The organism is Sphingobacterium alkalisoli (genome assembly GCF_005049105.1).
Lineage (GTDB): Bacteria > Bacteroidota > Bacteroidia > Sphingobacteriales > Sphingobacteriaceae > Sphingobacterium > Sphingobacterium alkalisoli.
The window spans coordinates 173,014-230,684 of the sequence record NZ_SUKA01000004.1 but is presented as its reverse complement, the minus strand read 5'-3'; the positions used below and the strand labels follow the sequence as shown (position 1 = coordinate 230,684).

The following is a 57,671-nucleotide window of genomic DNA, read 5'->3' as shown; positions in this document are numbered from 1 at the left end:
ACACGATATTCGGGTGACGCTAGTGGAGGGGTCTGTAGAATTGAGTTCTAAAAATGGTAAAACATTCCGGATGCAGCCCTCTCAAACGGTGATTTACGATGCAAAAGAGAAATCCTACACCCTTATTAAAGGTATCCCCGATTATGAATTGGCCTGGAGGGAATCTAAATTCATCTTTAAGAATAAAAAATTCAGTGAACTAACCGTCGAGTTAGAAAGAATATTCGACGTGCAGATTCAAGTCAATGATAAAGCGCTGTTGAATCGAAAACTCACCGGCGATTTTATAAATAATGAAGGAATAGCCGAAATTCTAGAGGTAATGTCTTCGCTCGGTAAATTCTCTTATAAAATTAATGGTCGTCAAATCGAAATTTTCTAACCACTAAAAAAAGAACCAGATTGTAAAACTTAAAAAAAAATAATTATGAAATAGAAGAACTAAAAAAAGAGAATCGGAAGATATTGCAGCACCCTCCGATTCTAATTGGAGTATAAACTTAATAGTACTAACCTCAATTAATAACAAATGTATAAAAAAATACACTGGGGTAGACGGTTATGCCTAATAAATCGTCACCGTAGCCTAATCAAAATTATGAAAATCGCCTTATTGTTAATGTTCGTTGGCATCTTTGGGGTGTCAGGCGCTGTTTTTTCACAAGACGCAAGCGTATCATTAGATATTAAAAACCAACCGCTATCTACACTAATCGCGGCCATCAAGAAGCAAACAAGTTATTCCTTTCTTTTTGATGCAGACGAAGTGAATGTCGATCAGAAGGTAAGCTTATCATCTAAGGGTATCAAAGTAAAGGATGCTTTGCAACAGGTATTGAAGCCACATGGTTTGGAATCGCGTATGAGCGGCAACCATATCCTAATTGTGAAAGCAACGGTTCCAGCTAATCGGAACCAACAGAAGGAGCTTTCCGGTATTATTAAAAGTGCGACAGGAGACATTATCTCTGGCGCGACGGTTAGCGTAAAAGGAACATTATTGAGTGTGCAGACGAACAATAACGGTCTGTTTAAACTCGCACTTCCTGAGAGATCAGTTACCTTAGTGGTATCGTATCTGGGGATGCAGCCCACCGAGGTTTCTGTCGGGGCAGATCAGCGTTTTGTGGAAATTACCCTGCAAGATGGGGTTTCAGAAATAGAAGATGTAGTCGTTACTGCGTTGGGAATCCGTAGACAAAACCGATCGCTAACCTATAACGTACAACAGTTGGAGGCAGAAGAAGTCATCAGAATTCCTGATCCGAATTTTATAAACAATTTAAATGGACGGGTCGCGGGTGTAACTATCAATTCTTCTTCTTCAGGCGTAGGAGGGTCATCGAGAGTAGTTATGCGGGGAGTAAAGTCAATATCCGGAAACAATAATGCATTGTATGTGATCGATGGGATTCCCATGCCAAGTCTCTCTAGCGATCAACCCGAAGATATCTTTTCGGGTGCAGGGCAAACGGGAGACGGTATCTCCAACTTTAATGCTGAAGATATTGAAAGCATATCCGTTTTGAGCGGTCCCGCTGCGGCAGCACTGTACGGTAGCGCAGCAGCTAATGGTGCAGTATTAGTGACAACCAAAGGTGGAAAGAAAGATCAAACGTCTCTGACCGTATCCAATCAGACGACGTTCTCCAGACCGTTCATTCTTCCAGAGCTTCAAAATAGTTACGGACCTACTGAACCCGGTAGCTACTACAGCTGGGGCGAAAAACTGAATCAACCCTCCAATTACAAAGCAGGAGATTTCTTCAATACGGGTGTAAATCTGACCAATGCAATCAGTCTTTCGACCGGCAATGCGAGAAGTCAGACTTACCTATCTGCTGGCACGGTAAATGCAAATGGCATTATCCACAATAACGATTATAAACGGTACAACTTCTCTGTACGTAATACCACTAATTTCTTGGACGAGAAGTTGATATTGGATGTAGGATTTATGCACGCTAATGTGAATGAACAGAACATGACTGCACAGGGATTATATTTCAATCCATTGGTGCCTATCTATTTATTTCCGGCGGGTGATGATTTTAACAAGGTAGAACTCTTTGAACGTTATGATCCTTCCCGTAATTTCAAGACCCAATTTTGGCCGTACGGCGATCAGGGCTTGTCCATGCAAAACCCCTATTGGATTACACAGCGTGCGCTATTTCCCAACAACAAACAGCGTTATATGAGCAATGCCTCCTTGAAATATATATTGAGTGACTGGATCAACGTATCAGGGCGATTGAAATTAGATCGAAGTAACGATAAATTTGAAAAGCGATTTAACGCATCTACAAATATGTTATTCGCTTCAGAAAATGGTTTTTATTCCTTAAATGAAGCACAGACGCAACAAGTGTATGGCGAGTTAATGACGAATATCAACAAATCGTTTTTAGACGATCAGATAAGTTTGACGGCTGTCGTTGGGGCAAATGTAGAAGACTTGAGCTACGATCAAAACATGTACGGTGGAAAATTACACGGCGTACCTAATTTGTTCACCTATTCTAATGTGAACAACGCTACCGCAGAGTCTTCTCAAACGGGGTATCGGCGTAATAAACAAGCTGTTTTTGCAAGTACGCAGTTTGGTTATAAAGATAGGCTTTTTTTAGATCTAACCGGAAGAAATGATTGGGCATCGACATTGGCATTATCGAATGTAAAGTCCTTTTTCTATCCGTCCGTTGGTGTTTCGGCCGTTGTTTCCGATATGTTGAACATGAATGCAGACTATCTTTCTTATCTAAAGGTGCGAGCCTCTTATTCCGAAGTCGGCAATGAACCAAATCCTTTTTTAACGATTCCAACCTATTCGTTGGCCAATGGCTACCCACAAACACAGGCCCGTATGCCAAATCCGGATTTGAAACCCGAACGTACGCGTTCCTGGGAAGGCGGTTTAAATGCAACACTATTTAAGAGTAAATTGAGTATTGATGCAACGGTATACCAATCCAGTACCTTCAATCAGTTCTTCGAACCGACCCTCTCTTCTTCATCTGGTTTTACGAGTGTTATTGTTAATGCAGGCCGGATAGATAACAAAGGTGTCGAAGTGGTGGCAAAATACAATGAACAGATCGGTGCGTTTAATTGGAACACCTACCTGACGTATTCATTGAATAGGAACAAAATCATTAAATTGCTTGACAACTGGACTAATCCAGTAACAGGAGATCAAATTTCTTTGACCGAGTTAGATATGACCGGAACGGGAAGTTACAAAATGGTGCTCAAAGAAGGCGGACAAATGGGCGACATCTACGTCAATAGTCTGCGTGTCGATGAACACGGTGCCATTTACGTGCATCCAACAGATCAAGTTGTTGTCGCTGAAACAAATGAATATGTATATGCAGGGAATAACAATCCGCGGTATAATCTAGGTTGGGGTAACAATTTTTCCTATCGCGGAATCCATTTTGGTTTCCTTTTCAATGCACGTGTCGGAGGTGTTGTCGTTTCTAATACACAGGCTGTCTTAGACGCTTTTGGTGCCTCTAAAGGATCTAGTGACGCACGTGATGCTGGTGGTGTTTTAGTCAATGGACGTCCAATTCCGACCAAACCCTATTATGATGTAGTTGGTGGTGGATCATCTGGCGGTATAGGTTCCATGTATACTTATAGCGCTACCAATGTGCGGTTGGGAGAAGTGAGTTTCGGTTATGACTTACCGATGGCAAAATGGGTAAAGGGCATAAAAGGTGCAAATGTCTCATTCATTGGGAAAAACTTACTTTTCTTGTATAACAAAGCACCATATGATCCCGAATTGACGGCGAGTACAGGAACGTATTTCCAAGGAATCGATTATTTTATGTCGCCAAGCCTACGTAGTCTGGGCTTTTCACTACGTGTTCAATTATAAGACTAAAAGAAATGGCTATGAAGAAAATATCTATAAGCAACATTGGAAAGATGTTAATACTTGTATTACTGTTTTCCACATCATTTATATCCTGTACGGATAAATTTGAGGCATATAACACCAATCCACACGAGGCAACAGAAGAGATGATGACGCATGATAACCTGAAAACGGGTGCTTTTTTTACACAGATGCAGCGTAACGTGGTATTGTTTAAAGACGGTACCAACTCGGATTCGGACTATCAGGTTTCACAAGGTCTTACCAGTGACATTTATTCGGGTTACCTTGCCCCCACCGGTAGTTGGTATGGTGGCGTTCATAATGGGTCCTATTATTTTATTACCAACTGGCTAGAAACTACATTTCGTTCAGGTTTTTCCTCCATCATGCCGGCATGGCAATCCATTGTCCAGATAGCAAATGAACAAGGTCTTCCTGAGGTAGCAGCGCTAGCGACGATCATCAAAGTGGAAGGCATGCATCGGGTCGCTGATACGTACGGCCCATTACCTTATATCAACTACGGGAGTGGCTCTTTGGCAAACAATTATGATGGCTTAGAAGACATCTATAATAAGTTTTTTGAAGAATTAGCAACTTCCATTACTGTGCTGACCGATTTTACACTGGCTAATCCTAATGGTAGAGTTCTAGAGAAATATGATCTTGTATACAGTGGTGATGTGAATAAATGGGTGAAATTTGCAAACACCCTGCGATTACGTCTAGCATTACGTATCGCTTATGCGAATGCGGCAAAGGCGAGGGAAGAAGCAGAAGCGGCGGTGTCAAATCCGATTGGTCTGATTTCGCAAACACAGGAACGGGCGTCACTTAAGCACACCTCTAATCTTGTTTATTATCATCCACTCTTTGAAATCGCGTATAACTTTAATGCTGGAGAGGTAAGAATGGGCGCCACCATGGACGCCTATATGAATGGTTATCAGGACGCAAGGAGACCCCGTTATTTTAAACCGGCCGTCGACGGAGCATATCACGGTGTTCGCCAAGGCATTGTTACATCGGTGTGGACTCCCTATGTAGGCAATCAGATATCCAACCTCAATGTAGACAATGGAACAACTGAAATCGTATGGATGACTGCCGCGGAGTCTTATTTTCTGCGCGCTGAAGGGGCACTCCGGAATTGGAATATGGGAGGTTCGCCGCAAAGTTTTTATGAGGGTGGAATTTCCGTATCTTTTGAAGAGAATGGAGCCGTGGGCGCACAGGACTACATCGGAAATAACACCCTTCAACCCATTGCATTCACGGATAATGCAGAAGGTTCGACTTTCCACGCTGCTGCTCCAAGTACGATCACCATCGCCTGGAATGCGGGGGATTCGTTTGAACGGAACCTCGAACGGATCATTACACAGAAGTGGCTTGCCCTTTATCCCGATGGGCCGGAAGGCTGGGCAGAATTCCGCCGTACGGGATATCCACGACTGATCCCCGTTGTCGTGAACAACAGTACATCGATCAACCGAGATATCCAAGTACGTCGAATCCCTTATCCACAATCCGAATACGGTAACAACCGCGTCGGTGTGTTATCGGGTGTTTCCAAACTGATGGGACAGGATAACGGCGGAACAAAATTGTGGTGGGATAAAAAGTAACTAACCAAACAATAAAGCTATTGAAAGATGAAGAATATTTTTAATACAACGTTTTTAAGCGCCTTATGTGTGGTAATGGGGCTAATGACGGGTTGCGACACCGAAATAGAAAAGCTAGAGATTCAAAAACTGAAAACATACGATGAGCAATATTTTGCTAATCTCAGGACCTATAAAAAATCTGATCATCAGATTGCGTTTGGATGGTTTGCGGCCTACGCACCTATTGAAGGTGTTGGTGGTTACAAAGATCCGGCCTCATGGGGCGAGCGAATAAAGGGTATCCCGGATAGCTTGGACATATGCTCGCTCTGGGGGGGAATACCAAGCAACGATCCGAATAGTCACCTGTATGCTCCCGTGGCCTATGCCGATTTGCAATATGTGAGAGAAAACTTGGGTACCCGTTTTGTCGTACCTACTATTGTCCGGATGAATAAGGTTATTACCCTGAAAGACGGTCGGGAATATGATCTTCGGGAAAACCAGAATGAGGAAGGGATAAAAGTTTATGCCCAACAACTGGTGGACGACGTATTGGATTATAACCTCGATGGTGTAGATCTCGATTATGAACCGGAGGGAGATTGGCTACAGGGGGCAAATTTTACCAAAATGGTCGAGTATATCGGACAGTTTTTTGGTCCTAAGGGAATGTATCCCGATAAATTGCTCATTGTTGATTTCTATTCACAATATCCCCCCGCGGAAACTGAACCTTATGTAGATTATTTTATCCGCCAAGCTTACACACAAGGATTTGCAGAACATTCCGCCGCTAGATTACAGACGTATTACAACAACATCAGTTGGGCTCCTCCTGGGAAATTTATTGTAACTGAAAATCTAGGAAGTTTTTATGAAAATGGTGGTTCACCTTTTATAGAAGCGAATGGAAATCGATTAACGACAGATGGAACGCAGATGTATTCGTTGGAGGGAATGGCAAGATGGAATCCAACACAAGGAAAAAAGGCGGGGTTCGGCGCATTCTATTTTGATCGCGATTATTACAACGTACGGGGAATACCCTATTACAATATGCGTCGGAGTATACAGATCGCTAATCCCGCGGTACATTAGAGTAATGATATTTAAAATTTTTGACTATGAATCTATTGCAAATAAAAAATAATGTAAGCATACTGGCATTGTCCATTTTGTGCCTGTTTTCGTGTACGAAAGGAGATAGGTTTGATTACGATAAGGAAGCGATCTTGCTTACCGGAACGGAGGTAAATCCTATGGTCCGATTCGTCGTGGAAAATACACCTTCGACTTATACGGTTACAGCTTCTGCAACTGGAAAGGTAGCAGAAGATATCTCTATCGATTTTGTGTATGACGAAACGAAATTGGAAGAATACAATAAGAATAACAACACCAATTTCTATGCGGTTCCCTCTGGAGCTATTGTGCTGGAAGGGAGCAATGGTGTCATTAAGGCAGGTAGCGCCTCTTCTACGGGTATTGATATTAAAGTTGTCTCAATAGATCAGTTTATAGACGGACGCACCTATGTAATACCCATAAGTATTAAAAATGTCACGGGAGGAAACCTTAATATTCTAGAAAGCTCAAGAACGATCTTTTTACGAATTTCGCGAGTTTCCAATTTCTATTCTCTAGATATGAACAATACGGCTCTCTATAGTAATTTTATATTTAACGACGACCAAGCCGTAAATCTTGATAAATATACCTATGAAGTAAAATGTTATATCAATAATTGGCACAGCACACCGGAACCTATCAGCCGTCTTTGTTCGTTTACATCCAAAGACGAGCAGCGCTCGAACATGCTTCGTTTCGGCGAAAATGGTCAGGCCATAAATTCCCTACAATGGGTAAATCCAGGAGGAAGCCTTATCTCGAAAACCCGCTTCAATACGCAACAATGGTATACGATTTCCCTATCGTACGACGGTAGCAAATTTACAATGTATGTAGACGGTGTACCAGATTCAGAGATGGCAGGATCGGGGAATGTCACTTTTCAGCGTTTTGAATTGGGCATGTCTTGGGCCAATTATCCTTCCATGCAATATTTCAACGGAAGAATAGCGGAAGTAAGGGTATGGGATAAGGCACTGACTTCAGGAGAAATACGAAATGGTATATGTGGCGTGGATCCGACTTCGGAAAATCTGGTTGCTTATTGGAAATTCAACGAAATGGATGGGCACATATTTCATGACGCATCGGGCAATGGCTACGATATGGATTGGTCAAACACTTATAGAGATAACGCGGGAAATGGGGTTTTAAACAGATTCGATAAGCGAAGTGCGGTAAGATGGCTTATAGATGATAACAACAAATGTACGCAGTAAATTATTTTGACGATTAAACTTTTCAATCATGAAAAAGATAATATTTAGTGTTTTTGGAATTTCTATCCTATTAATTAGCGCATGTTCTGATAAGGAACAGTTTGACGTTACGGGCGATACGGTCAATAGAATATTTGTAAACACACAGTCTGGCTATGTAAACGACATCACCTATAATATCATTCATACGCCAATAGGAAACATGGGCGACGAAATCAAGCTAAAGGTTCCTGTTAGTGCGACCAAGCCTACCTCATCTGATGTAAAGGTGTCTTTCACAGTGGATCCTACCTTGCTGGATGCCTATAACAGTATGAATCAAACGGGATATCAGACCGTACCTGCTAATCTTCTTGAGATCGAAGGGCAAGAGCTTACGATTACAAGCGGGAGGATGTCATCAACTGATTCATTATATATCCATATTCCCAATGTAAGTACGCTTACGGAGAGTGCGTACCTTATACCTGTGCGCATTCAAACAATCTCCGGTGCGGAAAATAGTGAAATCAGTAGTAACCTGAATACCATTTTAATTCGTATTCATACGCGATCGACCAACGTTTATAATAGTCCTACGTCTGTTCCCGGCACCTTGGTCACAGATCGCTCAGCATGGGTCGCTACTGTGAATCCTAGCCCGACAGCGGGTGCTGCCAGTAATATGTTTACAACAAGCTCCCAACAACACTGGACATTGTCGCCTTCCGTTCCGTGTGATATCACTGTAGATATGGCAACCGAAAATTCGGGAATACAGGGGATACGGATGGTCAGTGCAAACAACTACCGCTTGTCACAGGTGGAGACTTTTACAAGTCATAACGGGAGTGACTGGATTTCCCAAGGCGAATCTGCAGTTGCCAACTCCAACAATCAATTCATTCGTTTTTACTCACCTGTAACAGCACGGTACTTACGGGTAAGTGTATCGGGCTGGCAAAATAATAACAATATTCGGGTAATTCATTATCATATCTACCAATAACATATAAAACATCACAAAAGCCTACGGCGTGTCAAAACGCCAACCAGGCAATTTTATTACTGTATAAGACAGCCTGTCTGTCTTATACAGTAATTATTAACGATAAACTATGTTATGTATTCTTAAATGGCATACGTTAGATACGATTGGGTTTACTTTTCCAAAACAATATGCTTAATGTTTTTTCGATTATACGTATATGTTATGTGAACTAACCCCCTGCTGTCCTGAAATATTGTCGGATAGCTAAATTCGCCCTTTTCTTCATCTTCTAGTTTTATCAGATCTATCCAGTCTATACCATCTCTCGAATAAGCTAGGTTCAGTTTTGTTCGACCTTCCCACCAATCTTTACCCGGAATATCAGGATTGTATACAATGTAAAAAAGGTTGCCTACTCGAATCGCATCTGTTGCGGAATTGGGATTGATAAGATTCGTTTTCTCGAGAGCTGACCATGTTAGGCCATTGTCACGAGACCAAGCCGTAACAACTTTTCCCTCTTTACTTCGACACAAAACTTGCAATTTATCGTCAGGGTGTAGTAGAATACTGGGCTGTATCACGTTAAATTTTGATTTTTGGTCAATAGGATAGATTTCCCATTTTTTTTGATCGCTGTCGCTGGCTTCAATATGCGCGACCCATCTATCTTCGCTTAGCTCAACGCTCGAAGGGGATAAGACTGTGCCATCGGCTAGTTCGATAGGTTTGTTTTTGATGGGCCCCAATATGCCATGGGGGAGCTGACGTGCCGAGCTCCAAGTAATGCCTCCATCTACAGAAGTTTTTACCATACCCCACCATTCGCGGGGATTAGGACCAACTTTATAGTACAGATATATTTTTTTATCGTTTTTGAGCTTAAATAGTACGGGATTCCAACAGGGGTACCTTAACGTATCGTTTATCACACCCTCAGCCCATACTGTTGGTTTAGTCCAATTTTGGCCATCGGAAATGGATCCCCATATGACGACATCTTTATTGCCTTCGTGTGTGCCGCCAAACCAGCTACCTAATAATTTACCATCGGCAGTTTCCGCTATTGTTGATGCATGACACTGATTAAAATGCTTGCCTTCTTGAAACAGGTACTCTTCTTTCAAGATATTAAAGTTAGGCTTTTGTGCAAGTACACACGTGGAACAAATTAGAAAAAGAAATTGAGCAGCATTTCTTATAAATATAAAACTCACTTTTACTTTGATTTTAATTGGATAACGCTTGCATATGCCAGATCCGTTTTTGGACTTTGAATTGTAACTTTGTCTTGTTTTTTACTCCATTTTATTTTTCCCGAGTAGCCAAGTACTCTAACATCCTTAATGTCAAATCCGGCAGGTACTGTAAATTCAAAAGATGAGGGTTTCTGATATGTATCGCCCTCGGAGAGGTGAAAAATATTGATTACTTTATTGTCTTTACTTCGGGTATAGTAATAGTCGCCTTCGTGATAAGGAGCAATAGCCCTTGTAGCAAAGACTGCGGATTCATTAACATTCATCCAGGATGCGAGTTCTTCAAGACGGTCATATGCTGCCTGATCGAAATCTCCGTTGGGACCAGGTGCAATGTTCAGCAGATAGTTACCTCCACGGGATATGATCTTAACCAAGGTTTCGACAATTGTTTTAGTAGGTTTGTATTGGTCATCGGGGATATATGAAAATGAGTTGCCCATAGTGATACAGCTTTCCCAAGGAATGTCCAACGGGTGTTCTGGCACCGCTTGTTCGGGGGTTACATAGTTTTCCCACTCTCCAGGAACTGTACGGTCTACGACAATGATACCTGGTTGATTTTGGCGAGCCATTTTACCGATGCGGTCCATGTCGATATCTTGTTCCACTTTAATCGTCCGTTGCCATTCCACTGTAGGATCAATTGTTTTAAAAGGCCGAACCCAGCCGCCATCCAACCACAGAATGTCTACTTTCCCATAGTTAGATGTCAGTTCATTTAGCTGATTGTACGTAAAGTCTTTGTATTTTCCCCAACGTTCCGGATATTTGGTCGGATCGTAGTTTACGTTCCGGTCTTTCGGTGGGAAGTATGGCCACCAGTAGTATTCTGTATGCCAATCTGGTTTCGAAAAATAAGCACCTATTTTGAATCCGTCATTTCTAAATGTATTAAAGATTTCTTTTGTGACATCTGCTTTTGGGTTTGTTGAAAACGGGGTGTTCGCGGAGGTGATCTTGTAGTCTGATTCTTGCGTGTCAAACATGGCAAAGCCATCATGATGTTTCGTTGTGAAAACGACATATTTCATACCTGCAGCTTTGGCTGCATTCGACCATTTCTGGGGATCGAAGTCCGTAGGATTAAACGTTTTCTGTAGGTTTTCGTAATTTTTGACATAGTCATAGTAGCTTTCACCATGTTCGGGCTTACGCTGTGTCCAGCCTTCGTCTTCGGGACAGAGACTCCAACTTTCCACAATACCCCATTGGCTGTACGTGCCCCAATGCATGAATAATCCAAATTTCATGTCCTGCCAGGTTTCGAGGTTGGCAATTACCTGTGGATCGGAAGGCTTTTGATATCCCGAGGATACGTTGTGAGCTTGTGAGTAACCCGAAAGATAGCATATGCTCGTAAAAAGCACTAAAAGTATGTTTATTTTGCGCGTGTGCACCATATCTGAAGTATATATTATTATGAGTTTTTAAAAATACAAATTATTGATTGAACATCAATTGATTCCCCATTGATTACTATAAAAACCGGCATCTACTACGTCATCCGCTCCGCTTTTTAACATTCCGAAACGGAAGAATAGATAATCCGGAAACCCGCTGGCTCCAGCGAAGTATTGATTAGCAGTGGCAGCACGCATGCCGTTGATACCAGTACCTGTAATTACACCAAGTGTATGGGTGTCGCTTCCGGGTTTCTTCCATGTAAAATATCCGCCGAGATCGTCTCCAGTATATTGTTTATCACCGACTTTGACACCTGAAGCGTCAACCGATATCGGACAATCCGCAAGCAGTATAGACCAGGCACGGTTTGTTGTCGCATTGCCAATAACGATGATGTTATGATCACGGTATTTCTCCGCAGAAAATTCATGATCGGCAACGATTTCAAAAGAACCATTGCCCCGATAATACCAAGATTCTGCGTCATACCTCGCTTTGGCTAAAGCCCATTTGTTTTCTTCTACTGTACCGTTTGTGCCATATACATACACCATCCGATGATTGAAAGCTTCTTTGAAAACTCCATTCCGATGTGGGCCTTTATCTTCTAGCGAAGGTTTGCTTATGATTTGCCAGGCATCGTTGTTTTTTTGAAGATAAACCGATGAGTTGTTGCCTTGTGGTATATAGCTGAGTTCGTTAAGGCTGTCTAATACGATTTGTACGGATCCTCCTTTTGCGAAAATAGTTAAATCCAGCTTCAGCATCTCAATATTATCTGTTGTACCTGTTATCATTCGTTTTTCTACGTCGCGATTGAGAACAACGTGTGAGAAGGCTAGGGCCTGCTGTTGCTGTATGATAGTCATCCAATAATACGACGCGGAAATGTTCGGGTTGGCCGTTTTAAAATCAATCGTTTGAACAGCTGTGTCGGCTTTGCGTTTGTGCCATTTGAAGTAGTCGAATAACGGTTTCCAGTCGACGCTTTCATCACCATACCAGTGCGATCCGCCTGGGTATTCATAATAATTGAAATTCGGATGAAATTTACCTAACACCTCGCGCATCTGTCTTGCATAGTGTACAGGTACAGTACGATCAGCGTCACCATGTAGTACATACACACCTAGTGGTTTGTAGTTCGTAGCATAAGCAATAATGTCGCTTTGGTTGCTAGCTCGTAAGAGTGTGTTTTCCATTTCGTTGCGTCCTTGGTCCGGTATAACGCCGTCAGCAGAACCATATCCTTTGAGGGTGGGGTATCCGGCACAAGGTGCAATAGCCGCCCACTTGTCAGGATAGGTCGCGCCGAGGAACCAGGTGCCATGTCCGCCCATAGAATGGCCGGTAAGATAGATGCGTTGTGAATCGGGCTGTAGCGTTTGTTTGGCTAATGTGAGCACCTCTAAGGCATCAAGACGTCCCCAATCTTCCCAATTGAAACCACGTGGACGCCTATTCGTTGGTGCGACCAGTGTGCCCCAGTCTTTGGCTTTATAAGCTTGCGCCTGTCCAAGGGCTTCGACGCCTGCACCATGTACGGAGAAGAACAGGGCATCGTTTGCCTTTTCACCTCCTATTGCGGGGTTTACGGCATAATATTGTACACTTCCATCTATTTCGCTTATAAAAGTAACACGATAAGGTTTGTCTGCCCGTAGACTGCGGAGGCTAATTTCTTGCTCATCCAGCGTTTTGTTTTTTCGGAATAGCGTAATTCGGGCAATAACATCCCCTACATCATTTACATGCGATGCGTTAAGTGTCGCCGCAATCTTTCGCGTACTATGTGGCGGTATAGCGGGTACGTCGGCCGTTGCCATGGCACCATCAATGCTGCTGTGTATCTTAAGGTCTTTGAGCGTTTCCGCCGATGTATTGACGACGACGATGCCCGCGACAAGATTTTGTCGATCTTTTTCTAAGATTACATCGGGTAGGGTAGTATCTTCGGTTTGAATGTATATGGGTTTATCGGGAAATTGCAGTTGGGCACTAACGAGCATGCCGCGGATATAGAATGCATTGATTCCCTTTTTTAATTTTACAGGAATGTTCATCCAACCCATTCGGTAGGGATCTCCCGCATGCAATTCACCATCAATCAATACTGCACTATTTCCTTTTACATTTAGTACAGCATCTTGGGCTTTGGGTGATTTATAGGTGATGTATAGATAACCTGTGCCAAATCCACGTCGTTGAAAGGCGGTTCGTTGGTTTGCAGTGGTCGATGAGCTTCTTTCGATTCTTCCCGGTCCTGCTGGGTTATTGGGGTTACGAAGGTTGCCCCCCACGCCGGGGGAAGGTCGAAAAAAGCCGGAAGTATCGGCCTCTAGTGATATCCACGTAGATTGTTCGGTGCTTTGCTTGCCAAGTATGTTCTGTCCAGCTTTAGGTTGAGCAACTGCTCCGCTGTAATAGTTCCAAAGAAACTCATCGGTATAGATGGCCTCCCGACCATAATTAAAGGGGAGTGGTAGGTAGAGTGCATTTTTGAACTGGTGCTTGCTTTGTGCGAAAGTTGAGAAGGGTAATAAGCATACTATACCTACTATTATCAGATGTATTTTAAGAAGTAGGGAAGAGAGAAATTTTTTCATGCATTAATAATAATCTAATTTTTTTCAACATGTATTAACAGGCTTTAATGTACGAAAAATTAGAATAATATAGTGTCATTATTAATCGGTTTATTAAATAAGTTTTTCGAGATTAAAAATGGTAAATGTTATTTCGTGCAAAAATAAGTGTATTTTATTCTTGAAATTACCGAACGGGATTATTACTTTTATAGAACCGATTTTAGCGTACATTCTTAGCCGATAAATAATAGTTTTTGCTCGTACACCTATTTTATCACTTTTAATAAAACATTTATTATGAAAAACAATCAATCTTTCTGGATACACGCTGTCCTATTATTTCTTTTTTTTGTGCTTATTGTGGGATGTAACAAGCAATCTTCCTTAGGTGTTAATGACGAAGAACTCAAGCTCGAACTAACCGAATCAGCTTATAATGCTAATGAGCATTTATATTATTGGTCTTCCAATAGGAAGTTTCTGCTGTCCATAGACTCATCCGTCGTCATCGTTGAGCCATTGAATGATTCTGCTAGTTTTATGCGAGACGTGCAATTGAAAAGGAAAGATCTAGGCATTAGTGCGACGCGTTTAGGAAATACCGGATTTTTAAAACTTTCGGCTGTTAAGGCTATTCTTCCTTTCTTGCAAGAAAACAAAAAAGCTATCAATATCAGAGCCATACATGTATCTTATCGGTTCAATGGAACCCTGGAAATGGTTCCTACGGGAGAAATCGTGCTCAAACTTAAATCTGGTGAATCAATCCAGAAGCTACTGGATCAATATAAGGGGCAGGTTACACTAGCAAAAACAGGACGAAGAAGTAAGTTCACCCTTCGAACAACGAACTTATCTGATGTTTTAAGTATCGCTAATCGCATCTATGAAAGTGGTATCGCTGAGTGGTGTCATCCCGACTTTATTGTACCGATCACCCGTAACTCGAATGATACCCATTACCCCCTACAGTACTATCTCAACCAAGCAAATAATATCGACATCAATGCTCCTCAAGCTTGGAATCTTTTAGAGTCATCATGTCCAATACGTGTGGCAGTGATTGACGATGGTGTGGAACCTCATATCGATCTACCGGCGACTCGGGTTCTTTCTGGGTATACTCCTAGGGTGTCAGGAGGAAACGGAGCGCCAGTTAATATCAACCGGTGGGATTTTGTTACTAGTCATGGCCAGAATGTGGCAGGAATCATCGGCGCTACTAAGGATAATAATGAGGGCATAGCAGGACTGGCTGATAATGTAGAGATTATTCCGGTCAATATTTTTGCGGACTGGTTTGTCGCCGCAAATAATTCAACAGGCTTCCAGGAGACTGCACAAGATATTGCAGCAGCGATTGAATGGGCTTGGGAAGACGGTGGGGCAGATATTTTAAGTAACTAGTGGAACTTTATTACTACGAGTACGAGTTCGCCTGGTTTCGATGATATCAGCGATGCGATTTCAGAAGCTCGAACACTGGGCCGTAATGGAAAGGGGGCAGTTGTTGTGTTTTCTTCTGGAAACGACCAAGCTCTTTTAGGAGGTGTTTCCTTTCCTGCAAATGTTAACGGGGTGATCACAGTGGGGGCAATTGATCGAAATGGCAATATTTGGGATTATAGTCAACGCGGCCCTCAAATGGATCTTGTAGCTCCTTCAGGAGGTGGCGGAAGCGCTGCGGACGTCGTCACCACTGATAGAATGGGCAGTTTGGGTCGTGACGCTGGAAACTACTTTCATGAGTTTAATGGTACATCCGCTGCCTGTCCACAAGTTTCTGGAGTCGCGGCGTTGTTGCTGTCTATGAACCCAAATCTTACGGAAGCACAAGTACGTACAACGCTACAAAATACCGCTACCGATATGGGAGCAAGTGGTTTTGATAACACCTTTGGCTATGGTAGGGTTAATGCATTTGCAGCATTAAATGCGATCGCGCCGTCCATATCAGGTGCCAATACGTTTTGTACAAGTAGCACCTACACGCTCAATAATCTGCCAACAGGGGCGACCGTTTCTTGGACTGCAACATCCGGAGTTACTTTGTCAACTAGTGGAAATAGTGTTACGGTAAGCAGGACTGGAACAGCTTATTTGAATACAACTTTGATAGCTAATATTACATCTGCTTGTGGTGCCATAATCAAAATAACGAAAACTATTGAATCGGGAGTGCCGAATGCTGTTAATATATCTATATATACGTCCACTACCAACACTAATACATATACGCCTATACATGTCGTTGCCGGATATAATGGTATGGATAGATGTAGTATATTAGAAGTTCAATGGGAAGTCAGTAGAACCCACGTGTTGGCTAGTGGGAATGTAACATGTGCTATTGATAATGGGGGAAACAAGAACATTTTCTTTCCTTCTCCAGGAGGCGGATCTATTAAGGCTAGAATACGTAATAGTTGTGGATGGAGCGGATGGAGTTTGCCTGTCTATTTTTCAGTTAACTAATTTTTAAATAAAAAAATGTGGTATTCTTCAAGGGAGAATACCACATTTTGCTGAAATTCGGGATATATACCTATTTGACGTCCCAGAAAATTTTCGTTGCCCGCGTGTCTTTTGCTCGTACAGATTCATAATTCACGCTATTGTTTGTCACTTCGCTAGAAGGATAAATTAATCGTACCGGAGGGTTTTGAAATCCATTTAGACTAGATACCGGAAATGCAGGAAGTATAGGGTATCCCGTTCTTCTATATTCCGACCAAGCTTGCTCCCCTTGTAACCAACCAAAATGTAGCCATTTTTGTGTGCCAATGAGTTTTAGCTTGTTCGTGGCATCACCGATGTACGCAATGTTCGAATTAGAAACAAAGTTGTTAATTTCTGCATCATTGGGTTTAGAGATTTTAATAGCGTGCGAGGATGTATTATTTAGATGATAGTAGAAGTTTATAGATTGTTTTATTGCAGTTTCATACGCTGTTTTTGCCTCTGTAGTGCTTCCCCATCTTTCTTGAGCTTCTGCTTTAATAAAGTTCACTTCTGCTGACGTCATAATAATTCCTGGAAGTTTTGAATTGATCCATGTTGTAGCGGAATCAACAACAGCAAAACGACGCGGACCATTCGTGCTATATTCGGTGTTAGCGTCTGTCGCATTTACCGTTATAGCAAGAGCATTATAATCCTCATTTTGTACAAATTGACCATTCACTGTTGGGCCATATTTGTCAAACAAAACATGAATACGTGGATCGTTCGAAGGCTTTAAAACAGTATTTACCATGTAATCAGGTGCATAGTGGCTAGGTAATTCTCTTAACGCATCAAGCAAACTTGATGTGTATGTAGTTAAAGGCTGAAGTAATACGTCTTCAATACCCGGAGAATAAGAGCCCATATTTGATCCATCTATTAGAGGATACTGAGAAGGATTGTTCAGTATCTCTAATATTTCGGTTTTTGCACTGTTTTCATCAACGTTCGATATTCTCATTAATAAACGTAATCTAACGGAATTTGCATATTTTTCCCATTTTAAAACGTTGCCTGCATTTAATATATCTGCACGAGTAAACTCTGCTGTAGTTTGTGCATTGTGGAAGAAAGACGATAATTCTTTAAGTCCTGATATAAATGTGCTGTAAAGCTCTTGTTGATTGTCAAATTTAGCCAAGGAGATCTGATCTGTTGAAGGCAAGCTACCTGCCTCGCTAAAAGGTATATCTCCAAAGTTATCGACAAGTTTGGACGCTTGGTCATATACAATGACACGAGCAGCGTTCAAGAAAATTTGTTTTGAAGCTTTTTCACTGTCTGAGAGTTCATTTAGATTTCTTTCCATAGCTCTGTACACACCCATGATTCCAGGAGAATAAAAGTCTCGCCAGTAGTCGTTGGTGTACGAATCATTTTGCTGATACATTGTATTACCATTTCCAAAATAAGCCGTTTGTGTATAACGAGCATGGTGCATCAAAATGAATGTCCGGTAATGCCAATACTCAGAACGTAATCTAGAATTATTTAAGACTTGTGTCAAGAATGCCGGAATATTAGCTTCAGCAGTTTGCTCTGGATTCCAGTATCTATTCTCTAGTTCTGATTTACAGGACTGTCCAGTTATGATTATGGACAAGCCTATTAAAAAGAACGCAATATTATTTTTTAAATTTTTCATCGCTTTTCTATTTTGATAGTATTTTTATGTTAGAAGTTCGCGTTCAATGAGAAGCCGAAACTTCTAGTTGCTGCGTTTGAACCTATGTCTATGCCTTGAGAATACCAATAGTTTCCAACAGGCGCTTCTGGATCGATATCTTTAATGGTTCGGTAGAAATAGAATAAATTTCTAGCTATCAATGATACCCTTACATTGTTCATTTTGAGTTTTTCAGTCACGGGACTAGGAATTCTGTAGCTAATCACTGCTTCTCTCAGTTTTATAAAATTATTATCTAGTATTGCGGCCTTTTCGTTCCAAGCATCATTTCCCCAATAGAAATTATTCATGTAATATTCCGCGCCGGACAAAAGCACTGTATTTGCATTCCCTGTGTTTACATTTACACCATCTAAGGTTATTCCTGACTCTCTATGTGCCAACGTGCTTTCTAACCGTCCTGCACCGTAAGCATACTTGTGAGGCATCGAGATCATCTGTCCTCCAAAACGATAATCAGCAGTTAGGCTCAAACTCATATTTTTGTAAGTGAAGTTATTTGTAAGACCACCTATTGCTTTTGGCATGATGTTTCCGCCTTTAATGTATTTCGTTTTATCAATAATATAATTACCTTCATCCGAAATTAAAAACTGCCCATTTTCATTTGTGCTTCGAGCATATGTGTATATATTTCCTAGTATCTCTCCGGGACGAGCCTCCATTCTAACAGAGCTTTGGTCAGCATCGTAAAAAATAAGACTTGGAATACCCGATATAAGCTCATCTAATTTAGACTTATTGGTTGCAAAATTAAGACGAGCATTCCAACTGAAATTATCATTCTGTATTGGAGTCCCATTTAATGAGACTTCCCATCCTCTATTAGATATTTTACCTACATTAACTACTTGAGTGGTTGCTCCCGTGGTTGGCGCAATAGACAAAGGCATGATTTGATCATCTATATGGTTTTGGTAATAGCTAACATCTAATCCTAGCCTACTTTGTAAGAACTTTAAATCTAAACCTACCTCTGTCTCAGTTTTCCTTTCAGGTCTTAAATCCAAATTTCCATAACTAGCATTAAGGTTTAGAGCTGGTACTGGTCCACCAACTGTAATCAATGAAGATTGCCCGTAGGAAACATTAGAAACATACATAGGAGCATCGTTACCAACAACACCGTAAGATGCTCGTAATTTTCCGTAGTTGAAAAAACTAGGAAGTTGAAAAGCTTCAGAGAAAACAAAACCCGTGTTTACTGAACCATAATTATAGGGGTTATTTTGCGCAGGTAAAGTTGAAGAATACTCAGTTCTACCTGTTGCTTCCAAGAAGAGGAAGTTCTTGTAGGCAAAATTTGCAAGACCGAAATATGCATACTTAATCATTTCCTTACGAGTATGTGTTGTAACAGCCTGTCCAAATGTATTATTTAAACTGAACCAATTTGCAGAAACTAACCCACCTTCGGTACGAGACATCTGGTCATCGTAATTTTCCATTCGCGATTGAAAGCCTCCACTCAGACTGAAATCAAAATCATCGGATATTTTATCTGAATAGGTCAAAAGAGCATCTCCATAGACGATAGAATATTGGCCTTTAGAGACTTCAAATTTTCCAGTACTGTTTGTTCCATTATATGTTACAGCATATTCATTGTGTTCTTTGTTTTCAATGTTAAGTGCCGTGACATCAGTACCCAGTCTTCCCCTAAGTTTTAACTTCTCTATAATACTCCAATTCATTGTGGCGCTTGAAAGAAATCTATCTTCCTTTTCTTCATAGATATTCCGATTCTGTTGCCAGAAATAATTTAATAGATTTACACCTCTAAAGGCAAGTGGAAACTCTTCTGGCCGGTTAGAGCCCACTGTAGAAAATTTGTAGCCATCGGATGTTTTGTAAAGTTGATCTCTCATTTTCGCAATATCTTCTGCTCCACTAAAAAAGCCGGCGTAAGAACCCAAAACATCTCCCATTAAACCGGGGCGGTTTTTAGTGTTTGTATTGACATATGAGGCAACAATGTCGAAATCTAATCTGTCATGTAGTTTTACATTACTGTTTAAGTTGAAACTACTTCTTTTTTGATTACTTCCTGGGACAATAGCTTTATAGTCCATATTCGAAGCTGAGAGCCTGTAATTGATTTTGTCTGTATTATTCGAGATACTTACATTAAAATTACTATTATGTCCGGTGTTGAAAATATCTTTGTAGTTGCCTGTATTGGCGGAATATTTTCTAATAGAACCGTCCCACCACCTGACGTCCTGTCCATCAAACTTAGGGCCGAATTGTCCCCAAGCGTTGTAGTTGACTAGGCGATCTCCCGGATATAATGAGTTTGTCATCCAGCCTTCTTCATTAGCCCCGACCTCTAAATTAGTCGCAGCGTCGTAACCAGGGCCATATTCATATTGAAGGCGAGGTAGAAATGCAGCATCCTCTATAGAACCTGAGTAATTAAAGTCTATTCCGAGTCCCCGATCCTTGGATCCTTTTTTTGTGGTAATAACAATTACCCCACTCGCTGCATCGGAACCATACAGTGCAGTAGCACTAGCTCCCTTTAAGATAGTTAAGGATTCGATGTCATTTGGATTGAGATCAAGCATACCATTACCACGAATACGGTTGTCAGACCAGATAGCTTGTCCCCCTGGATTTGTGACACCACCTGTATTATTTACACCACCTGCTCCTCCTTGCTGGTCGTTTCTGATAATAACACCATCGACTACATACAGCGGTTGCCGATTGTAGTTCAGCGAGTTGATTCCTCGAATCTGCATGTTGACAGCACTTGAAGCTCCACCTGGAGCTGTATTGATTTGGACCCCAGGTGCCTTTCCGTACAATGCGGACCCTAAGTTTGTGTTTCCCGCTTCTGTTAATTCTTTAGCAGAAATTGTGGTAGTCGCATATCCTAAGGCTTTAGCTTCGCGTTTAATCCCCATCGCTGTCACTACCACTTCATCTAAAGATCCTGCATCTTCCTGTAGTACAATGTTATGCGTAGTCGAAGAAACCGTTAGTTCTTGAGAAGCATAACCAATCATGGTGAAACGTATTTTTTCACCATTTGATGCTTGAATGGTGTACTTACCATTGGCATCTGTTTGTGTAACTTTAGATGTGCCAGGTACACTAGCTGTTACACCGGGGATTACCCCGTTCGCATCTGATACTATCCCTGTAACAGATTGCTGTGCAAATAAAGTCGTTATGCTAAAAAGCATGAACAACGATAAATAGCAGCATTTTAGGTAAAATTTGCTCATTGTGTTTGTTGTTTTAAGTTAATAGAACTTTCTGATTTTAAATTTTTCCATTTTGAATGCTCTACTGCAATACAAGCAGAGCCTAAGAGTTGGGCGTTTTTTAGTTTGGATATTTCAATTATAGTGTCTTTTGATAGTCTATGAATGCTGAATTCGAGTATAGCACTCTGAATCTGATGGGATAAGATGCGCCCGGCTTTTGCGCCTCTGCCACTGATTATTATTTTTTCGGGATTGATGATGTGCATTAATGTAGCAACACCTTTCCCCAGCATATATCCAATCTTGTTGATAGCCTCGATAGCAAGTTGATCTCCACTTATCGCTGCATCCAACAATTTGTCGCCCGTTATCCTCCCTTTGTTTTTGAAAGTTTGGGAAAGCATGGATTGTTCTCCGCTTTCAATTTTCGCTGTAGCAGATTCAACAGCTGCAACGAGTGAGGCTTCTACCTCTAAGCAACCTTTCTTGCCACAAGAACATAGCTTGTTAAGATTGGATAATGGTATATGACTAAACTCACCAGCATATCCACTATGTCCTTTAAAGAGTTTGTTGTCGATAATCATTCCCAATCCCACACCCCAATTTAAATTGATCACTAAGGCATGGTCAACATCCTTTACCGATCCCAGTTTTTGTTCGGCTATGGCAATTGCAGTAGAGTCGTTTTCTAAATAAGTCGGGATATGTGTATGGTCTTCTATTATTTTCCGTAGATTATATAATTCATTGTTTTTAGGATATGAATTATTGACCCCCGCGTGCGCATCGACAAAGCCAGGAGCTGTAATACCTACTGCAAGGATATCCGTTGGATTTAAAAATGGCAAGTAGTCGTCAATCAGTTTTGTTATTTCCCCTGTTGGAGAGATGGACTCTTTTAAATCTATAGCTATTGTTTCAGTCGCTTTAACGGCCTTGTTGGAAAAATCTACTAAGGCAATGCTCGTGTAGTATTGGTCAATAGCTATTGCGAGAATATAAGGTAAGTTTTTTACATTCAGCGAGAACTGAACCGGGCGTCTTCCTCCTGTCGATGGAGCTAATCCATTTTCGATAATGACTTCTCGCTCCAACAGATTGTTAACCGTCTTCGTGATATTAGGAACGCTTTTTCCAATATCGCTACTTAAATCAGCTATCGACTGCGGATTCGTAAAATAGAGGCTTTTTAAAATGGATAATTCAAGACTCATTGGATAGTTAAGTTTAAAACTATGTTAAAGATACGTTAAAATAAATTTAACTTCCAAATACTTTTTAAAAAAATTAAAAAGTATTTGCGAAATATATTTTTCCATTCGTTTTTAAAAATCCTTATATTCGTCATTAAATATCTATCTACACATAATAGGCTGATGTTTTCTTGACGAAGCAAATTCTACAGCATTAAGTAAAAGACGAATTATATACATAATGAAACAACGTTACTATTCTTTGGATGTATTTAGAGGTGCTACGGTGGCTTTAATGATTTTGGTAAATAACCCGGGGACATGGGCTTATATGTTTAAGCCATTGACCCACGCCCGATGGCATGGCTGTTCACCAACGGATTTGGTTTTCCCGTTTTTTTTATTTGCGGTAGGAAACGCCATGTCTTTTGTAATTCCGAAGATGCAGGAATCAGGGGGTACTGTCTTTTGGAAAAAAGTGATTAAAAGAACCATACTTATTTTTGCGATTGGGTTATTCCTGAATTGGTGGCCGTTTGTTGCCTGGGTGGATCAGGAATTGCAATTAAAAGAATGGATTAATAGAACGGATCCTACTAAAGGTATACGCATTTTAGGCGTGTTACAACGGATTGCGATTGCTTATTTCTTTGCATCTGTCCTTGCCTACTATTTTAAGCCCCGCATGTTAATTTATATCTCGACAGTAATTCTGTTAGGTTATTGGGTTTTATGTGGGCTCTTAGGCGGATCCGATCCCTATTCGCTTGAAGGTTGGTTTGGAACAGATCTCGATAAACAACTTTTAGGTATTGCGCATATGTATAAAGGTGAGGGCGTGCCTTTTGATCCAGAAGGGATAGCGAGTACATTGCCTGCGATCGTGCAAGTCGTGTTTGGTTATTTAGTGGGAGTCTATATTAGAAATCAAGGACAGGTAAATTGGTTGTGGATTAAAGTTCCAATGAGTAAAGAACCTCATTTCAAATTGCTGTCAGGACTATTTGTAACCGGATTTATCTTTCTTGTGCTTGCATGGATTTGGTCATTGGGTTTCCCGATCAACAAGAAAATATGGACAAGCTCGTACGTTTTGTATACGACAGGGCTAGGTATAATGACTATTGGAGGGATGATTTGGTATATTGAAGTGCAAGGGGTAAAAAATAAGCTGACGCAGTTTTTTGACGTATTTGGTAAAAATCCGTTGTTTATATTTGTACTAAGCGGGTTGTTGCCGCGTTTTCTCGGTTTGTTTCGTATTTCCGATGGAGTAGGAGAGAATGGGGAGCCGAAATACACAACCGCACTTACGTGGTTTTATAAAAATGTATGTGCTGAGATTCCGGGACCACCAGAAATTGGCTCCTTTGTATACTCGCTTTGTTTTCTTACACTCATGTGGGCGATATGTTATTGGTTGGATAAGAAGAGTATATATATAAAAGTGTGATCTTTTCTCTTTGTTCTTCCAAATCTAATTTCTATCTTTGCGTCCAATTAATTAAATTTTTAACGCTTTAATATTATTCAAGAGATGTATTTAAGTAAAGAGTACAAAGCTGGTATCTTCGAAGAGTTTGCAGGTTCAGCAGTAAACACAGGTTCTACAGAAGGACAAGTAGCTTTATTTACTAAAAGAATTGCTCACCTAACAGAGCATTTGAAAAAAAACAGAAAAGACTTTAACACACAACGTTCACTACAAATGTTAGTAGGTAAACGTCGTTCATTATTAGCTTACCTGTACAAGAAAGATATTAACCGTTACCGTGCCATTATCAAAGGCTTAGGTTTACGTGATATCATCAAATAAGCTTTTAGAAAAGAAAATGCAAGAGCCACTTACATCCGTAAGCGGCTCTTTTTCTTTATCTGATTTTGTGACTGTTGAGGTCGCGGGTAATCATAAAGGTTTTTTCGTTCTATGTAGCTGAGAAACTAAATTTTAGTTACCTTTGTGCAACTAAAAAGTAAAATATAATAGATGCATTATAAAGTTGACGCAAAATGCATCACAACAAGAAAACAATGAGTTACAACGAAAAAAAAGTTACAATTGATTTAGGCGGAGATCTAGCGCCTATCGAACTGTCTACTGGTAAATTAGCCAAACAGGCGGATGGTTCAGTAGTATTGAAACAAGGTGATACGATGCTTTTAGCAACAGTCGTCTCTTCACGAGAGGCCAAAGCAGGAGTAGACTTTTTACCATTATCTGTCGATTATCAAGAAAAATATGCTGCTACGGGTCGGATACCCGGAGGCTTTTTACGTCGTGAGGCAAGACTATCTGATTATGAAGTGCTAATCTCTCGTTTAGTCGATAGAGCTTTACGTCCATTATTCCCAGAAACGTATCATGCAGATACGCAAGTTATGATTTCACTTATTTCTGCTGATAAAGATATTATGCCTGATGCATTAGCGGGTTTGGCTGCTTCAGCAGCTTTAGCTGTGTCAGATATTCCGTTCAACGGTCCCATTTCAGAAGTGCGTGTGGCGAAAGTCGATGGAAAATTAGTTATTAACCCTCGTCTTTCAGCATTAGCGAATGCTACTTTGGAATTTATCGTGGCTGGTTCGGCTCAAGATATCGTGATGGTAGAAGGTGAAGCAGACGAAATCTCGGAGACTGAAATGGTGGAGGCAATTGCTTTTGCTCATGAAGCGATCAAAAAGCAGGTAGCCGCTCAGATTGAGTTAGCAAACTTGGTGGGATCGACGGTAAAACGCGAATTCAACCATGAACCCTCAAACCCTACATTAAGAGCAGAAATTTTTAGTGCAACGTACGATAAAGTATATGAAATCGCTAAGTCTGGTTCATCAAAGCATGAACGTTCCGAAGGATTTGCAGCTATAAGTGAGGCCTTTTTTGAGAAATTAGGCGAAGAGATCGATGAGGAAACCAAATTCTTGGCGAAAAAATATTTTCATGATGTACAATATGATGCGGTTCGTAATCTGCTTCTAAATGAAGGAATTCGTTTGGACGGACGTAGCGCACGCACTGTTCGTCCGATTTGGTCTGAAGTTGATTTCTTGCCAGCAGCACACGGTTCTGCCGTGTTTACTCGTGGTGAGACACAATCGTTGACTTCTGTGACATTGGGTGCAAAAGATGATGAGCAAATGATCGATGGTGCTTTTATCAACGGATATAATAAATTTATTTTGCATTATAACTTTCCAGGATTCTCTACTGGAGAGGTAAGACCGAATAGAGGTGCTGGTCGTCGTGAAATTGGTCATGGTAACTTAGCTATGCGGTCATTGAAAAAGGTATTGCCATCCGACGCGGAAAACCCTTATACAATTCGTATTGTTTCTGATATCCTAGAGTCAAACGGGTCTTCATCGATGGCGACGGTATGTGCAGGCACGTTGGCTTTATTGGATGCGGGTGTGAAATTGAAAGCACCAGTTTCCGGTATTGCAATGGGTTTAATAAGTGATGAAACAACTGGAAAATATGCTATCTTATCTGATATCCTAGGGGACGAAGATCACTTAGGTGATATGGACTTTAAAGTTACTGGTACGAAAAATGGTATCGTAGCATGTCAGATGGATTTGAAAATAAATGGTCTGAAATGGGAAGTGCTTACCCAAGCACTAGACCAGGCGAAAGAAGCACGCCTTCATATCTTAGGCGAGATGGTGAAAACGATAGATGCTCCACGTGAAGATTATAAACCACATGCGCCTCGTATTATCCAATTGACGATCGATAAAGAATTTATTGGAGCGATTATCGGACCTGGTGGTAAAATCATCCAGGAAATGCAACGTGAGACTGGTGCTACAATTTCCATTGAAGAAGTGGATAACAAAGGTATTGTACAGATTTTTGCAGATAATAAAGCTGCGATTGATGCTGCCACTACGCGTATCAAAAACATTGTAGCGAGACCGGAAGTTGGTGAAATCTACGAAGGTAAAGTGAAGTCTATCATGAGCTTTGGCGCATTCGTTGAGATTATGCCGGGTAAAGATGGTTTATTGCATATTTCTGAAGTTGATTGGAAACGCCTTGAAACGATGGATGGAGTGTTGAAAGAAGGCGATATGGTTACGGTTAAACTACTGGATATTGATAAACAAGGTAAGATGAAACTTTCCCGTAAAGTATTGTTACCTCGTCCTCCACGTGAAGATAAACCTAAGCAAGATCAAGCACCGTCTGCTGATGCTCCCCAAGCTTAGTTTAAAATTTTATTAGATATTGAAAAGTCCGTGGTAAGCGGACTTTTTTTATGCCTTTATTTGAAAAGAGCTTCTTTTTTTATAAAAAGAAGGAAAAAATCATCGCTGTACCCATTTGCCAGAACGGCTAATGCGTCCTCCTGCATTTGGCAAATGGCTAAGGCGATATTTGTCCAATTTGTAAGGCTGGTGCTTTTTCTCGATATTATTTTATACTTCAGCTGGATTAAAAAGACGACCTAGGTCGATGTAGCGTTAAGAAAGCTTGTAGATTTGCGTTAAGAACAGATCCACAAAGCGAAGCGGCTTGGAGCTGTTTAGTAAATCCAAAAGCTTTTAGCGTAATATTGACCAAGTCTTGGGTTTTGCTTCTTTTGGCCAAGCAAAAGAAGGAGAGCCGCCCGCCGATGAGGGCAAAAAGATAAAATATAGATATTATTGGCTACCAATAAAATTGGAAATCAGCGAATAATAATCTGACTAATTTAATACTTCCTTTAATAAAAAACAAAATACAAACGCTAACTATATATAACAAAACTTTCATGATCCATTGAATCACCAACAGGCATGAAAGTTCTTGATGGCCTTTGAGAAATAGACACTTTCAGAAAAAAAGGCTTTGACATACTCTAATGCCAAAGCCTTTTCTGTATTTTAATATAATGTGCCTTAATTTTATGGCGTAGCCGAACCTCTTTTAGCCGAGGAAGGCCCATATACATTCCCTACCATTGTCATGGCACAACGGAATCCAGTCATGGCATTGGATTCATCCTGCTGCATAAAACGACGTGTTGCGGGATTTAACCAATACGCCCTATCATTCCAAGATCCACCTTTGTAAACGCGTGACTTGTCATTAACCAACGTCGTCTTACCATATAATTCATTGAGTTCCTCATCTTTGAAGCCCCTAACATCGTAATCGTAGGCAGCAGTTGATGGTGTTCCCGCCTTTGCCGCTTGTAACTCTTCCCAGGTTTGTTTTCGTGCTGCTTTCGCAGGAACCTTAATTGGACGACCATATTTATCTTTCGCTAATGTCCGAGTTTCTGCATTTTCATACTCATTGTCCACGAAAACGTGACCACGGAAGGGGTTAAAATCTTCGAAATCTTCGTAAGATAGTTGACGATAGACGTCGCTTACCCACTCATTTACATTACCCGCCATATTGTATAATCCGAAATCGTTGGGAGCATAGCTTTTAACAGAAACAGTTATATCGCCGCCATCATTTAAGTTTCCAGCAACCCCCATATTATTACCACTGGTAATTTTAAAGTTAGCCATCATTCGTCCCTGATTCTTACGATTTCCTGAACGGACACCCAAACCGTTCCATGGATAAGTCTTGCTATTCTCAATGTTACCCTCTATGGTATTGCCAATCAATCCCAATGCGGCGTATTCCCATTCTGCCTCCGTCGGCAGCCGATAAGGTTGCTTAAGAATCCCATCTTCCATGCGTACAATGCGTTTAGCATCTTTTTCAGCGCCTATTTTGTTGTCTTTAGGCATGTTCTTGCCATCTATACCCTCCCCTTGAATTTGACCGTTTAAATAAATATCAGTATTAAAGGCTTGGCCTTCTCTGGTCTGTTGTTCACTTAACGTTTTGTAATCTACTAAGGCGCCGCTTTCACGAAGGATGTGCTCATTTACACGATCTGTTCTCCATAAACAGTAAGCATTGGCCTGATCCCAGGTTACGCCTACCACCGGGTAATCCTGAAAAGAAGGGTGACGCAAATAAAAATTAACGTACGGTTCGTTGTAGGACAACGGGTTTCGCCATACTAAAGAATCGGGTAGGGCATCATAATATAACTTTCCGTCTTCAGGATAATTCTGAGCGATCCAATGCAGATATTCAAGCCAATCGGCGTTCGAAACTTCTGTTTCATCGATATAAAATGAAGCTACCGTTACTCGCCTCTTCAGATTATCATGAGAGTAACCTAAATCTTCATTTAAGCTACCTCCCATCACGAACGTACCGCCTTCTATACCTATTAGCCCCGGACCAGAAGATCCTTTAATCTTGCGATTGATTTGTAAACCGCCGTTATAAGGGTCGTTGTATCGTACACCGGTTTTGTCAGAAACATTGCTTCTGCTGCTTTTACAGGATGTCATTACTAATGATGCCGAAAACATGATTAATAATGAGGCTATAGCGATTTTGATATAGTGCATAAAAATGATCAATATTACATTGCGTAAAGCCAAAATTAAGAAATAATTTAATATCACACATTAAAAAGAGACTTTATCGTAGTTTTTTAACGTCCAGAAAGTCTTAAAAAATGTTAAAGTTTGAGAATGTTCTTCACGAAGGTCTTGAAGTAGTTTTTCTACTGTAACAAATAAGTCTTAATTTCGCTTTCGTGAAACCGCGATGTAAATTATTACACACATTGCAAAGAGTGTTTACATTGAGGTCGCATTAATCATTAAAGCGATCTCGTCTATAGCGAGCGTATTCGTTGGAAAAGTGATATTTATCGATAAAATACAAAATGATGAAAATAAAGGTAGGTTTTGGATTTGATGTCCATCAAATGAGAGAAGGTCATCCATTTTTCGTAGGTGGCGTTCAACTCGATCATCATTCGGGAGCATTTGGTCACTCAGATGCAGACGTGTTAGTCCACGCGATTTGCGATGCCATTTTGGGTGCCGCCAACCTGGAAGATATAGGTTATCATTTTCCAAATACAGATGATAAATGGAAGGGCATTAGCAGTCTGGTGTTATTAACGGAATGCGTTCGGTTGGTGGCGAATAAGGGGTGGAAAATAGGGAATATCGATGCAATGTTGTGTCTGGAAGCACCAAAAATAAAACCCTATATCTCGGAAATGAAAAAGAAGCTCGCGGAGTCGACGGGGTTGGATTTAGACGATATTTCTATTAAAGCAACGACAAATGAAACGATGGGTTTTATCGGACGAGAAGAGGGGGTGGTGGCGTATGCGGTCTGTTTGATTCAGAAGGATTAACGATCTCTGGTTCCTTTAAAATAACGGACAGCGATAATAAATGCGGTTAACGCTAAAAGTCCAGCTACAAAAAATGGTGCGCCGGGAAAATAAATTTGGGCTCCTTTACGGGAGAAATGAGAAAATAAGCTTGTCATCATAAGGGGACCAATGATAGCCGTTAGGCTGATAACACACGTTATTCCGCCTTGGATTTGCCCTTGTTCATTCTGCGGTATTAGATTGGAGACGTAACTTTGAAGAGATGGCCCCGCTATTCCGGCTAGTACATAAGGAATACTGATAGCAAAAAGCATCCAGCTTTCCGTGGACAGGCCGTACAATGGAAGAGAGACCGTATATAATAAGGTCCCTAAAACGATAGCCCATCTTAATCCAATTTTTGGTATTATGAGACGGATGAGACCCGCTTGGACAAGCATCAATAAAATACCGATAAAGCCGAGAGATATACCCACCATCCGTTCGTTCCAGTGAAATTTTTCCATCGTATAGTATGACCATGTGCTTTGTACAGAATGAGCAGCCATGTTAATCAGAAAAATACATACGATTAAAGGCAGGATTATAGGATATCTATTTAGGTGTACAAAGGTGCCTATGGGGTTTGCAAGTCTCCAATTAAAAGCTCGTCTAAGTCCAGGTTTCAAAGACTCTGGAACAATAAAATAGCCGTAAATAAAATTAAGAAAGCTTAATAAGGCAGCCGCGAAAAAAGGTACGCGTGCGCCGTAATGTCCGAGCAATCCCCCTAACACTGGGCCTATAATAAAACCGACGCCAAATGCCGCGCCCAATAACCCGAAATTTTGTGCCTTATTTTGCGGAGTGCTGATGTCTGCTATATAGGCTGCTGCCACGGTGTGGCTCGCTCCTGTCACGCCTGCAATTAAACGACCGATAAAAAGCCAGAAAATAGACGGCGCAAAGCCCATTAGGAGGTAATTGATGCAAAAGCCGAAAAGAGAAATCAATAACACAGGTCTTCTTCCAAAACGATCGCTCAGGTTACCAAGAACAGAGGCAAAAAAAAACTGTGTAAATGCGTACGCGAAGACCAGCCAGCCTCCGTACTGTGAGGCTGCGCTAATGTCACCATGAATAAGCTCTTGAATAAGCTTGGGCATCACAGGTATGATAATGCCTAAACCTATCGTGTCAATTACTACGGTGATGAAAATAAAAAAAAGACCGGCTGATGTTTTGTTCCTCATTATCAAAGCGTAAATGTATAAAAAGAATGGATAGTCCCTGTCAATAAACAGTAGTTTTTTTTTACATGTGGGCATTTGACAAGTGTAGCTGTTTTCAATGTACACGACTGCTTTTAGTGATAAGGGGATGGATCAAAATCGGATGTTAATATTCTGCTAAGAACTTGCATTGCATCTCAAGTTTATCTAAGTTTGCATTTACGTGGATAGGTATGTGCTGGAAGTTACTCACAGTTTTTAAATGAAAGAATGCTTAATCTGAAAAAGATTTATTGGTTGAAAAAAATATGTTTTCTCTTGTTCCTGGGGTTAACTACCAGTGCTTTTGTGATGGGGTGTAAGGGAATCAAAAAAAACAATAGCACTTTTCAAAAAGCAGATGCTGAAGATGACACTATAGTAAGGTATAATTTCATGCAAAACGTCACTACAAAATACAATATTCTGTACAATGCGAACCTGATGTTGGAAAAAGAACGCGACGCGATTGCAAATACCAAGAAACATAATTATCAGATTCGTCAGACAGTTTTCGACGAACCTGCTGCTCAAGGGGATTCGCATGTTATGATGGATTCCTTAGTTAAAAAGGCTTATAAAGTGGTAAATACGAAGCAGGAAAGTAAATACGTCAACGAAGCCTACTTCATTATCGGTAAGACTAATTATTACAAAGGGTCGTACTACACAGCTTTGGAGTTTTTTGATCAGATTATTCGCAATTCTGGGGAACAGGTGGGCTTCGTGCCGATGGGCTACGCATGGAAATCTAGGGCTTTACTTCAAATAGGTAAAGAAGAACAAGCGAAATTAATGGTGGATTCTGCATTTGCAACACTCAGTGATGAGAAAGATGTGCGCACCTTTGTGAATGCGTCGAAAGCAAATTACTTAATACGGAATGGTGAGGAGCTCGAAGCAATTCCGTATTTGGAGTACGCCTTAGAATCAAATAGTGATCTCAGTAATAAAAGAAGGTGGATGTTTTTGCTCGCACAGTTATACCGTGATAATGGACAACCAGAGCAAGCCCTTCAGTACTTTCAACAGATTTCGCGAAGTAATGTACCTTATGATATGGCTTTTGAGGCATCTCTACAAACCGCATTTTTAAAAGGAAATAGCTATTCATCGATCGAAGATCGTGTGAAGCCATTGAAACGGATGCTTCGTGAAGGTAAAAATGATGGGTATCAGGATCAAATATTATTTCAAATAGGGGATATATATTATGCAGACGGTAAAATAGAGGAGGCCCTTGCGGCGTATAGTAAATCGCTTAGCGAACCGAAAAGAAATAATTATCAAACTACGGAGACTTATCTGAAATTGGGAGACCATTATTTTGAAAATGGTAAATATCAATTAGCACAATTGTATTACGATTCTGTAGCGATCGTTTTACCGGCCGACTATACAGATGTGAACAAAATACGTCGAAAGCTGGGGTATATGTCTGAAATAACTCGATTGTATGAAGAGATTGCATGGCAAGATACGTTACTACAGTTAGCTGGGCTTAATGAACCAGATTTAGAAAGTGTGTTGGAGGGATACGCTGATGTTGCATTGCAAGCAAAGAAGTTCGAAATAGAAAAAGCTAAACAGGCGAAAACAACTGCTAAAAATAAGAGAAATACTTCGCAGAACTCAAATGCCGCGCTGATGGCATTTAACACACCTACTAATTCATTAGCCACAAATTCGGACAAAACTTTTTATTTTAATAATCAGGATGAGTTGGTATTGGGACAATCCTCATTTAGGCGACGCTGGGGCAATAGGCAACTCAAAGACAATTGGCGATACGAAGCAGATAATTCTGCAGCGGTCAAGGTGACACAAAACGTCCCTGTTGGGCCAGACCTTGTAAAGGATGATGAAATTGAACTGGATGAAGCACTATTTGTGTCCGCTGTAAAGTCGAAATACACCAGTGAAATACCCAAGGAAAAGGAAGCTTACGAAGCCAGTCACAAAAAAGTACACGATAACTTAATTGTAATCGGGAACATATACCGAGATTATACAAAAGACAATATCGATGCGATAAAGGTTTATGAAGAATTTTTGAGAAGATACCCAAATACGGAAGCTGGTGCAGAAATCTACTATTCCCTTTACCGCATGTACGATGGTTTAGATCAAGCGAAATCATTGGATTATAAAACACGCCTAATTGCGTTATATCCTAAAAGTTTACATGCGCAGATCGCGCTCGATCCATCTTACATGGATAAACTAAAAAGGGATAAAAATATTTTGGATCGTGTGTTTGAGAAGCTGTTCACCCTCTACACTAACGGCGATCATGCCACTGTTATTTCTGAGGCCGACAAAGACTTGAAAGAGCGTTTTGCAAATACGGGTTTAGTTGCACAAGTGGAGTATCTGCGGGCTTTAGCCATAGGTAGAGTGGGTAGGGTAGACGATTTTACAGAGGCCTTGAACGATATCGTTGCAAAGTACCCTGCAGATAGTCTGGTAGTGCCTTTAGCAAAGGAAAATTTAGCTTTTATAGTACAACATCCAGATTACTTTACCCATCGCGTAAATGCACTGCAAGATATAGATAAGAGTAGGGTCGCATTTATAGACGAGCCTCACATGACGGCCTGGCCAAGCTTAGGAATTGATGGAGATTACAGAACTGGTACAGCAATTGTGCAGGAAATACCTAAACCGAAGGAAGAACTTCTAATTGCAAAAGTAGAACCTAAAGTTGAGCAACTTACCAACAATGAAGTGGCAGCAAAAGTAGAAAAGGAAAAGATACCTGCAAAAGTTGAAGTAGCTATCAAAGATGAAATAAAAAACAAAGAACCGGAAAAGGAGACATTACTGAAAATAGAAGAAAAGGCTGTTTCTGAAGAATTAAATCAAGAGGTTGTTGTGGAAATAGAAGAAGAGGAACGAAGATTAGCGGGTTTATCAGGTATTGCCGTTGATGGTAAAATAACTGCAAACACGCAAGCTAATACCAATGTGTCACTCGGCCAAATCAATAGACCGCTAGGTCAGGTTAATATTGATCTTGGTCCAAATGATTACAGGGACAAAAAGCTTTTTCCAGATACCGCCACATATTATTTTACGATCAATGTGATGGATGCAAAATTAAATATGGCACCGAGCAGGTACGGTGTTGGGCAGTTTAATAGAACCCGCTATGCCCAATCGGCAATTAATCATCAACTGAAAATGGTGAACGGTGAGAACCAACTAATATTCATCGGGCCGTTTAATACCTTTGAAGAAGTAAAAGGGTATGAATCAAAGATTTTACCGATGATGCATGAAATTATGAAGGTACCTGTAGAAATTTACAATACTTTTGTCATTACAAAAGATGTATTTCCTTCACTTACCGATGGAGTACAGATTAAGAATTATCATCAAACTTATAGCGAACAATAGTTTCCTATAACTATTATATTAAAATGAAGAGAGAGTCTAAGAAGAATCAATTAACGCAAGAAGATATTTCCCGGTATACACGTAATTTTTGGAAATTCCTCATAGGAATTATCGTTTTGGCAGCTTTGTTTTTAACTTGCGTACGTTTTGGCCTTTTTGGTCAGTTACCTTCTTTCGAAGATTTGGAGAATCCAAGAAGTAATCTAGCTTCGGAGATATTAACCGACGATCACAAGGTATTGGGTACCTATTATGTTCACAATCGATCTAACGTAAAATATAGTGAGCTTTCCCCACATTTAGTTAATGCCTTGATTGCGACTGAAGATAAGCGTTTCTACGGACATTCGGGAATTGATTACTCCCGAACAATAACAGCGATATTTTATACGTTGGTAGGCAACAAGCAGGGAGGAAGTACCATTACACAGCAGCTGGCACTTAACCTTTTCTCAGAAAAGAGAGAGCGTAATAAGATTAAGCGGGTGATGCAGAAATTTCAGGAATGGATTACCGCCGTTCGATTGGAACGTAATTATACAAAGGAAGAGATCATTATGATGTATTTCAATACGGTCGATTTTGGTGCATATAATACGTATGGTATTAAATCCGCTGCGCGTACTTATTTTAGTACTACTCCCGACAAACTTACAGCCGAGCAGGCTGCCGTTTTGGTCGCGATGTTAAAAGGTACTTATTTATATTCTCCAATTAAATTTCCGGAAAAGTCCCTGCTTCGGAGAAATCAGGTATTAATCAATATGCACGATGAGGATTTTTTAACGGATGAAGAATTAGCAAAAGCTAAAGAAATGCCATTGGGGTTGAAATTACGGATCTCAAATTATGGAGAGGGCTTAGCACCTTATTTTAGAGCTGTACTAAAAGAGGAGATAAAAAGAGAACTGAAACGACTCTCGATTACCAAAGCAGACGGTAGCCCATATGATTTGGACAAGGACGGATTGCGCATCTATACCCCTATAAATTACAACATGCAGCAGTATGCTGAGGAAGCCCAAAAGGAATGGATGCAAACGCTACAAAAGGAATTTGATAAGCAATGGAAGCGAAGAAATGCGTTTAACGGCGATAACGCAAAGTTATTGGAATCAGGAATGAAACAGTCGGACCGCTACCGGGTATTGAAGAACGAGGGGTTATCTGAGGCTGATATCAAGAAGGCATTCAATACAAAAGTTCCGATGACGCTATTTACCTGGAAAGGAAACATTGATACGGTAATGACCCCCATGGATTCGATAAAGTATAATAAACTATTATTGCGCAACGCGATGATGGCCATGGAACCGCAAACCGGGCATATTAAAGCGTGGGTAGGAGGGATTAATTTCGAACATTTTAAATATGATCAAGTAAAATTAGGAACGCGGCAGGTAGGTTCTACAGCGAAACCGTTTACCTATGCAGTGGCAATTGATAATGGCTATTCACCTTGTTTCTCCGTGCCAAATCACCAACAATCTTACGGTAATTGGACGCCTCGTGGAACGGTTCAAGGTGGCGATCCGATCACACTGAAAAACGCGTTAAAATATTCTCAAAACTTTGCTTCTGCTTACGTGATAAATGAGGTTGGCGCTGCTAGTGTTGCGGCATTAACTAAAAAAATGGGCATTACTTCAAATATACCGAGTTACCCTTCCATCTCTTTGGGTTCTTACGACGCTTCTATTTATGATATGGTGGGCGCTTATTCCGCATTTGTAAATCACGGTACATGGGTAGAACCTACCATGATACTGCGAATTGAAGATAAAAATGGAACAGCTATTTACGAGAAAGCACCAAAAGTCGTAAAAGCGCTGAATAGCGAATCTGCTTATATCATGGTCGATATGTTAAAAGGTGCTGTCGACGGGGGAACTGGAAGTCGTCTTCGCCGTAAAGAGTATGGCGGATTGACTTATCCAATGGGAGGAAAGACGGGAACGACAAATGATAATTCCGATGCCTGGTTTATTGGCATTACGCCAGAGTTGGTTGCGGGTGTATGGACGGGAGCAGAAGATAGAGGCATTAGTTTTAATAATATGCAATACGGACAGGGTGCTGCCGCTGCACTTCCTGTATTTGGATTTTTCATGAAAAAGGTATATAACGATAAGGAACTGAAATATTCAAAAAAGGATTTTGCTTTACCTCCGGGAGGAATGACGCGAGAGATGGATTGCAGTAAATATTCGACATTCCATGGTGTTACAGAAGACCCACCATTGGACGACGATCGATTAGGATTTTAATAGTTAGAAACTAATTTAGCCGAGCTTTGGATTTTTATAAATTCGTCGTTCGGCATTTTTTCTTGAAAGGGGTGGTTTAATGAACCTTCGTGAAGCTATCGGGGCAGCTAGTGTTGCCATTTACCACGAAGGTTTTAGCTGATATGAGTGATTTTGATTATAAGGAAGAATTAAAAAGAATACCTCACAGACCGGGGGTTTATCAATATTTTGATAAAGATGATGAGTTGATCTACGTGGGTAAAGCGAAAGATCTACGGAATCGTGTGGGTTCTTATTTTGTCAACGAAAGGCAGCTCAATTCGAAGACACGAGTTCTTGTGCGCAAAATCCAACGTATCGCATTTACTATTGTAGATACAGAAATCGATGCGTGGCTTTTGGAAAACAATCTGATCAAAAAGCATAAACCTCGGTATAACGTCATGTTGAAAGACGACAAGACCTATCCGTGGATTGTGATAAAAAATGAACATTTCCCCCGAATTTATTGGACACGTAAATATATTAAAGATGGCTCCCGATATTTTGGGCCATATGCTTCTGTGGGTATGATGCATATTGTATTGGATACGATAAGAGAGTTGTTTCCATTGCGCACGTGTAACCTTAATTTAGCGCCCCAAAATATTGCAAAAGGCAAGTATAAAGTGTGTCTGGAATATCAGATCGGCAACTGTAAAGGGCCATGCGAAGGATTTCAGGAAGAAGAAGATTATGATCAAAATTTAAGTGATATAAAGGATATTCTGAATGGTAAAATCTCGGTGGTCACGAATCGTTTGAAGACTCAGCTTAACGATGCTATTGCTCACTTAAAGTTTGAGGTTGCATACAACCTGAAAGCTAAATTGGATAAACTCGGTAATTACCAAAGCAAATCTACCGTAGTGAGCGCCTCCATTTCTAATGTGGACGTATTTAGTATCGCTTCGGATGAAAGCTATGCTTTTGTGAACTTTTTAAAAGTAATGAATGGCGTCGTCATCCAAACCCAGACCTTAGAAATGAAGAAGCGATTGGATGAAAGTGATGCAGAACTGCTCACCCTTGCTATTCCGGAAATACGTAGCCGTTTTAAGAGTGTGTCGCAAGAGATCATTGTGCCCTTTGATTTGGAGATCGAGAGTGTTTCCGAATATATCAAATTCACGGTTCCTAAGGCAGGTGATAAATTTAAGCTCTTAGAGCTTTCGCTGAAAAATGTTGCCTATTTTAAAAAGGAACGGTTGACACAGTACGAGCGTCTGAATCCCGAATTGAAGACGGAGCGCATCCTTCTTCAGATGCAGAAGGACTTAAGACTGAATGTACTTCCCCGACATATCGAATGTTTTGATAACTCTAATATTCAAGGTAGTTTTCCGGTATCGGCGATTGTGGTATTCAAAGATGCAAAACCTTCTAAAAAGGACTACCGGCATTTTAATGTGAAGACCGTTGAGGGACCGGATGATTATGCGACGATGGAAGAGGCTGTATACAGGAGATATAAGCGTATCTTGGATGAAGAACAATCTCTACCCCAATTAATTATAATAGATGGTGGAAAAGGGCAATTAAGCGCAGCCTTGAAGAGCTTACGCTTGCTGGGCATCGAAAGACAAGTGACGGTAATAGGTATTGCCAAACGATTGGAAGAGTTGTTTTATCCTGGAGATCAGTATCCGCTTTATTTGGATAAAAAATCGGAGACACTGCGCATCATTCAACATCTTCGCGACGAGGCGCATCGATTTGGAATCACTTTTCATCGAAATCAGCGAAGCCGCAAAACATTTGTCTCGGAATTGGATAATATTCCCGGAATTGGGAAGACGACAGTAGAGCGTTTGCTGAAAACGTTTAAATCTGTAAAACGTATAAAGGAGCAATCAGACGAAGAACTAAAAAATGTGTTGAATCAAAAGCAATTAATAGCTCTTCGCGCTTACTTTTCGGAAAACTAAAGAAGCGGATTCTCTTTTAATCGTCGTAACCGAAACTTTTTAGATAATTTTTCTTGGATCTCCAATCGGGAATTACTTTCACAAATAATTCGAGAAAGACTTTTCTACCTATGAATTCCTCCATATCCTGACGCGCATAAGTGCCCACCTTTTTTATCATTGCACCCGCTTTCCCAATAATAATGTTCTTTTGAGAATCACGTTCTACAATGATTTCAGCTGCTATTCGTGTAATTTTAGCTTCCTCTTTATAAGAAGTTACAATAACCTCTGTGCTGTAAGGGATTTCTTTGTCATAAAGCTTGAACACCTTCTCGCGGATCATTTCAGAAACGAAAAAACGCATTGATTTGTCTGTTAATTCGTCCTTTTCGTAATAAGGGGCATGTTCAGGAAGATTTTCCTTAATATACTCCATGATACCATTAACGCCGTGATCAAGCAAGGCAGATATGGCAAAAATAGCATGCGGATTTAGTTTCTCCTTCCAGAATTCTATCTTGGCCATGACATCCTCTTCCGAGGATTTATCTATTTTATTGATTAAAACGGCAACGGGTGAGGTTGTTTTTTGAAGTCTTTCTATGACATCATTCTCATCGTATTTTTCGTTTATATCGGTCACAAAAAGAATAATATCGGCATCAATCAGCGAACCCTGTACAAAATTCATCATCGATTCCTGTAATGAATAATTAGGTTTGATGACTCCGGGAGTATCAGAAAATACAATTTGGTAATCAACGTCATTAACAATCCCAATAATTCGGTGGCGTGTTGTTTGAGCTTTGGGAGTAATAATGGACATCTTTTCCCCTACTAATGAGTTCATTAGCGTAGATTTTCCGGCATTTGGTTTACCTACAATACTTACGAATCCTGCTTTATGCGACATTTTTCAATCTTTATTTGGATTACAAAGAAACAAATAATATCTTTGTACTCCAATTAAGGAGAGCAATATCTTGCGTTTTTGACCAAAAGAACGCATTTAATATATAAAATATATTGCGGGGTGGAGCAGTTGGTAGCTCGTCGGGCTCATAACCCGAAGGTCATTGGTTCGAGTCCAATCCCCGCTACTTTAAAAACGCTAAGGCAATGCTTAGCGTCAAGAAATTAAAAATACATTGCGGGATGGAGCAGTTGGTAGCTCGTCGGGCTCATAACCCGAAGGTCATTGGTTCGAGTCCAATTCCCGCTACTAACGAGCTAAGTGAAAGCTTAGCTCGAAAAAAATAAAAATACATTGCGGGGTGGAGCAGTTGGTAGCTCGTCGGGCTCATAACCCGAAGGCCATTGGTTCGAGTCCAATCCCCGCTACTTGGTTAAAGCCCCAATCTTTAGGTTGGGGCTTTTTTCTTGCCAAACCTAGCGGTGCTTTTTCACACATTACACTCCCATCGATTTTTACATGTTATAAAAGGTTGTTTATGCAAACGTTTGTGTATTTTACGCAAACGATTTCGTTTAACATGGTGTTTTTGATTAGGTTACTTTGGGTTAACTTGGCGGAGTTAGACTACAGAATTCTACTAGTTTATAGAAACCTTAAAAGTAATTTTATGATAAAGAGATTTACAAGTCCTTTTTTGATTAGCACAAGTTTTCGGTTAGCTGCAGCCTTAATGATCGGAGTCGGGATTCCCACGGCCTTCGTATTTGGAAGCGAATCGATAACTTATGGTGCATTTTATCAGCAAACGGTAACCGGTCGTGTTATTTCATCCACCGGGCCTGTTTCAGGAGTCACGGTGACTATCAAAGAGAACCCTTCCTTATCGACTTTAACAGATGATCAGGGAAATTTTTCCATACAAGCAAGCAATGGGCACACGCTGGTGTTTACAGCAGTTGGATTTACAACGCTTGAGAAGGCGGTAACAGGAAATGTACTGGACATTGTCTTAACCGAAAGCGATCAAACGCTGGAGGAGATCGTCGTCGTAGGATACGGGGTGCAGAGAAAAGAGAGTCTGACAGGAGCCATGCAAGTGGTGAAAGGTGACGAACTTCGCGACATTACAACTCCATCCGTAGAGAACATGTTAAATGGTAAAGTTTCCGGTGCTTTTGTTGCTCCTGGATCTGGTCGTCCGGGTTCAGGAGGCGCGGTGGTGATTCGCGGACAAGCCACGTTAGGCGGGACAACAAGCCCATTGTGGGTTATCGACGGAGTTATTGTCGGTTCTGGAGCCGGAGATTTAAACCCTGATGATATTGAGACGATGAACGTATTGAAGGATGCCGCATCAACAGCAATTTATGGTTCGCAGGGAGCGAATGGCGTGGTAGTTGTTACAACGAAAAGGGCGAAAGCCGGGGTGACGACCGTTAACTTGTCGACCCGAATGGGTTTTAATCAACTGACTAACGGAAATCTTCAGGTGATGAATGGACAAGAGTTGTATGATTATTACACCTCCTTTGCTAATGCCAGCACTATTTCGTTTCCACGTTGGAATGCTGATTTACGTAATAGCAATTTCGATTGGTGGGACTTAGCAACAAAAAGTGGTTTTGTTCAAAATCATAATGTATCTATTTCCAGTGGTACTGAAAAATTACGTTCTTACTTATCTGTAGGTATGTACGACGAGAAGGGAGCTGTGAAAGGTTACGATTATAGAAGGTACAATGTACGCCTTAATCAGGAGTATAAACCGTTTGCGTGGTTGACCATAAAGCCATCGGTAGTCGGTTCCCGTCGTGGGGTCGAAAACCGTGAATACTCGGTAACCTCTATGTATTCTAACCTTCCGTGGGATAGTCCATTTGATGCTAATGGGAATTTAGAACCTCATCGATCAAGCAACTGGGTGAATAGCGCAAGTACCAACTACTTGTACGACTTGCAATGGGACCATTCAGCAAACACGAATTATGAATTGATGGGTAATCTGGATTTCGTGGTTGATTTGACCGATTGGTTATCTTTTTCTTCCGTGAACAACTACCGTTATATAAACTACGCTGCAAGTGGTTATACTGACCCGCGGTCGAACGGTGGGTTAAGTGTAAATGGTCGTATCACGGATTACCGTTCTGAGGTAGCAAGGCGCTATACCAATCAAATGTTAACGGTAAATAAAACCTGGGGTAAACACACATTGTATGCCGTAGGAGGCTATGAGTTTAACGATTATTGGTCTAAAAGTTTGGACGTTTACGGTACAGGATTTGTGCCGGGCTTCGAGGTGTTAGACGTAGTGTCCAAACCTGAACGTACACGAGGTGGTATTAATGAATGGGCTGTTCAGTCACTTCTGTCGAAAGCAAACTATACCTATGATAGTCGCTATCTGGTCGAAGCCTCTTTGCGTAGAGATGGTGCTTCTAACTTTGGCGACAATGCGAAATATGGTAACTTCTTCTCTGTCAGTGGAGGTTGGAATATCAATAATGAAAGCTGGTTTAATGCCACTTGGGTTGATGCGTTAAAACTACGTGTTTCGTATGGTTCTACAGGTAACAGACCAAGTTCATTGTATCCGCAGTACGATTTGTATTCCGTTTCTGCCACTAGCAGTTATGATGGAGAACCAGGAGCTTTGATTACCAGAATCGGAAATAAAGACCTCACCTGGGAAAAGACCATGACCACTGGTATCGGTGTCGATGCTGCATTTTTGAACAACCGTATCCGTACGGCCTTCGATTTTTATAATAAAAATACCGGAAATATTCTATACAATGTTCCAATTAGTCTGATGACCGGTGTTGGTAGCATCTATCGAAATATCGGTGAGATGAACAACAAGGGTATAGAATTAACTATTGGAGGTGATATCATTCGAACGAGTGATTGGTTGTGGAGTCTGGATGTAAACATGGGACATAATGTGAATCAACTGACCGATTTATTCCCAACAAGAAATGCAGACGGTAGCTATTCGGTTAAACCCGTGTTTATTGGAGACGGTTCGAATATAGCGGGCTCTGCACAATATGTATTAGAACCTGGTAGACCCGTAGATACCTACTATTTGAAGGAATGGGCGGGTGTAAATTCGGAAACAGGAGCGCCGATGTGGTATGTAGTAACAAGAGACGCGGAGGGTAATGAAACTGCTCGTGAAACAACTACTGATTATTCCAAAGGAACAATAGAAAAATTAGGAAAGTCGTCTCCTAGGTTGTTTGGTGGTTTCTCTACAGCGTTGCAATACAAGCAATTTGATTTGGGGGCTACGTTTGGTTATTCCATAGGCGGAAATTTTTATAATTATTCCCGTCAGGAATATGATTCAGATGGTACTTACACCGATAGAAACCAAATGAAACTAATGCCAGGATGGAACCGTTGGGAAAAACCTGGTGACAACGCTACGCATCCAATTGCGAAATATAATAACCAGGATAAGGGTAATCAGGTGTCCTCGCGTTATATTGAGAAAAATGATTTCCTACGTTTGCGCTCGCTGACTTTGGGATACAATCTTAAATTGAATCAATACGGGATGAAAAACGTACGCGTATTTTTCGCAGGAGAAAACTTGTTTGTTATTACTAACTACTCGGGCGTAGATCCTGAGCTTCCAGCTAACGACGGTTCGGTATTGTCATCGACTGGCCCAGGGGTGTACCCCGCTACGCGTAAGTATATGGTAGGTTTAAATGTTTCATTTTAAAAAGAAGAAAACGACATGAAAAAGATATTAATAGCATTATTGGCTTCCGCTACCCTTGCTTCCTGTGATCTGGAACGCTTGCCTTACGGGGATATGGATTCAGATGGTATAACAAATGATCCGGAGGCGTCCTTAGAATCTTTAGTTAATGGAGCGTATGCACAATTAAAGGCTTGGTCCGATCCGATGCATCGCGCAGGTGAATATGCTGGTGATAATATGATGATCCGCGGTTCGTCTACGGATGCTTTTTATGAATTTATTTCATTTGCCCGCACGCCAAATAATGGTCGCTTAAGCCAGTTTTGGGACAATGGTTATAAGGCAATTGCACAGTCGTCCAACATTATCAAGATGGTTGAAGAGGGACAAAGTGCTGAAATTGATAGTAAATTAGGCGAGTGTTACTATATCCGCGGGTTGATGTATTTTTATTTGGTACGCACTTACGGACGTCCGTATTATCAGAACCCAGAAACAAACCTAGGAGTACCCATCGTGAATGGTACTCCCGATAACGTACTTGACATGACGCTTCCGGACCGTTCAACGGTGAAAGAAACCTATGAACAGATTGTTTCGGATTTGAAGAAGGCAGAAGAATTGATAACAGAGGGTGATAACCCTATTAAGGCTACTAAAGGAGCTGCACAAGCTATGTTGTCTCGTGTGTATTTATATATGAGCGGCACTTATGAGTCGCCAAATGCAGAATATGCGCAATTAGCGGTGGATTATGCGGATAAAGTGATTGGATCGGATAATTACGCTCTGCTGCCACGAGAGCAATTTATGAAGTACAATACGCTAACGCCAGAGAGCAATCCGGAAACTATTTTTGCTGTAAAGCGTGTAGCTGCGGAGTTCTCGGGATATGATCATTATTATGGCATTGGTGGAATGTATGCTAATATTGGCGGACAAGGTTGGGGTGAAATGTATGCAAGTGCAAAATATATAGATTTATTAAATGAAACAGGGCGAAACGATTGGCGTCCAGATAAGTATAAAATGGTAGATGCGCGTGCTGCTTTTATTGAACCTACTTACTCTAAAAATAGTACAGGGGCCTATACAGAGGTATTTCGTTTTATCAAACAAGACGGTGCAAATGTGTTGAACTATGTGCAGGCCACTATTACACGAAACGGAAACACCATCACGTGTAAAGATGGAGATGATACGTATACGTTAACCCCTTTAGATGTTGTACAGGAAATCTACACCATTCAATACAAAGACGGCAATATGTATACTGGTGTTATCGATAACTTTATTACGCTGAATCGTGTTTATCCTCAGTTTTATATTATCAAATGCTCACGTGAAGGGGAGGATACCCACTTGCATTCGCCCGTTATAAGTCGTTTGGGTGAGGTCTATCTGAACCGTGCAGAAGCCTATGCCAAGCTCGGGAACTATGGTGCTGCATTAGATGATCTAAACGAAATCCGGACACGATCTATTGTAAACGGTGGATACAGTTCGTTAGATGCCTCTAATGCCAGCGCACGGATTGACAAAGAACGTCAATTAGAACTGGCTTACCAGGCCGAGCGTAGCTACGATGTATTCCGTAACGGAAAGTCATTGAGCCGACAATATCCTGGCCCACATGCGCAATTTGAAACTATTGATCCTACGGATTTTCGAGTGATATTTTATATTCCACAGAGCGCAATAAATTCTTACCCAGGGCCGTTGACTCAAAACCCAACGAGCTAAGAACTTCATTTCACAAAAGAGATTCTTTCTTGGTGATTTTTAAAAAGGCTTTGCGATATCGCAAAGCCTTTGCGTTCTTACCAAACCACCTTCCTTAACTTATGCATGACGGTGCCCCGCGTGCAACTTGAATGTACAGTGATCTCGCATTCTCCTTGTAATGTGCGCTCAAAAGTGGGGTTAAAGCGAACTCCGTGCGAATTTGGATTTCATTTCCTGGCCTTTCGGTCTCTATGAATAAATAATCGTAAATCTCTTATTTATCCGTAACTTTGTAACCTTGGTAAAAAAAGCATAATTTAGAGTTGCCGTGAGGTAACGTTTTTTAATAAATATAATATGGCAAATATAGTTGCAATCGTTGGACGTCCGAACGTTGGTAAATCCACACTCTATAATAGATTGACCGAAAGTCGTAAAGCGATCGTAGATGATTTTAGTGGCGTTACGCGCGACAGACATTATGGCGAAGCTGAATGGATCGGTAAAAGATTTACGGTAATAGACACGGGTGGCTTTGTTCACGGGTCGGACGATATATTTGAAGCTGCAATTCGCGAGCAGGTTCACATTGCAATTGAGGAAGCGTCAGTAATCCTTTTTATGGTAGATGTCACAACAGGGATCACTGACTTGGACGATGACATAGCGAACGTTCTACGTCGCAGTAAAAAGCCGGTATATGTTGTCGCAAATAAAGTAGATCATGCGAAACTACACCACGCATCTGCAGAATTTTATGCATTCGGACTAGGCGAAATCTTTAATATCTCTTCGGCTACCGGGTCGGGTACAGGAGAATTGTTGGATCAGGTAGTTTCTCATTTCGAAATACTTGAAGAAGAAGAGGACACCTTGCCAAAGATTACCATTGCAGGTAGACCCAATGTCGGTAAATCTTCATTGACAAATGCCTTGTTGGGTAAAGATCGTAATATCGTAACACCAATAGCAGGTACCACACGGGATGCAATACGAATACATTATAATCAATTTGGGAATGAATTCCTTCTAATTGATACCGCGGGTCTTCGGCGGAAGACAAAAGTTACTGAAAACATTGAGTTTTATTCGGTAATGCGTACCATCAAAGCAATTGAAGATGCAGATGTCGTGGCTTTGATGATCGATGCAAATGATGGATTGGAAGCGCAAGATATCAATATATTTCATTTGGCAGAAAAGAATAAAAAAGGTGTCGTTATCCTAGTCAACAAATGGGATATGGTAGAGAAAGATCACAAGACGGCCAAGGAATTCGAAGCACGTATACGTGAGAAAATAGCACCTTTTAATGACGTACCCATTTTGTTTACATCGGTAACGGAAAAGCAACGTATTTTCAAAGCAGTGGAGACAATTATGGAGGTGTATCAGAATAAAACAAAGAAAATCCCTACTTCTAAGTTGAACGACGTGATGTTGCAGGTGATCGAAAATTATCCTCCTCCGGCCACAAAAGGTAAATACATCAAAGTAAAATACGTAACGCAGATTCCGGGTAGATCCCCTATGTTTGCTTTTTTCTGTAACCTACCACAGTATATCAAAGATCCTTACAAACGTTTTGTCGAAAATAAATTAAGAGAGAACTTTGACTTTTCCGGAGTTCCTATTCAAGTGTTTTTTAGACAAAAATAAATAGCCGTATCATCCTATGCAGCACAATTTAGTTTTATACAATACCCTCACACGTAAGAAAGAAAAGTTTGAGCCCATTCATCCGAATATGGTCGGAATGTATGTATGTGGGCCTACAGTTTATAGCGATGTACATTTGGGAAATTGTAGAACATTTGTATCATTTGATTTAATATTTCGTTATTTGTTACATCTAGGTTACAAGGTGCGCTACGTGCGTAATATAACAGATGCAGGGCACTTAGAAGGTGACAATGATGAAGGCGATGATAAATTTGCGAAAAAAGCCAAATTGGAACAATTGGAACCCATGGAAATTGTTCAGAAGTATACAATAGGCTTTCACGATGTGTTGCGTTTATTCAATACCATTCCGCCGAGTATAGAGCCTACCGCGACAGGACATATATCCGAGCAAATCGAAATGATCAAACAGATTATGGCGAATGGGTACGCTTATGAGGTAAATGGTACCGTATATTTTGATGTACAGAAATACATCGAACAGTATAATTATACGATTTTAACCAACAGGAATCTGGAGGACTTATTAAACAATACCAGAGAGCTTGGTGGTCAGGACGAGAAAAAAGGCAGATTAGATTTTGCACTCTGGATAAAAGCTAAGCCTGAGCATATTATGCGATGGCCTTCGCCATGGAGTGTAGGATTTCCGGGATGGCATATCGAATGTTCGGCAATGAGTCGTAAATATTTAGGTGATCAGTTTGATATACATGGCGGCGGTATGGACCTTGCAGCTACACATCATACCAATGAGATCGCACAGTCTCAGGCATGTAATCATGCCGATCCGGCTAAATACTGGATGCATACCAATATGTTAACGGTGAATGGTGCGCGGATGTCTAAGTCGGCAGGTAATGGCTTCTTGCCGCATGAATTGTTTACGGGCAAGCATGCGCTGCTACAAAGAGGCTATTCGCCTATGGCGGTTCGTTTTTTTATGTTGCAGGCACATTATAGAAGTACGTTGGATTTCTCAAACGAGGCATTGGATGCTGCCGACAAAGGCTATAAGCGCCTAATGGCCGCTATCAGCCTGCTGGATAAGATTAATCCTACTGCAGTTTCTTCGATCCAACACGATATCGCAGGTATCAAAGCAAATTGCTATGCTGCAATGGACGATGATTTTAATAGTCCGATTCTCATTGCGGAGCTTTTTGAAATGGTAAGGGTAATCAATTCAGTGTATGATGGCAAACAAACGATAGACGAAACTACGTTGGCTGATATAAAAGAATTGATGCAACATTTCGTTTGTGATATTATGGGACTGCAAGATGATCATGTAGGAGGAGATGGAGACAGTGTTGATAACCTAATGAATGTTATCATTAAGTTGCGCAATGAATCAAAAAAAAATAAAGATTTTACGACGTCGGATCGTATTCGCGAAGAACTGACAGCTATTGGAATTCAACTAAAAGATAGCAAGGAAGGAACACTTTGGAATAAGATTTGATAGTTCAGTTTTAAAAAAATATGAATTTTAATTTCTTGTTTAGTACCGTTCTTTTTATCGGCCTCATGTCCTCCACAGCATTGTATGGGCAACTTCCTGATAAAGTAGGCGGACTTATAACGGCAGATAAAAATGCCGCCGCAATATCAAAGATGCAAAACCCCCATGCGGCATTCATGTCAATAATCGATAAAGAGTCTATTTTTTATGTGCCATCTGCAGTTAATGCATTTAATTATTTGAGTAATCGACCTAATATTCCTGATGTGATGACATGGGAACCTAATTTTGCAATTGTCTCCCGAAGTTTAGACTGGGGGTTGACTTCTGGAAAAATGGAATTCCAAAAAGTAGGGGCTGTTAAACGACATGGACAATATTTGACCGTTTGGAAAAGAGGAAAAAAGGGTGATTGGAAAGTAGCAGTACGTGCTGAGGTAGAGAATTATGGGGAAAAGGCGTCCAGCGATTTAATCTATTTCGAGCCAGACGATTCTTGGTATTTAAAGCACCGGTCTCAAGTTCGGTTGAAGCAACGGGAAGATATCGTTTTTCAGACAGATGAACTGTTCTCGACTATTTTAAAAGCGAATAACGAAACAGCTTATAAAGAGTTTCTAGCGGATGACGTTCGTTTCTATTACCCTTGGCAGGAAGAAATTGAAAGTAAAAGCAATGTACTTTCTTTTTTAAAAAAGCAACGGTATGAGATTGTAACAGAGCCTACGGAAGTAGGCCGGGCTTATAGTGGTGAGTTTGCATTTACTTCAGGTACGGCAACTGTTCACTCCAAAGATAAAGCAACCAAATTCAATTACATCCGTGTCTGGCAATTGAAAGACGACTATCAGTGGCGCGTGATTATTGAAATGCTATTCGAGCGGTAGTATAAAAAGTAATTGGTAAAATAATAAAAGGGGTATAATGATTTTAAATCATTATACCCCTTTTATTTGCTAATTGTTATTTTTTAGTTTTTTGCGACTTTGCCTGTGCTCACCCAATCTTCCAATTCCTGACAGTTCATGAAATCAGAGTTTACATCTATAAAAGTATTGTCTTTACGACTTTCAAACCATTCGCTCAATTTGATGTTGGTTTTGTTTTGCTTAGCTGCTTCCTTGATTTTTGCAAAGTCTTGTTCTAAACTAGCCTTATGTGGGGGGATGCGTGATTTCAAATAATATAATACGTAAGAAGTTTCACCAGTCCTTTTATCGGTAACTAGAACGGGCTTGGAAGTTTCGCCAGATTTTAATGGATCTATAGCATTAAACACAGTGACATCGTTTAACTGAGTTACCGGGATTAATGTGGAGCCGTCGTATTCGCTGGTTACAACTCCACCATTATATTTTGTGAAATTATCGTCAGAATATAGCGATGCAGCACTACTAAAATTCATTTTTCCTGTTGTAACATTGTCGTAGATACTGTCAATTTTAGCTTTTGTTCGTTGCAGCGCAGTCGATGTTGGTTTTGTTTTGACGAGTACGTGTCTTACGTTTACTTCTTCACCTCTTCTAGCGAGTACCTGTAAAAAGTGAAATCCATATTGCGTCTCAAAAACAGGGGAAATGTCGCCTTCCTTTAATCTAAACGCCTGAGCAGAGAATTCTTTTACATACGATTCACGTGTGGCAAATCCTAAATCACCACCACTGGGCGCAGAACCATCTTCAGAATATAAACGGGCAATTGTACCAAAGTCAGAACCATTTAATACTTGTTGGCGATATCCTTCTGCTTTATCTTTAAATATTTGCTTTTCTTCTTTGGTCAAAACGGGGTTAATAACCAATTGAGCATATTCGATCTCCGTGTCAAAATAAGGGAGACTATCTGCATCTAAGCTCTCAAAGTATTTTTTTACTTCTTGTGGAGTCACATCAATTTTAGAAACGATAGTTTGTTGCATGCGCTGTGCTTTTAAAAGCTCGGCTACGCTGGGTCTCATCTCCTCTTTATGTTGTAATAGTGACCGATTCAGAAAAGACTCTAAATTTTCTTTACCACCAGCCCGTTGCGTCATGTAACGAATTCTTCTATTTAATTCGTCGTCCACTTGCGATTCAGATACTTCGATGGAGTCAATTACAGCCTGTTGTGCCAGTAGTTTTTGCGTTAACAGCTGCTGAAGAATCGAACATTTCATCTCCTCATTAGGCTTAGTACCTTCAGCTAGAGCCTGTGCATACTGCATCTCTAGGTCAGATTGTAAGATTGTGCTATTACCTACTGTGGCCACAATACGGTCAACTAGTTTCTCTTGCGAAAAAGATAAAAATGCAACTGTAAGTAATAAAGCAGTTAATCCTATGTGTTTTTTCATGTGTGTATTATTCCTTAATCGTTTATTCTATGCCGGTATATTATAATTCAGCATTTTTTTATTTACTACTGATATATGAGCACCCGATCAAATAATTTATTATGCTGTGTGTCAGTAATTAATTGTACCTTATTGTTCGTTGTTTTTGTATCCCAGCATTATGGATACAAAAATATCAGAATTATTTGTAAAAGCAGATTTATTTTCTGCATAAGTGTAAGCCGACTTATATCAATAAGTGTCCGTATGCTACGAAGATAAAATTTCGGAATGCTATAATGCAGTTGTTTAACGAATTTTAACGTATAGATAAAGAGGATAATAAATTTTCTCTATTTATATTAAATGCTCTATTTTTATGCGCAATGAGATTTTGGGAAGTAAGCGAATGTCGTATGGTGCGTAACGTTTTGACAATGTATAAATTTTTAGTTCTTCTATTTAGTGTATTAAGTTTTGATACGGTAGCATTTGCTAGTTCCCAGATCGATTCTGTGGAAAAGGAACTTCAGCTCCTATTAAATAGAAAAAGCCAATTTGAATCAAAGAAAATTGAAACCATCTCCAGATTCAAAGAAGCATTAAAAACGACTAAAAACCTGCATGATAAATATGTATTGCATCTCAATCTCTATCATGAATTTAGAAAATACCAGATTGATTCGGCTATATTTTATATAAAAGCAAACCAGCTTATCGGATACCAGCTGAACAATTCGTATCTTATTGATGAGTCCCTCATCCAGCTGTCCAGCTTATATTCATCAGCCGGAAAGTTTATTGAATCTGCAGATCTACTGAGTAAAATAAGGAGAGCAGAAATCTCTGAAGAGTTATTGCCTGATTATTATAAGGCTTATTCTGAATTCAGTAGCCATTATGGGTAAAGTAGTAATAACGATCTTTATTTTAGAGAAAGTGAAATATTTCGAGATTCGCTATTATCTGTACTCAATCCTCAATCTATAGAGTACCAAATCACCTTTGCGACGAAAAAACTTTACAATAATGAAACGACTGTTGCAGAGAAGCTTCTCCATCAATTATTACATGAGATCGACGAAACACGTAGCGAACGTGGATTAATAGCTTACTTATTGGGGATAATCTATAAGAACAAAGGGGAATTAGACAAGCAAATCTATTTTTTTGGTCTGTCCGCGCTAACCGATATCAAGCATGCGGTTAAGGACAATGCGTCCTTACAAAGTTTGGCCTTATGTTACTATGAAAAGGGAGATGTTGATAAAGCATATTTATACATTCAGGAAGCAATTAATGATGCTATTTTTTGCAACGTTCGTTATCGAACAATTGAAAGTTCGTCTTTTTATCCCATTATTAATGCCTCTTTTCAAGAAAAGGAAAATAGGCAAAAAAACGAGCTTAAAAGTTACTTGATGGTTATCAGCTTGATGACTATTGTATTGTCGGCGGTTCTTGGGGTTCTCTTTATCCAAATTAAAAAACTAAAGAAAATACGGATAGCACTTAAACAGGCCAATGATGACCTGCATCACCTGAACGACCAGCTGCTCAAAGTAAATAACGAACTTTCTGAATCCAACCATATCAAAGAAGAATATATTGCCCATTTTTTTGATATATGCTCATCCTACATAGATAAGATAGATAACGCACGTAAAACGATTTTGAAGAAACTATCGAATAAGCAAGAGAGTGATATACTCAAACATTTAAAATCACAAGATGTGATCAAGGAAGAGTTGGAGGATCTCTACCGTAATTTTGACATTATATTTTTGAATTTGTACCCGTCTTTTATAGACGAATTTAACAAACTATTGAAACCAGAGGAACAGATCCTTCCAAAGTCCGAAGAATTGCTCAGTACGGAGTTACGTATATTTGCTTTGATCCGCTTGGGGATCTCTGACTCTACAAAGATTGCGAGCTTCCTCCGTTATTCCTTACGAACCGTTTATAATTATCGCGTAAAAGTGCGTAATAAAGTCTTGGGATCTAAGGATGAATTCGAAGATAAGATAAAAAAAATCGGCGAAGTTCAGTTCTAATCGGCTATAAATAGTTACTTTCTTTAATGGATTGTTTTCTGTAAGTTTCTGTTATACAGTTGTTTTTGATATGTTCTGAGTTACTTTTTAGTACTCCACTTCCTTCAATGCTAGGATAAAGCTTTCCTACTTCTTTACCTTTGTATAGGAGTTAATTGATATCTCCTCCATTATAATCTATAGTTTAAACAATTATAAGTCTATGAAGCTTTTTACCAAAGTTACGTTTCATCTTATCTTATTTTCTATGCTGCTGTGCAGTTCGGGTCTCTATGCCCAGAACCCGTCGAGCATAAGCGGAAAAGTCACCGATGAAAGTACAAATGAACCCATTATTGGAGCGACTGTTACAGTAGTCGGAACCAATTTGTCCACTTCGACCGATGAGAATGGAAACTTCTCGATCTCCAATCTACCTGCCAATTCCAGGATTAGCATTTCGTATTTGGGGTATGATACACAGTCCATAGCAGTGAGCGATGTTGCAGTTAACATTCGGCTTATACCATCGTCATCCATGTTGGAGGACGTCGTCGTAATTGGTTATGGTAGTGTAAAACGGAAAGATGTAACGACTGCGATATCGAGTGTATCGCTAGAAGATCTGAATGAGCGTCCTATTGTCTCTGCAGGACAGGCCATTCAGGGTAAAGCAGCGGGTGTATCGGTAATCCAACCGAATGGTGCTCCCGGTGGTGAAACTTCCATACGTATCCGTGGAACCACCTCCTTTAACGGAAGCAATGATCCACTGTATGTGGTGGATGGTGTACCTGTCGATAACCTTAATTTTCTATCGCCTAATGATATTGCCGATATGCAGATCCTAAAGGATGCATCATCTGCTTCAATCTATGGATCACGCGCAGCGAATGGTGTGGTATTAATCACGACCAAAAGAGGAAAAGTAGGTGAAGCGAAGATAGGGTTTAATGTACAGGCAACTCAAAATAGAGTAGCTAATCAGATAGAGGTGCTGAATACGGCGCAGTACAAAGAACTTCAGGACGAAATTGGACTGGTCAATATACCGGAGGGATTGACGGATCAAACCGATTGGTTTGATGAAACCTATAAAACGGGAAATATTCAGAACTACCAGTTATCCATTTCTGATGGTACCGACAAACTGCGCTACTTCCTTTCAGGTGGATATCTCAACGAAAAGGGTGTTATCAATACCGCATTTTACAAACGGTACAACTTCAGAGGGAATATTGAAAACAAAGTTCGCAGTTGGCTCACCATCAATGCTAATATTGCTTATTCGGATTACAACAGCAATGGCATTATAACGGGTGCAGGAGCCAATCGGGGTGGAGTCGTGCTTTCGGTTATTAACACGCCGACATTTGCACCTATTTGGGACGTGTTTAATCCGGGACAATACAATACCGATTTTTACGGTATAAACATTACCAGCCCGCTGGAAAATATTGCCCGTAGTAAAAACAATAAAAACAGGGAGAACCGTATTCTCGCATCGGGAAGCAGTACCATCACGTTCTCCCCTGCACTTAATTTTAAAACAACGTTTGCTTTAGATCGCCGCAATGCTATGGCAACGACTTTTTTGGATCCACTGTCTACATCGTGGGGTAGAAATCAATACGGCGAAGGTTCCGATGCCCGCAATATGAACACGGTATTAACTTTTGATAATATATTGACCTTCAATAAATCATACGATAAACACAATATTGAAGCAATGGGTGGTTCGTCGTGGACGAGCTCGGATTACAGAAACAGTTGGATCAATGCTTCTCATTTCCGTGATAATTTGATTGAAACCTTGAATGCCGCAAATAGAATCTCGTGGACTGGTACCGGCACAGGAGCTTCGCATTGGGCGATTATGTCCTATTTTGCACGTGTCGCTTATAACTACGATAGCCGTTACCTATTGACGGCAAATGTACGAACAGATGGCTCTTCCAAATTGCATCCCGATCATCGTTGGGGGGTGTTCCCTTCTGTTTCTGCTGCTTGGCGTCTTTCTTCTGAAAGTTTCTTAAATGATGTCGACTGGCTGAATGATCTCAAGATCAGAGGGGGATGGGGACAAACGGGGAATCAATCCGGGTTAGGTGATTATGCGTATTTGCAAATGTATAATATCACGCGTTTACCATGGTTCCAAACGGAATACGTGAACGCCGTACCAACGATTAGTGCCTCTAATTTAAGAACCAGGGATTTGAGCTGGGAGACCACTTCCCAAAGCAATATAGGTGTTGATTTCACGGCATTCAACAACAGGTTATCCTTGAACGTGGATTATTATAACAAAAAAACCACGGATATGTTAATGTATGTGACGGTGCCTACATCTGGAAGCAGTGTAGCTAGTACCATTATGAGAAACGAAGGTGTCATGCGTAATCGGGGATTAGAAGTTAATGCGAATACGAAGAATCTAGTTGGTGATTTCGGTTGGAGTACAGATTTTAATATTTCATTCAATAAGAATAAACTAGAAGACTTGGCTTTACAGAAGATCTATAATACAGCGGTTACGTCCGATTTTGTCAACGAAACGGTGGTACGCAATGAACCTGGAAGAGCGCTAAGTGGTTTCTTTGGATACATTAGCGATGGTGTAGATATGGAAACCGGAGAACTGATGTACCGCGACATCAACGGAGACGGAAGGATCTCTTCCTCAGATCGCACCTATATCGGTGATCCAAATTCGGACTTTACGTTTGGATTAACCAATAACTTCACTTACAAAGGTTTTAACTTAAACATATTTCTTCAGGGAACCTATGGCAATGATATTTTTAATGCATCAAGAATGGAGATGGAAGGTATGTACGATGGTAAAAACCAATCTACCCGAGTATTGCAAAGATGGCGCGTTCCCGGTCAACATACTGAAGTACCAAAAGCAGGCTTTGACCTAAAGAATTCAACTTATTTTATCGAAGACGGGAGCTATTTACGGGTCAAAAATATATCCCTTTCCTACGATATCAAAGGTAGTGTATTGACAAGATGGGGAATCCATAAATTACAACCATTTGTATCAGCTAGCAACCTGTTGACTTTTACGAACTATTCGGGTATGGATCCCGAAGTAAATCAATGGGGTGGGAGTGGCGCTGTACAGGGGATAGATTGGGGTACGTATCCGCACAGCCGTTCGTATGTAATTGGTGTAAGTCTTGAGTTCTAATACGTAAAAATTGGAAGTAATGAAAAGAAATTTTATATATCAAATTGTGCTCTTTGCGATGATGTCGCTATGGAGTGCCTGTTCGTTAAACAAAGACCCTTTGGATTCTTTTTCGGATGTGACGCAAGGCATTAATGAAGAAGGGGAAGAGGTCGTTTTTAAAAATAAAGCTGAAGTGCAGAGTCATCTTCAAACGTTGTATAATCAATTACGGGATCGTCAGGAACATTGGTATCTCGATGTACTATTGATAGGAGATTCGCATAGTGACAATGCCTATGCAGGGACCACAGGAGCTGAAGTACTGCCATTTGAAAATAATTCGATTGAAGGCTCGAACTCCGTCATGAGCAGAGACTGGAACCGCTATTTGGAAGATGTGGCGCGCGCGAACCTGTTGATCGTGAATGTAGATTCGGTACAGGATAATTCCCTAACCACTGCCGAAAGACAGCAGTATAAAGCCGAGGCAAAAATATTCAGAGCCATGATATTCTTTGACATGGTGCGTTTATGGGGAGACATACCACTTATTACAACGATAGCTGGAGATATTACTGCCGAGACCATAGAAGAAGTGTACGATGAATATTTTCCGAAGCAAAGTACAGAAGAAGAGGTGTACAAACAAATTGAAAAAGACCTTTTAGAGGCAATGCCATTTGCACCCGGTAACAATTCTTCGGATAAAACGAAGCTTTCTAAATCTGTAGCAAGGGCGTTATTAGCTAAAGTCTACGCTGAAAAGCCAATCCGCGATTATACGAAAGTAATCCAATATACCGATGAACTAGCTGCTGATGGTTTTGCTTTGGAGACCGATTATACCAATCTTTTTGGAATGAATGCGGATAATACGGATGCTAAAATGCGTAACACAAAAGAATCTATTCTGGAAGCGCAGTTCTTCTCTGGAAATGGCAACTGGGTAACCTGGATGTTTGGCCGTGATTTGATCAACTACAATTCGAATTTTACCTGGGCTAAGTGGGTAACTCCTTCCCGTGATCTGATCAGAGCATATGAATTAGAAGGTGATCAAATTCGATATACTGAATCTATCGTATATTATCAGACGACCTGGAGCAATTATTATCCAACGAGCAGTTATCCCTTTATGTATAAGATACGTTCGGCTTTAAATAGCATTATCAAATACCGTTACGCAGATATTTTGCTCCTTAAAGCAGAGGCAATGATCTTAAAAGACAGTCCTGAACTTTCTGCAGCGGCAGACATTATCGATCAGGTTCGACAACGGGTGAATCTACCCAAATTAGGTACAGCTACTCGGACAAATAGAGAAGCCCTATTGAATGCGCTGTTGAAAGAGAGACGTTTGGAACTGGCTTTCGAAGGGCAACGTTGGTTTGATCTAGTGAGACTGGACAAAGTCGAAGAGGTTATGAATTCGGTGTTTGCAAAAGATACCGGACGTAGAACACAGGTGTACCCATTTAATACCAATTCTTATCGCTTACCTATTCCGCAGTCGGTCATTGATCAGAACCCTAATATTCAACAAAATCTTGGTTATTAATATTGCATAACATGCTTAATCTTAGAAATACATTCATATGCGGAAGTATCATTACTTCCATCTTTACGGCCTGTGCCTCAGACAATAATTCATTGACTCCTGAAAACCCTACAGAGCCCACTTCTGGAGATATCAAAATCTATACAACTACAGGTAGTAGAACGCTGGATTTCAGAAAATCCTTTGTCAACTTTAGCACGACATCCAACATGTCCCCCCGGACGATTACTTTGGATGAGAGCGTAACCTATCAAACCATGCATGGTTTCGGAGCAGCCATTACAGGCTCAACTGCTTATAATTTATTAAAGATGACGGCATCGGACAGAACAAAATTTCTCAAGGAAACATTTTC

General features: G+C 40.5%; 33 protein-coding genes, 3 tRNA genes and 1 pseudogene (2 of these 37 only partly in view). 27 read left to right on the top strand and 10 right to left on the bottom strand.

What is annotated here, in order from left to right:
* The 6 genes from FAZ19_RS14145 to FAZ19_RS14120 form a co-directional block, all read left to right on the top strand.
* Window positions 1-382 carry the 3' portion of a FecR family protein gene (locus tag FAZ19_RS14145; protein ID WP_136821399.1) on the top strand. The gene continues 605 nt to the left of window position 1, outside the view, so only the last 382 of its 987 coding nucleotides appear in the window; the start codon falls outside the window, past its left edge; its stop codon occupies window positions 380-382.
* 216 nt (window positions 383-598) lie between these two features.
* Window positions 599-3,889, top strand: coding sequence for a SusC/RagA family TonB-linked outer membrane protein (locus tag FAZ19_RS14140; RefSeq protein WP_169305658.1), 3,291 nt, complete (start codon window positions 599-601; stop codon window positions 3,887-3,889).
* 17 nt (window positions 3,890-3,906) lie between these two features.
* A complete protein-coding gene (locus FAZ19_RS14135; protein ID WP_211245510.1) occupies window positions 3,907-5,520 on the top strand; it encodes a SusD/RagB family nutrient-binding outer membrane lipoprotein in 1,614 nt (537 codons plus the stop codon).
* 27 nt (window positions 5,521-5,547) lie between these two features.
* Entirely contained in the window at window positions 5,548-6,603 is a 1,056-nt protein-coding gene (locus tag FAZ19_RS14130) for a glycoside hydrolase family 18 (protein ID WP_136821396.1), read from the top strand.
* 26 nt (window positions 6,604-6,629) lie between these two features.
* The gene (locus FAZ19_RS14125) at window positions 6,630-7,853 is read left to right on the top strand and encodes a DUF1735 and LamG domain-containing protein (RefSeq protein ID WP_136821395.1); all 1,224 of its coding nucleotides are present in this window, start codon (window positions 6,630-6,632) and stop codon (window positions 7,851-7,853) included.
* A 28-nt stretch (window positions 7,854-7,881) separates the two neighbouring features.
* Window positions 7,882-8,841: a BT_3987 domain-containing protein gene (locus tag FAZ19_RS14120; protein ID WP_136821394.1), complete on the top strand. Its 960-nt coding sequence runs from the start codon at window positions 7,882-7,884 to the stop codon at window positions 8,839-8,841.
* A 152-nt stretch (window positions 8,842-8,993) separates the two neighbouring features.
* Here the strand turns inward: FAZ19_RS14120 and FAZ19_RS14115 are convergent, their stop codons facing one another.
* The 3 genes from FAZ19_RS14115 to FAZ19_RS14105 form a co-directional block, all read right to left on the bottom strand.
* Window positions 8,994-9,950 carry a sialidase family protein gene (locus FAZ19_RS14115; RefSeq protein ID WP_229707595.1) on the bottom strand — a complete coding sequence of 319 codons (957 nt, stop codon included), beginning with the start codon at window positions 9,948-9,950 and terminating at the stop codon, window positions 8,994-8,996.
* A 92-nt stretch (window positions 9,951-10,042) separates the two neighbouring features.
* A complete protein-coding gene (locus tag FAZ19_RS14110; RefSeq protein ID WP_229707597.1) occupies window positions 10,043-11,452 on the bottom strand; it encodes an alpha-L-fucosidase in 1,410 nt (469 codons plus the stop codon).
* A gap of 87 nt (window positions 11,453-11,539) precedes the next feature.
* On the bottom strand, window positions 11,540-14,095 hold the full coding sequence (locus FAZ19_RS14105) for a carboxylesterase family protein (protein WP_136821392.1): 2,556 nt from the start codon (window positions 14,093-14,095) through the stop codon (window positions 11,540-11,542).
* Between the two features lie 279 nt (window positions 14,096-14,374).
* Between FAZ19_RS14105 and FAZ19_RS24255 the strand changes: the two are divergent.
* Window positions 14,375-16,552: pseudogene (locus tag FAZ19_RS24255) on the top strand (S8 family peptidase).
* Window positions 16,553-16,622: 70 nt separating this feature from the next.
* Here FAZ19_RS24255 and FAZ19_RS14090 read toward each other — a convergent pair.
* Genes FAZ19_RS14090 through FAZ19_RS14080 form a run of 3 tightly spaced genes read right to left on the bottom strand, consistent with a single transcriptional unit; the run spans window position 16,623 to window position 22,701 of the window.
* On the bottom strand, window positions 16,623-18,227 hold the full coding sequence (locus tag FAZ19_RS14090) for a SusD/RagB family nutrient-binding outer membrane lipoprotein (protein WP_136821389.1): 1,605 nt from the start codon (window positions 18,225-18,227) through the stop codon (window positions 16,623-16,625).
* Window positions 18,228-18,256: 29 nt separating this feature from the next.
* Window positions 18,257-21,460: a SusC/RagA family TonB-linked outer membrane protein gene (locus FAZ19_RS14085; protein WP_229707602.1), complete on the bottom strand. Its 3,204-nt coding sequence runs from the start codon at window positions 21,458-21,460 to the stop codon at window positions 18,257-18,259.
* A gap of 38 nt (window positions 21,461-21,498) precedes the next feature.
* On the bottom strand, window positions 21,499-22,701 hold the full coding sequence (locus FAZ19_RS14080; RefSeq protein ID WP_136821387.1) for an ROK family protein: 1,203 nt from the start codon (window positions 22,699-22,701) through the stop codon (window positions 21,499-21,501).
* Window positions 22,702-22,921: 220 nt separating this feature from the next.
* Between FAZ19_RS14080 and FAZ19_RS14075 the strand changes: the two genes are divergently transcribed.
* The 3 genes from FAZ19_RS14075 to pnp all read left to right on the top strand — a co-directional run bounded on the left by FAZ19_RS14075 (window position 22,922) and on the right by pnp (window position 26,889).
* On the top strand, window positions 22,922-24,133 hold the full coding sequence (locus FAZ19_RS14075; RefSeq protein WP_136821386.1) for an acyltransferase family protein: 1,212 nt from the start codon (window positions 22,922-22,924) through the stop codon (window positions 24,131-24,133).
* Window positions 24,134-24,217: 84 nt separating this feature from the next.
* Window positions 24,218-24,496, top strand: a complete 279-nt coding sequence (gene rpsO, locus FAZ19_RS14070; RefSeq protein ID WP_136821385.1) for a 30S ribosomal protein S15 — start codon at window positions 24,218-24,220, stop codon at window positions 24,494-24,496.
* 215 nt (window positions 24,497-24,711) lie between these two features.
* Entirely contained in the window at window positions 24,712-26,889 is a 2,178-nt protein-coding gene (pnp, locus tag FAZ19_RS14065; RefSeq protein WP_136821384.1) for a polyribonucleotide nucleotidyltransferase, read from the top strand.
* Window positions 26,890-27,567: 678 nt separating this feature from the next.
* On the opposite strand, the gene FAZ19_RS14060 is transcribed toward pnp, so the two are convergent.
* Window positions 27,568-29,091: an SUMF1/EgtB/PvdO family nonheme iron enzyme gene (locus FAZ19_RS14060; protein WP_136821383.1), complete on the bottom strand. Its 1,524-nt coding sequence runs from the start codon at window positions 29,089-29,091 to the stop codon at window positions 27,568-27,570.
* Window positions 29,092-29,417: 326 nt separating this feature from the next.
* On the opposite strand from FAZ19_RS14060, the gene ispF reads away from it, so the two are divergent.
* Entirely contained in the window at window positions 29,418-29,897 is a 480-nt protein-coding gene (ispF, locus tag FAZ19_RS14055) for a 2-C-methyl-D-erythritol 2,4-cyclodiphosphate synthase (RefSeq protein ID WP_136821669.1), read from the top strand.
* On the opposite strand, the gene FAZ19_RS14050 is transcribed toward ispF, so the two are convergent.
* Entirely contained in the window at window positions 29,894-31,111 is a 1,218-nt protein-coding gene (locus FAZ19_RS14050; RefSeq protein WP_136821382.1) for a TCR/Tet family MFS transporter, read from the bottom strand. The genes ispF and FAZ19_RS14050 overlap by 4 nt on opposite strands.
* A gap of 276 nt (window positions 31,112-31,387) precedes the next feature.
* On the opposite strand from FAZ19_RS14050, the gene porW reads away from it, so the two are divergent.
* From porW to uvrC, 3 genes are all read left to right on the top strand, one after another.
* The gene (gene porW / locus FAZ19_RS14045) at window positions 31,388-34,528 is read left to right on the top strand and encodes a type IX secretion system periplasmic lipoprotein PorW/SprE (RefSeq protein WP_244927459.1); all 3,141 of its coding nucleotides are present in this window, start codon (window positions 31,388-31,390) and stop codon (window positions 34,526-34,528) included.
* Between the two features lie 23 nt (window positions 34,529-34,551).
* A complete protein-coding gene (locus FAZ19_RS14040) occupies window positions 34,552-36,795 on the top strand; it encodes a transglycosylase domain-containing protein (protein WP_136821380.1) in 2,244 nt (747 codons plus the stop codon).
* Between the two features lie 143 nt (window positions 36,796-36,938).
* A complete protein-coding gene (uvrC, locus tag FAZ19_RS14035) occupies window positions 36,939-38,744 on the top strand; it encodes an excinuclease ABC subunit UvrC (RefSeq protein ID WP_136821668.1) in 1,806 nt (601 codons plus the stop codon).
* 16 nt (window positions 38,745-38,760) lie between these two features.
* Here the strand turns inward: uvrC and era are convergent, their stop codons facing one another.
* A complete protein-coding gene (gene era / locus FAZ19_RS14030; protein ID WP_136821379.1) occupies window positions 38,761-39,639 on the bottom strand; it encodes a GTPase Era in 879 nt (292 codons plus the stop codon).
* A gap of 114 nt (window positions 39,640-39,753) precedes the next feature.
* Here era and FAZ19_RS14025 point away from each other — a divergent pair.
* From FAZ19_RS14025 to FAZ19_RS13990, 8 genes are all read left to right on the top strand, one after another.
* A tRNA-Met gene (locus tag FAZ19_RS14025) sits at window positions 39,754-39,826 on the top strand.
* Window positions 39,827-39,875: 49 nt separating this feature from the next.
* A tRNA-Met gene (locus FAZ19_RS14020) sits at window positions 39,876-39,948 on the top strand.
* 46 nt (window positions 39,949-39,994) lie between these two features.
* Window positions 39,995-40,067 (top strand) — tRNA-Met (locus FAZ19_RS14015).
* 242 nt (window positions 40,068-40,309) lie between these two features.
* Complete coding sequence (locus FAZ19_RS14010) at window positions 40,310-43,375, top strand: SusC/RagA family TonB-linked outer membrane protein (RefSeq protein ID WP_136821378.1); 3,066 nt, start codon at window positions 40,310-40,312, stop codon at window positions 43,373-43,375.
* 15 nt (window positions 43,376-43,390) lie between these two features.
* Window positions 43,391-45,100, top strand: a complete 1,710-nt coding sequence (locus FAZ19_RS14005) for a RagB/SusD family nutrient uptake outer membrane protein (RefSeq protein ID WP_136821377.1) — start codon at window positions 43,391-43,393, stop codon at window positions 45,098-45,100.
* A 339-nt stretch (window positions 45,101-45,439) separates the two neighbouring features.
* Window positions 45,440-46,741 carry a ribosome biogenesis GTPase Der gene (gene der / locus FAZ19_RS14000; protein ID WP_136821376.1) on the top strand — a complete coding sequence of 434 codons (1,302 nt, stop codon included), beginning with the start codon at window positions 45,440-45,442 and terminating at the stop codon, window positions 46,739-46,741.
* A 16-nt stretch (window positions 46,742-46,757) separates the two neighbouring features.
* A complete protein-coding gene (gene cysS / locus FAZ19_RS13995; protein WP_136821375.1) occupies window positions 46,758-48,230 on the top strand; it encodes a cysteine--tRNA ligase in 1,473 nt (490 codons plus the stop codon).
* 20 nt (window positions 48,231-48,250) lie between these two features.
* Complete coding sequence (locus FAZ19_RS13990) at window positions 48,251-49,117, top strand: DUF4440 domain-containing protein (RefSeq protein WP_136821374.1); 867 nt, start codon at window positions 48,251-48,253, stop codon at window positions 49,115-49,117.
* 83 nt (window positions 49,118-49,200) lie between these two features.
* Here FAZ19_RS13990 and FAZ19_RS13985 read toward each other — a convergent pair whose 3' ends face one another.
* Window positions 49,201-50,562: a peptidylprolyl isomerase gene (locus FAZ19_RS13985; RefSeq protein ID WP_136821373.1), complete on the bottom strand. Its 1,362-nt coding sequence runs from the start codon at window positions 50,560-50,562 to the stop codon at window positions 49,201-49,203.
* Window positions 50,563-50,927: 365 nt separating this feature from the next.
* Here FAZ19_RS13985 and FAZ19_RS13980 point away from each other — a divergent pair, with 365 nt between their 5' ends.
* From FAZ19_RS13980 to FAZ19_RS13960, 5 genes are all read left to right on the top strand, one after another.
* Window positions 50,928-51,449, top strand: coding sequence for a hypothetical protein (locus FAZ19_RS13980; RefSeq protein ID WP_136821372.1), 522 nt, complete (start codon window positions 50,928-50,930; stop codon window positions 51,447-51,449).
* 210 nt (window positions 51,450-51,659) lie between these two features.
* Complete coding sequence (locus FAZ19_RS13975) at window positions 51,660-52,598, top strand: DUF6377 domain-containing protein (protein ID WP_136821371.1); 939 nt, start codon at window positions 51,660-51,662, stop codon at window positions 52,596-52,598.
* A 202-nt stretch (window positions 52,599-52,800) separates the two neighbouring features.
* Window positions 52,801-55,776, top strand: coding sequence for a SusC/RagA family TonB-linked outer membrane protein (locus FAZ19_RS13970; protein WP_136821370.1), 2,976 nt, complete (start codon window positions 52,801-52,803; stop codon window positions 55,774-55,776).
* A gap of 19 nt (window positions 55,777-55,795) precedes the next feature.
* Entirely contained in the window at window positions 55,796-57,316 is a 1,521-nt protein-coding gene (locus FAZ19_RS13965) for a RagB/SusD family nutrient uptake outer membrane protein (protein WP_136821369.1), read from the top strand.
* Window positions 57,317-57,327: 11 nt separating this feature from the next.
* A protein-coding gene (locus FAZ19_RS13960) for a glycoside hydrolase family 30 protein (protein ID WP_136821368.1) crosses the window boundary here: on the top strand, window positions 57,328-57,671 show its beginning. The gene runs 1,153 nt beyond the window's last position; 344 of the gene's 1,497 nt are visible here — the first part of the coding sequence; the start codon lies at window positions 57,328-57,330; its stop codon lies off the right edge, out of view.

What these genes read in the sequence shown, in the direction of transcription:
- FAZ19_RS14060 (WP_136821383.1), bottom strand. Translation starts at nt 29,091, where the DNA reads ATGCACTATATCAAAATCGCTATAGCCTCATTATTAATCATGTTTTCG.
- FAZ19_RS14090 (WP_136821389.1), bottom strand. Translation starts at nt 18,227, where the DNA reads ATGAAAAATTTAAAAAATAATATTGCGTTCTTTTTAATAGGCTTGTCC.
- era (WP_136821379.1), bottom strand. Translation starts at nt 39,639, where the DNA reads ATGTCGCATAAAGCAGGATTCGTAAGTATTGTAGGTAAACCAAATGCC.
- FAZ19_RS14085 (WP_229707602.1), bottom strand. Translation starts at nt 21,460, where the DNA reads ATGCTTTTTAGCATAACGACTTTATTTGCACAGCAATCTGTTACAGGG.
- FAZ19_RS14140 (WP_169305658.1), top strand. Translation starts at nt 599, where the DNA reads ATGAAAATCGCCTTATTGTTAATGTTCGTTGGCATCTTTGGGGTGTCA.
- FAZ19_RS13985 (WP_136821373.1), bottom strand. Translation starts at nt 50,562, where the DNA reads ATGAAAAAACACATAGGATTAACTGCTTTATTACTTACAGTTGCATTT.
- der (WP_136821376.1), top strand. Translation starts at nt 45,440, where the DNA reads ATGGCAAATATAGTTGCAATCGTTGGACGTCCGAACGTTGGTAAATCC.
- FAZ19_RS14130 (WP_136821396.1), top strand. Translation starts at nt 5,548, where the DNA reads ATGAAGAATATTTTTAATACAACGTTTTTAAGCGCCTTATGTGTGGTA.
- FAZ19_RS14050 (WP_136821382.1), bottom strand. Translation starts at nt 31,111, where the DNA reads ATGAGGAACAAAACATCAGCCGGTCTTTTTTTTATTTTCATCACCGTA.
- FAZ19_RS13990 (WP_136821374.1), top strand. Translation starts at nt 48,251, where the DNA reads ATGAATTTTAATTTCTTGTTTAGTACCGTTCTTTTTATCGGCCTCATG.
- FAZ19_RS13980 (WP_136821372.1), top strand. Translation starts at nt 50,928, where the DNA reads ATGAGATTTTGGGAAGTAAGCGAATGTCGTATGGTGCGTAACGTTTTG.
- FAZ19_RS14105 (WP_136821392.1), bottom strand. Translation starts at nt 14,095, where the DNA reads ATGAAAAAATTTCTCTCTTCCCTACTTCTTAAAATACATCTGATAATA.
- cysS (WP_136821375.1), top strand. Translation starts at nt 46,758, where the DNA reads ATGCAGCACAATTTAGTTTTATACAATACCCTCACACGTAAGAAAGAA.
- FAZ19_RS13965 (WP_136821369.1), top strand. Translation starts at nt 55,796, where the DNA reads ATGAAAAGAAATTTTATATATCAAATTGTGCTCTTTGCGATGATGTCG.
- uvrC (WP_136821668.1), top strand. Translation starts at nt 36,939, where the DNA reads ATGAGTGATTTTGATTATAAGGAAGAATTAAAAAGAATACCTCACAGA.
- pnp (WP_136821384.1), top strand. Translation starts at nt 24,712, where the DNA reads ATGAGTTACAACGAAAAAAAAGTTACAATTGATTTAGGCGGAGATCTA.
- FAZ19_RS14120 (WP_136821394.1), top strand. Translation starts at nt 7,882, where the DNA reads ATGAAAAAGATAATATTTAGTGTTTTTGGAATTTCTATCCTATTAATT.
- ispF (WP_136821669.1), top strand. Translation starts at nt 29,418, where the DNA reads ATGAAAATAAAGGTAGGTTTTGGATTTGATGTCCATCAAATGAGAGAA.
- FAZ19_RS14005 (WP_136821377.1), top strand. Translation starts at nt 43,391, where the DNA reads ATGAAAAAGATATTAATAGCATTATTGGCTTCCGCTACCCTTGCTTCC.
- FAZ19_RS14135 (WP_211245510.1), top strand. Translation starts at nt 3,907, where the DNA reads ATGAAGAAAATATCTATAAGCAACATTGGAAAGATGTTAATACTTGTA.
- FAZ19_RS14080 (WP_136821387.1), bottom strand. Translation starts at nt 22,701, where the DNA reads ATGAGTCTTGAATTATCCATTTTAAAAAGCCTCTATTTTACGAATCCG.
- rpsO (WP_136821385.1), top strand. Translation starts at nt 24,218, where the DNA reads ATGTATTTAAGTAAAGAGTACAAAGCTGGTATCTTCGAAGAGTTTGCA.
- FAZ19_RS14040 (WP_136821380.1), top strand. Translation starts at nt 34,552, where the DNA reads ATGAAGAGAGAGTCTAAGAAGAATCAATTAACGCAAGAAGATATTTCC.
- FAZ19_RS14125 (WP_136821395.1), top strand. Translation starts at nt 6,630, where the DNA reads ATGAATCTATTGCAAATAAAAAATAATGTAAGCATACTGGCATTGTCC.
- FAZ19_RS14075 (WP_136821386.1), top strand. Translation starts at nt 22,922, where the DNA reads ATGAAACAACGTTACTATTCTTTGGATGTATTTAGAGGTGCTACGGTG.
- FAZ19_RS13970 (WP_136821370.1), top strand. Translation starts at nt 52,801, where the DNA reads ATGAAGCTTTTTACCAAAGTTACGTTTCATCTTATCTTATTTTCTATG.
- FAZ19_RS14010 (WP_136821378.1), top strand. Translation starts at nt 40,310, where the DNA reads ATGATAAAGAGATTTACAAGTCCTTTTTTGATTAGCACAAGTTTTCGG.